The organism is Streptomyces sp. CB01881 (genome assembly GCF_002953255.1).
Taxonomy (GTDB): Bacteria; Actinomycetota; Actinomycetes; order Streptomycetales; family Streptomycetaceae; genus Kitasatospora.
The window spans coordinates 6,141,756-6,197,607 of record NZ_CP026498.1; the positions used below are offsets into that span (position 1 = coordinate 6,141,756).

The following is a 55,852-nucleotide window of genomic DNA, read 5'->3' on the forward strand; positions in this document are numbered from 1 at the left end:
CGTCGGTCTTCTTGGCGACCTCCTTGACGAGCTCCGCGCCGATCTTCTCGTACGGGTCCTCGAGCTCGATCTCCTTGGCGATGGAGACACCGTCGTTGGTGATCGTGGGGGCGCCCCACTTCTTCTCCAGCACGACGTTGCGGCCCTTGGGGCCGAGCGTGACCTTCACTGCGTCGGCGAGCTGGTTCATGCCACGCTCAAGGCCGCGGCGAGCTTCCTCATCAAAGGCGATGATCTTGGCCATCAGAAGTGGTCCTCCGGGACACGGTCGACTGCTCGGACCAAGGGGTGCCCGCGACGGACGGCCCTGGTGTGCGGGGGTCCTTTCCCCTACCGCTCCCGGGGGCCTCACCGACCCGGTCCGCTGTCACTCTCACGCTGTGAGTGCTAACGCCAATGATTAGCACTCTGGGTGGTCGAGTGCAAGCCCAACGGGCAACCCGCGAGCCGTACCGGCCACCCGCCGGACACGGCGGCGGGCCCGTACGACATGTGTCGCACGGGCCCGCCGCGAAGCAAGAGGCGCACCAGCCGATGGGCCGAGCCGAACTCCTGGGTGCCGGAAAGGTCAGACCGCCGCGCGGACCATGTCCGCCTGCGGGCCCTTCTGCCCCTGAGAGATCTCGAACTCGACCCGCTGGCCCTCCTCAAGGGTGCGGTAGCCGTCCATCTGGATCGCGCTGTAGTGGACGAAGACGTCCGCACCACCGTCGACCGCGATGAAGCCGTAGCCCTTCTCCGCGTTGAACCACTTGACGGTGCCCTGAGCCATTCCGAACTCCCCTAGTGCTGTGCTGGCCCTTCACGCGCCCGCAGGTCGCGGGCGCGGGTCTGTTGAGGCCGGCCCGGGGAACCCCCCCTGGGCGCAGCCGTGCACGCCACAATCCCCACCGGGATCACCGGACGGCGTCCGATGAAGGGGCGATTGCGTCGACCGCGGCTGAATGTATCCGGATCGACGCCCTCTGCAACAGGGTCAGCAGCCGGGAATTCCCCCGACCTATCAAGGGACAGGACGGGCCAAAAGGTCAGAAACCCCCGCATTTCGCGCCGGACATAGCGGACGAATTACCCAAATGCCCTCAAGAATTCTGACATCGGCCTGACATGTTTCACGGCCGCGGGCCCTGCGCCGGTCTCAGCGGCCGGACAGACACCGGCGGTACGGGGCGCGACAGGGGCGACGACCGGTGCGAGGGGGAGGGGGAGCCCTCTTCCCGGTCCAGCGACACTCTACTCCGACCGGCCGGGAAACATTCCCGCCGAAATGCGCCGGGAAAAGCGACGGCCGTCCGCGCGTACGGATTCCCGTACACGCGGACGGCCGGTCCGGCAATGGCGCGGCTCAGCAGCCCCCGGCCACCGCGGGAATGATCGAAACGCTCGCGCCGTCCTTGATCTCGGTGGCCAGACCCTCCGCGAACCGCACGTCGTCGTCATTGACGTAGACGTTGACGAAACGGCGGAGCTTGCCGGTGTCGTCCAGGACCCGGGCGGCGATCCCGGCGTGGTTCTTCTCCAGGTCGGCGATGACCTCGCCCAGGGTGGCACCCTCGGCGGCCACCTCGGCGGCGCCGCCGGTGTAGGTGCGCAGGATGGTCGGGATGCGGACGTTGGCGCTCATGGGGGTCTCCTTGCGGCGGGGTGACGGCAGGGGTGGCGGAGGGGTCAGGCGGAGGCGAGGCCGGCGTCGCGGAACGAGGCCAGCGTCGGGCGGATGACGGCGGTCATCCCGGCGTCGGAGACGGCGTCCAGCGTCTTCAGGCCGTCGCCGGTGTTGATCGCGACGGTCTCCTTCGCCGGGTCCAGCTGACCGGTCTCGACCAGCTTCTTCAGCACGCCGACGGTCACCCCGCCCGCCGTCTCGGCGAAGACGCCCTCGGTCCGGGCCAGCAGCTTGATCGCGGCCACCACCTCGGCGTCCGTCACGTCCTCGACCGCGCCGCCGGTGCGGCGGGCGATGTCCAGCACGTACGGGCCGTCGGCCGGGTTGCCGATCGCCAGCGACTTGGCGATGGTGTCCGGCTTGACCGGCCGGATCACGTCGTGGCCGGCCTTGAACGCCGCCGACACCGGCGAGCACCCCGCCGCCTGGGCGCCGAAGATCCGGTACGGCCGGTCCTCGACCAGGCCGAGCCTGATCAGCTCCTGCAGCCCCTTGTCGATCTTGGTCAGCTGCGAGCCCGAGGCGATCGGGATCACGATCTGCTCCGGCAGGCGCCAGCCCAGCTGCTCGCAGATCTCGTACGCCAGCGTCTTGGAGCCCTCGCCGTAGTACGGGCGCAGGTTGACGTTGACGAAGCCCCAGCCCTCGCCGGCCGGGTCGCCGATCAGCTCCGAGCAGAAGCGGTTCACGTCGTCGTAGTTGCCCTCGATGCCGACCAGCTCGCCACCGTAGACACCGGCCATCACGACCTTGCCCTGCTCCAGGTCGTGCGGGATGAACACGCAGGACTTGAAACCGGCCCGGGCGGCCGCGGCGCCCACCGCGCCGGCCAGGTTGCCGGTCGAGGAGCAGGAGAGCGTGGTGAAGCCGAACGCCCGCGCCGCCTCGATCGCACAGGCGACGACGCGGTCCTTGAACGAGTGCGTCGGGTTGCCCGAGTCGTCCTTGATGTGCAGCTGGGCGGTGAACCCGAGCTCGCGGCCCAGGTTGTCCGCCTTCACCAGCGGGGTCCAGCCGGGGTTGAGGTTCGGCTTGTCGGCCACGTCCGCCGGGACGGGCAGCAGCGGCGCGTAACGCCAGATCGACGCCGGACCGGCCTCGATCCGCTTGCGCAGCTCCTCCGCGCCCTCGCTGCCGAAGTCGTAGGCGATCTCCAGCGGCCCGAAGCACTCCAGGCACGCGAAGCTCGGACCGAGCGGGAAGCGGGTACCGCACTCGCGACAGGACAGGGCGGCGGCGGGGCCGAGGTCAACGGTTGCGGGTGCGACAGTGTCGATAGCCATGATGGCGGAGGCCTCTCTCCTCATCTTCCCCGTGACGCGGACGCGCCACAGGCCGGAATTGGCACCTGTCCCGCCGGGGCCTGTCGACGACAGCCGCGCGAGAAGGTTGCCGGGACGTCAACGGGCCGTTCCCTCAGTCCCTCTGGATGAGCTCTGTGAAGTTGTTGGTCCTGCTCAGCGGCGACCCCGGCGTGCGAAGGTCCGACCGCTGTACGAAGACTGTATCCGAAGGCGTCAACACTGAACGGGACCGTCCGCCACGCGAGATGACCCGTCCCAGCCCGTCCCGTCCGCCCCTGCCGAGGAGAGACCCGTGCCCGCCGACCCGACCACCGAGCTCCTCCCACAGGCGGCGTCCTGGCTGCGCCGCCGGTCGTGGAGCGCGGCCGACCGTCCGGTGCGCACCCTGCTGGACGCCAAGCAGGCGGCCGGGCGGACGGGCACCATCAGCGTCGTCCTTCCCGCCCTGGACGAGGAGGCCACCGTCGGCGACATCGTCCGCACCATCCGCCGCGAGCTGATGGAACGCCTGCCGCTGGTCGACGAACTGGTCGTGGTCGACTCCGGCTCCGCCGACCGCACCGCCGCCGTGGCCGCCGAGGCCGGCGCCCGGGTGGTCCAGCGCGACGAGATCCTCCCGCGGCTGCCCGCCGCCCCCGGCAAGGGCGAGGTGCTCTGGCGCTCACTGCTGGCCACCAGTGGCGAGATCGTCTGCTTCGTCGACGCCGACCTGCGCGAGTTCGACCCGGCCTTCGTCTCCGGCATCGTCGGCCCGCTGCTCACCGAGCCGGACATCCAGCTGGTCAAGGCCATGTACGACCGCCCGCTCGAAGTGTCGGTCGGCGGCTCCGCCGCGGGGGAGGGCGCCGTCGTCCCGTCCGGCGGCGGCCGGGTCACCGAGCTGGTCGCCCGCCCGCTGCTCAACCTGCACTGGCCGGAACTGGCCGGTTTCGTCCAGCCCCTGGGCGGTGAGTACGCGGCCCGCCGGTCCCTGCTCGAACGGCTCCCGTTCCCCACCGGCTACGGCGTCGAACTCGGCCTGCTGGTCGACGCCCTGGAGACCGCCGGCCTGGACGCCCTCGCCCAGGTCGACGTCGGCGTCCGCCACCACCGCCACCAGGACGGCCAGGCGCTCGGACGGATGGCCGCCACCATCTACCGGACGGCGCTCGAACGGCTCGACCGCACACACCGGCTCAAGGCCTCCGCCGACCTGGTGCACCCGCTGATCACGCAGTTCACCCGCGACCCGCAGACCCGCGCGTTCACCGCCCACACCCACCCGGTCACCGCCCTCGAACGGCCGCCGATGCACACCGTCCCCGAGTACGCGAAGCGCCACTGAGGGGTTTGCGGTCCCGGCCCCCCGGCAACTTAGCAACCATGGGCGATCTCACGACCGAGCGTTCGAGTCAGACCGGCACCGCCCCCGTCCTGGTGGCCTCCAACCGGGGACCGGTGTCGTTCGGCACCGCGGACGACGGCACGCTGACCCTCCGGCGCGGCGGCGGCGGCCTGGTCTCCGGGCTCTCCGCCATCGACGATCCCGACGCCGTCTGGGTCTGCGCGGCCCTCGGCGACGCCGACCGCCGGGCGGCCCGGGAGGCACCGGACGGCCGCCTCGACCGGGCCGGCCACGACGTCGGCGGACAGGCCGTCCGGATGCTGGACATGGACCCCGAGACCTTCGCCCGCGCCTACAACGGCGTGGCCAACTCGACCCTCTGGTTCGTCCACCACCTGCTCTACGCCACCCCGACCGCACCCTCCTTCGACGCCGGGTTCCGCACCGAATGGCAGGCCTACACGGCCTACAACACCGCCTTCGCCGACGCCCTGGCCGCCGAGGCCGCCCCCGGGGCGGCCGTCCTGGTCCAGGACTACCACCTCTCGCTGACCCCGGCCCTGCTCCGCGCCGCCCGTCCCGACCTGCGGATCGGCCACTTCTCGCACACTCCCTGGGCCCCGCCCGAGTACTTCCGGCTGCTGCCCGACGACGTCGCCGAGGCCGTCCTCACCGGCATCCTCGGCGCCGACCGGGCCGGTTTCCTCACCCGCCGCTGGGCACTGGCCTTCGCCGACTGCTGCGAGCAGCTCCTCGGCGCCACCGTCGACCGCACCGCGCTCACCGTCACCCTCCGGGGGCGCACCACCGGGCTCGGCGTCCACGCCCTCGGCGCGGACGCCGACTTCCTGCGCGAGCGCGCCCACCGCCCCGACGTCGACGAACGCCTCGCCACCCTGCGCGAGGCCGTCGGCGACCGCCGCACCGTCGTCCGGGTCGACCGCACCGAGCTGAGCAAGAACATCGTCCGCGGCTTCCAGGCCTACCGGCACCTCCTGCAGACCCGCCCCGAGTGGCTGGACCGCGTCGTCCACATCGCCTTCGCGTACCCGTCCCGGACCGACCTCGCCGAGTACCGCGACTACACGGCCCGGGTCCGGCAGCTCGCCGCCGAGATCAACGCCGAGTTCGCCACGCCCTCCTGGCAGCCGCTGATCCTGCACGTCGACGACGACTTCCCGCGCTCGCTCGCCGCCTACCGGCTGGCCGACGTCGCCCTGGTCAACCCGATCCGCGACGGCATGAACCTGGTCGCCAAGGAGGTGCCGGTGGTCTCCGACCGCGGCTGCGCCCTCGTCCTGTCCCGCGAGGCCGGCGCGTACGCCGAGCTGGCCGACGACGCCCTGACGGTCAACCCGTACGACGTCATCGCCACCGCGGAGGCCCTGCACGGCGCGCTCACCATGCCCACCGGGGAACGCGCCGACCGCACGAAGCGCCTCGCCGCCGCCTCGACGGCGCTGCCGCCCCAGCAGTGGTTCCTCGACCAGTTGCACGCCCTGAACGCCCTCGGCGCCCCCGCCGGCCCCGGCCGGGTCAACGAGCCCGGCTGAGCTCCGCCCCCAGCCGCTCCAGCAGCTCCACCACGCCGGCCGGGCCCCCGACCACCAGGTCGGCCCGGTCGGCGAGCTCCCTCACCGGCGCGTCCCCCACCGCGCCGCTGCACACCAGCAGCCCGGCGACGCCCTCCCCGCGCAGCTTCTCCACCGCCGCGAAGGCCGCCACGTCCCCCAGGTCGTCCCCCGCGTAGAGCACCGACCGCGCGCCCCGCTCCCGCAGGAACCCGCTCAGCGCGGCGCCCTTGTCGACCCCGGGCGGCCGCAGTTCCAGCACCAGCCGGCCGGGCTCCACCACCAGCCCGTGCTCCGTGGCCAGCGCCTCCACCGGCGGGCGCAGCAGCTCCATCGTCTCCTCCGGCGCCGCCGTCCGCCGCATGTGCACCGCGAGCGAGCGCCCCTTGTCCTCGACCCACGTCCCGGCCGGGGCGCCGGCCCCCGCCAGCGCCTCGTCCAGCACGGCCCGCACCGCGGCGACCCCGGGGTGCACCGGGGGCGCCGTCACCACGCCGCCCTCCCAGCGCTCGGCCCCGTAGTGCCCCAGCACCACCACGCCGTCGATGCCGTCGAACCCCCCGTACTCGACGGCCAGCCCGGCGGGCCTGCCGGTGACCACCACCGTCGCCCCCACCCGCGGCACCAGCGCGCGCAGCGCCCCCGCCACCCCGGGGTGCGACCGCGCCCGGCTGGGGTCGGCCACGATCGGCGCCAGCGTCCCGTCGAAGTCCAGCGCCACCACGGCGTCCCGCGGCGAGGCGAGGACCGCCTCCAGCCCCTGGCGTCCGGCGTCCGTCCTCAGCTGCAAACTCTCCTCAAGCCCCATGCCGGGACCCATACCCACCCGCGCCCGCGGAAGCACCCGCCCGGCTACCGGGCCCCCCGGCGGGCCTCCCGGACCCGCCTCAGCTGGTTCACCAGCACCGGCGCGTGGGCCAGCGCCTCCGGCCGGTCCAGCAAGGCGTTCAGCAGCTGGTAGTACCGCGTGCTGGAGAGTCCCAGCTCCTCCCGGACGGCCCGTTCCTTGGCCCCCGCCGTCCGCCACTGGCGCCCTTCGAGCTCCAGCACCGCCACGTCCCGCTCGCTCAGCTCGCCCACGCTCCACCTCCGCCCACCACTACGGAGTGTCATTCTGCCCCGCACACCCGACACACTCTGCGCCCCGCACGACGCCCGCTCCCCGATTAGCGTCGGTCCATGACCGAAAGCTTCGCGCTGCACATCCCCACCGCCGACCTCGACCCCGACCCGCTGGACCCGGCCCAGATCGTCTCCGGCTCCCCCGAGGTGTCCGGCCGGGTGCTCTCCGAGTCCCCCGACGGCCGCCAGCTCCGCGGCATCTGGCAGATCACCCCGGGCGTCGTCACCGACGTCGAGGCGGACGAGCTGTTCGTGGTGCTGAGCGGCCGGGCCACCATCGAGATCGACGGCGGCCCGACCCTGCACGTCGGCCCGGGCGACTGCGCCGTCCTGCGCGCCGGGGACCGCACCACCTGGACGGTCCACGAGACCCTGCGCAAGGCCTACGCGATCAGCCTCTGACGCAACGCCCGCGGCGGCCCCGGGTTCACTTGCGGACCCGGGCCGCCTCCTTCACCGCGGCGTCCTGCAGCCCCTCCAGCACCTGCTTGGCGTCCCCGGTCACGGCACCGCCGATCCCGGCCTTGATCCGGTTGCTGACCTCCACCCAGGCCGGGTCCCCGAACGGGTAGAAGCTGGCGTTGGTCAGCCCGGCCGCGAACTGCTTCAGGTCCTCGTGCCTGCCGTCCCTGGCCATCTCCGTGAAGGCGTCCTGGGTGACCGGCAGCAGGTTGTACGTCTCGTCGAACTTGAGCTGGTTGTCCTTCGCGTACACGACGCTCAGGAACTTGCGGATCTCGTTGCGGTGGCCGTTGGCCTTGAACGCCATCATCCAGTCGGCCACGCCGAGGCTGCCGGTCTTCGCCAGGCCGTCCTTCCTGGGGATCGGCGCCGTCCCGAAGTCGACCTTCGCGTTGGCGGCCATCCGCAGCAGCGTCGGGTGCCCGTTCAGCATCGCGACCTTGCCCGCCGTGAAGTCGGTGAACACCGGCGTCCGGTTCATCTTGCCCGGCTCCGGGTACGTCAGCCGGGTGTCCACCAGGTTGGTCTTCAGCCAGCCGAAGGTGGCCTGGTTCTGGGTGCTGTCGATGGTGTAGTTGCCGACGTCGTCGGAGAGGCCGCCGCCGCCGCTCAGCGTCCAGAGCATCGACTCGGCCGGCGCCTCCTCGGGCCCGAGCGGCAGCCCGTACGGCACCACGCCCGGCACCTTGGCCTTGATCTTCTCGGCGGCCTGCCGCAACTCGTTCCAGGTGGCCGGCGGCTGGGTGATCCCGGCCTGCCGGAAGACGGCCTTGTTGTAGAAGAGCACCCGCGAGGAGGAGACGAACGGGATGCCGTACTGGGTGCCGAGCACCTGCCCGGCGTGGCTGAACGACTCCATCATGTTGGCCTGGGTGTCCAGCGAGAGCACGTCCGCGGCCGGGTAGAGCCGGTCCGCGGCGACCTGGTCGGCGAAGCCGCCGGTCTGCACCAGATCGGGCGACTTGCCGCTGCCCACCAGGTCGCCGACCCGCTTGCCGATGTCGGTCCAGCTGACGACCTCGACGTCGACCTTGATGCCCGGGTTGCCGGACTCGAAGCGGCGCGCGACGTCGTCCCAGTACTGCCGGGAGCTGGTCGCGCTGTCCTCGCCGTAGTCGGCCGCCACCAGCTTGAGGGTGACCGTCTTGTCGTCCTGGCCGCTGCAGCCGGTGAGCAGCAGCGCTCCGGCCAGCGCGGTGCCGAGCAGCCGGGTGGGGGCCTGGGCGCGCCTGTTCAACGCGGGTACCGCCTTCGGGGGTGAAAGGGGAGGAAAGCAGCCGGACGGGTGGAATCCGGCAGGAGGGAGCGCCACACTGCCAAAAGCCCTGCAGAGTGGTCCAGACCTCCGGGCCGTACCCGGCGGGTAGTTATCGAAGTGCGGAGGTCGTTGCACGATGCGCAACGGAGCGACGCCGATCCGCCCCCGCTCCGGCCCGGAGCGGGCCCGGGGGCCGGGGGTCGGGGAACCCGCGGCGGCGAGTGCAAAGTGCCGCACACCACAAGGTTCTGCGACAAAGCTCACCCACTTTGGACCAGACCAATCCGACAACTGGACTAGACCTCTCCGACCCAGCCAAGGGAAACTGTCCTCCGTGAAGCACGTCATCGCACTCGATGTAGGCGGCACCGGCATGAAGGCCGCGCTGCTCGCCCAGGACGGCTCCGTGCTGTTCGAAGCACGCCGACCGACCGGGCGGGAGCACGGCACGGACGCCGTCGTCGCCGCCATCCTCGATTTCGCCGCCGACCTGGCGGACGAGGGCCGCAGCCGTTTCGGCGTCGCCCCGCTGGCGGCGGGCGTCGCCGTCCCGGGGACGATCGACGAGAAGAACGGCATCGCGGTCTTCTCCGCCAACCTCGGCTGGCGGGACCTGCCGCTGCGCAAGCTGCTGGGCGAGCGCCTGGCCGGCCCGGGCGGTGTCGCGATGCCGGTCGCCCTCGGCCACGACGTGCGCTCGGGCGGCCTCGCCGAGGGCCGCCTCGGCGCCGGCCGGGGGGTCGGACGCTTCCTGTTCATCGCGCTGGGCACCGGCATCGCCGGCGCCATCGGCATCGACGGCCGGATCGAGGCCGGGGCCCACGGCTACGGCGGCGAGATCGGCCACGTCGTGGTCCGGCCGGGCGGCCCGCAGTGCGGCTGCGGCGCCCGGGGCTGCCTGGAGACCCTCGCCTCCGCCTCGGCCGTCTCCCGCACCTGGGCCGAGACCAGCGGGGACCCCGACGCCGACGCGGCATCCTGCGCCGTCGCGGTGGACGCCGGGGACCCGCGCGCGATCGCGGTCTGGCAGCACGCGGTGGACGCCCTCGCCGACGGCATCGTGCTCGCCCAGAGCCTGCTCGACCCGTCCACGGTGATCGTCGGCGGCGGCCTGGCCGAGGCCGGCGACACCCTCTTCACACCCCTGCGCGCGGCCGTCGCCGAGCGGCTGACCTTCCAGATGCCCCCCGAGGTCGTACCGGCCATGCTCAAAGACACCGCCGCTTCCCTGGGCGCGGGCCTGCTCGCCTGGGATCTGCTCTCCTTGGAGGTGACCGCGTGACCGCGCGGATTCAATCAGCGGCCTCGCCGCGGGGTACCGCCCTGTCCGGCGCCCGGCTGGTCCTGCCCGGCGGTGCCGTCGACGGCGGCCGCCTCTCGGTCGAGGGCACCCGGATCGCCGGCCTCGGCGGCGCCACCGAACCCGGCGACCTCGACCTGACCGGGTACACCGTCGTCCCCGGCTTCGTCGACCTGCACGTCCACGGCGGCGGCGGCGCCTCCTACGCCTCCGGCATCGCCGAGGAGGCCCTCAGGGCCGCCCGCACCCACCTCGAACACGGCACCACCACCACCATCGCCTCCACCGTCACCGGCGAGATCGACGACCTGGCCCGCCAGGCCCACGTCCTGTCCGAGCTCGTCGAGGACGGCGTGCTGGCCGGCATCCACTTCGAGGGCCCGTTCATCTCCCACCACCGCTGCGGCGCCCACCGCCCCGACCTGCTCCGCGACCCCGACCCCGCCCTCGTGCGCAAACTGGTCGACGCCGCCCGCGGCCACGCCAGGATGGTCACCCTCGCCCCCGAACTCCCCGGCGGCCTCGACTCCGTGCGGATGCTCGCCGACCTCGGCGTCATCGCCGCCGTCGGCCACACCGACTCCGACTACGCCAAGACCCTCGAAGCCATCGACGCCGGCGCCACCGTCGCCACCCACCTCTTCAACGCCATGCCCGGCATCGCCCACCGCGCCCCCGGCCCGATCGTGGCCCTGCTGGAGGACGAACGCGTCACCGTCGAGCTGATCAACGACGGCGTGCACCTGCACCCCTCCGTCCTCGACCTCGCCTACACCACCGCCGGCGCCTCCCGGGTCGCCCTGATCACCGACGCCATGGGCGCCGCCGGCATGGGCGACGGCCTCTACCCGCTCGGCCCCCTCCAGGTCGAGGTCAAGGACGGCGTGGCCCGCCTGGTCGAGGGCGGCGCGATCGCCGGCTCCACCCTCACCCTGGACGTGGCGTTCAAGCGCGCCGTCACCGTCAACGGCCTCACCCTCGGCCAGGCCGTGGAGTCCCTCTGCGCCGTCCCCGCCCGGCTGCTCGGCCTGGCCGACACCGTCGGCTCCCTGGAACCCGGCAAGAACGCCGACCTCGTCGTCGTCGACTCCGCCGGCCACGACCTCGTCGCCGTCATGCGCCGCGGCGAGTGGATCCTCGGCGGCGAGAGGTTCGCCCCGGTCAAGCCCGCCTGACGCGTCCCCGCCGGTCCCCCGGTACGACGACGGCCGCCCGCCCCCTCGGGGGACGGGCGGCCGTCTCACGTCCGCGGCGGATCAGGAGCCCTCCAGGACCACCTGGTCGATCAGGACGGTCCCGCCCGCGGGGGCCGAGATCGTGATCGAGTTCGACCCTGCCTGGAGCTGCGGGTTGATGTAGGTGGTGAACCAGGAGGACGCGGGGTCCTTGCCCGGCGAGTAGTTCTTGAAGGACAGCCCGCTCGGCCAGTCCTTGCCGTTCACCGCCGCGGCGGCCTTCACGTCTCCCGCCGCGTTGTTGAAGTGCACGGTGAACTTGTAGGTGCCCGCGGCGGCGACGTCGCCGGTCCAGGTGACCGACCCGCCCGGCTGCAGCGTCAGGTAGCTCCCGTCCGCGGACTTGGCGCCCTTGACGGTGTTGCCGGACGGCGCGTTCTGCCCCTGCAACTGCCCGGCGTCCACGGTGGACGGCCCGGAGGTGGCGGTGGCGGAGGCCGACGGCGAGCCGGTGGCCGACGGGCCGGCCGTTGCGGTGCCGGGGCCCGCGGTCGCCGGCGCCGTGGTCTGGCCGCCGCCCTTCGCGTTCTTGTCGCCGTCCGGGTCCCCGGTGGAGAGCGCTATGCCGGCGCCGATCGCGATGGCCGCGACCACCGCCACCGCACCGATCACCGCGCCCTTGCTCCGCCCGCCGCTCGGCCGCTCCTCCCCCGGCTGCGGCCGGGAGTGCTCGGCGTACCGGGTCTGCTGGGTCGGCGCGGCGCCGTACTCGGGCTGCTGCCCGTACGGCTGACCGGGCTGCGGGTAGCCCTGCTGCTGCGGGAACGGCTGCTGGCGCTGCTGCGGCGGGTACGGCTGCTGCCCGTACTGGGCACGGCCGACCTCCATCGGACGGTTGTAGGACGTCCGGGGTACGCCCTGCTGCGGCTCGGCCGGCTGCGCGGCACTGCCGTCGGCCGGACGGTAGAGGTAACCGAAGGGGTCGTCGTCCTGCGGGGCACCGCCCTCCGGGCTCTCGGGCACTCCGTTGCTGCCGGCGGTCGTCACGGTGGTCAACTCCCCCATCGCGTTCGCGTCGCCGGGCTTCCGTCCCGCCGGCGCCAGTGGTCGCTCGTACCCGGGAACCCTACCTGCCGACGACGACGCCGCGGAAAGACCCCTTGACAACCCGCCGGTAGCTTCGGTCGGGTGAACGGGCGCTAACCGGCCCGGCGGTGCGAACGCTCGCCCCGGGCGCCGCGCACCGAGCCGCCCCGCGCCCGCTTCTCGTCGTACATCCGCTCGTCCGCGGTGTGCAGGACCTCCTCGATGCTCATCCCGCAGCCCGCCCAGCCGATGCCGAGGCTGACGCCCACCCGCATCGCCCGGCCGTCGATCCGCATCGGCGGGATGATCGCGTTGCGCAGCCGGTGGGCGAGGTCCTTGGCCTCCTCGCGGCCGATGCCGTCGGCCAGCACCACGAACTCGTCGCCGCCGAGCCGGGCCACCGTGTCGCCGTCCCGCACCGCCTGGCTGAGCCGGCGGGCCACCTCGACCAGGACGGCGTCACCCGCGTTGTGCCCGAACCGGTCGTTGATCGACTTGAACCCGTCGAGGTCGCAGAAGATCACCGCGAGCCCCTTGTCCACCACGGCCGCCGCACCACCCGAACGGAACGGGCCCGACCAGGCGTCGCCGCCGGCGCCGTGGTCGGCCGGGACCACCGCGTGCACGTGCTCGCCGTAGCCGCCCGGCGCGGCGGGCGGCAGCGCGTAGCCCTCGGCCGTGCCGTAGTGGTGCACCGGGGCGGCGAGCGGGTCCACCCCCTCCAGGCCGTCGAACGCGGCGTGCGCGCTGTAGGAGTCGGCGGAGTAGCCGTACGACTGCGCCCCGTACGCCTGTGCCCCGTACGGCTGTGGCTGGACCCCCTCGCCGAGTCCGGCCGGGGCGACGGCGCCGACGGTCTGCGGTTCGTTGCAGAGCCGCCGCCCCAGCCGGGCCTTCAGCTCGGCGCTGTTCGGCAGCCCGGTGAGCGCGTCATGGCTGGCCCGGTGCGCGAGCTGGAGCTCGTGGCGCTTGCGGTCCTCGATGTCCTCCACGTGCGTGAGCAGGAAGCTCGGACCCTCGGCCGCGTCGGCGACGATCGAGTTGCGCAGACAGACCCACTGGTAGCCGCCGTCGCGCCGGGACAGCCGCAGCTCCGCCCGGCCGCTCTCGGCGCTGGTGCGCTCCAGCAGCGCGCGGTCCTCCGGGTGGACGAGATCGGCGAAGCTCTGCTGGCGCAGCACCGCGCGGGGGCGGCCGAGCAGGCGGCAGAGCGCGTCGTTGACCCTGGTCAGCTGGCCGCGCCCGGCCCCGTGCAGTTCGGTGATGGCCATCCCGCTGGGCGCGTACTCGAAGGCCTGGCGGAAGCTCTCCTCGCTGGCCCGCAGCGCCTGCTGTTCCTTCTCCAGGCGGGCGAGCGCGCGTTGCATCTCGGCCCGCAGCCGGGCGTTGCCGATCGCGATGGAGGCCTGGAGGGAGAACATCTCCAGCGCCTCCCTGGTCCAGGCGCCGGGCCGCTTGCCGCTGCGCGGGCGGTCCACGGAGAGGACGCCGAGGAGGTCGCCGCCGGCGCTGTACATCGGGGCGAGCAGGCCGTCGGCGGGGTGCCAGTCGTTGGCGTAGACCGGCATCGGACCGTCGCCGATCCAGCGCGGAATGTCGCTGGCCACGGCCCAGCCGCGGTCGTAGGGCAGGAAGCGGAGCGTGCCCCAGTGGTCGCTGACGCCGAGCAGGCGGTCCCAGGACTCCCGGGAGCCGACCTGGCCGAGCAGGACGGAGGGGCCGCCCATGGCGCTCTCCTCCAGCTCCCAGACGGCCGCCACCACGAGGTCCCCGTCCGGACGGACCAGACTCACCGCGGCGGCGTCGAAGCCCAGCCCGTGTACCGCGCCCTCGACCACGGCCTGCAGCGTGCCCGCCAGGCTGCGGGCAGCGTTGAGGTCCGCCACGACCCGGTGCAAGGTGCGGAGGGTCGCGAGACGGACGTAGGGCTCCGACTCGGCTTCCATGCGGGGGCTCCCCGGCTGCTTCGGATAGTTCTTGAATGGTTATCGTCCGATTGCCAGAAGAACTGAATCACAGGGAGCACAGCGTTCGGCACGCTCGGTCAGCAATAGGCCATCACTTGTGACTTAAATCACACGACACTTATGCGCTCTTAATCAGCTCATCCGCCCAATATCGGGACATAAGGCTTTATCGGCATGATTCTGGTGGTCGGCCGCAATGGCCGCGCACTGAAGCCACCAGGCGGCCGGGAGGCCCCCTGCCTTCACTCCTGGGGGTGAGACCGGCCGCGAACCGTAACCTCTGCGGCTCTGGTCCTACGACCACGGCCCGATGCCGTTTCGCGCCGCCGCCGACTACCGTGCGGTACGTGTACCCGGCTCCGCAGCCCGAAGCTGCCCTCCAAGCAACGCCCGACGAGTTCCGGGCGGCACTCTCCCAGCTCGCCTCCGGTGTGAGCCTGGTGACCGTCCACGACCCGGACGACGGCGAGGACGTCGGCATGACCGCCACGTCCTTCCTCTCCGTCTCGCTGGAGCCCCCGCTGGTCCTGATCTCCGTCCGCGAGGACTCCCGGATGGACGAGGTGCTCTCCCGCGCGCAGACCTGGGCGGTCTCCCTGCTCTCCGAGCAGCAGAAGGCGCTCGGCTCGCGGTTCGCCATGAAGGGCCGGCTCAGCGACCGGCTGCTGTTCGCCGACGCGCCGCACCACCGCGGCCCGCACAGCGGCGCACCGCTGATCGACGACGCGCTCGCCACCGTCGAGTGCCGCACCGAACAGCGGATACCCGCCGGCGACCACACCCTGCTGCTCGGCCGCGTCCTGGAGGCGGTCGTGCCCGACCCGGGCGGCCGCCCGCTGCTCTACTTCCGCGGCGGCTACCGGCAGCTCGGCTGAGTCACTCGCCCTTCGGGGCGCGCCGGCCCTGCTTCACCTCGGAGCGGTGCCGCTTGCTGAACAGCCGCCGCTCGACCATGCCGCGGCTCGGCTTCGTCGCCCGGCGGGTCTTCGGCGGCGGCGCGGTGGCCTCGGCCAGCAGCGACGCCAGCCGGGCGGCGGCGACCTCGCGGTTGCGCCACTGCGAACGGTGCTCCGAGGCGCGCACCACCAGCACCCGCCCGTCCACCAGGCGGCCGGCCAGCCGCTCCAGGGCGCGCTGGCGCCACACCTCGGGCAGGGCGGAGGAGGCGGCCAGGTCGTAGCGCAGCTCGACCTGGGTGTCGGAGGTGTTGACGTGCTGGCCACCGGGGCCGGAGGAACGCGAGAAGCGCCAGACGAGCTCGGCGTCGGGGACGACCACCGACCCCCGTACGCGGATGGGCTCGGGCATGCGCCCATCATCCCGCGCCGGGGCAGCACCGGTCACCCGGTTTTACCGGGACAATGGCCTACGTGATCGAGCTCGGCTACTCCCTCTCCAACCGCTTCCCCGACCCCCCGCAGACCGACTACCGGACGGCCTCCGTGCACGCGCTGCGGTACGACCTGTTCTGCGGCGACGTCTTCCTGGACGGCGACGGCGTCGAACTGTCCACAGCCTGGGGATGGGTGCCGGTGCTCGACTTCGCCTGGGCGCTCTGCGACATCGCCGAGGAGCTGGACCGCGACCCCGCCGGCGGCCGCGCCGCCCGGGTGCAGACCGCGGACCTCGACTTCACCCAGAACACCGAGCTGCTGCGGTTCGCCCGCCGCTTCAACTGGGTCGAGATCAGCGCCACCTGGCTGCCCGACGAGGAGCCCGCCGTGGTCCGCCACGGCGACCTGCGGCGCGAAGCCCGCGACTTCCTCCACGACACCCTGGCCGACCTCTTCGACATGCACCCCGATCTGGCCGACAATCCGGCCATCTGGTCGCTCCAGGGCCGCTTCCGGAGAATCTGACCGGACTTTGATCGGGCCATTGCCCGAACGTGATTCACCCAAAAGAATTTGCCGTGGAGCCTGGAACCAAGCCCTCGGTCTCTCGCGTTATCCCGGGCAAAAGCAACGAAGGGACAGCAAACACCATGCCAGTGAGCCTCTCCAAGGGTGGCAACGTCTCGCTGACCAAGGAGGCCCCCGGCCTGTCCGCGGTCACCGTCGGTCTCGGCTGGGACGTCCGCACCACGACCGGCGCCGAGTTCGACCTGGACGCCAGCGCGATCGTGCTGAACGCGGACGGCAAGGTGCTGTCCAACAGCCACTTCGTCTTCTTCAACAACACCAGCACCCCGGACAGCACCGTCGTCCACACCGGTGACAACCGCACCGGCGAGGGCGCCGGCGACGACGAGGCGATCAACGTCAACCTGGCCGGCCTGCCGGCCGAGGCCGTCAAGATCACCTTCCCGGTCTCGATCTACGACGCCGTGGCCCGGTCGCAGAACTTCGGCCAGGTCCGAAACGCCTACATCCGCGTGGTCAACGCGGCCGGCGGCGCCGAGATCGCCCGCTACGACCTCTCCGAGGACGCCGCCACCGAGACCGCCATGATCTTCGGCGAGCTCTACCGCAACGGCGCCGAGTGGAAGTTCCGCGCCGTCGGCCAGGGCTACGCCTCCGGCCTCGCGGGCATCGCCCAGGACTTCGGCGTCCAGCTCTGACGCCACCCCCGAAGCGCCCGGCCCCCTCCGTCAGGGGCCGGGCGCTTCGGCGTTCCCGGCCCGCACCCGTGCGGCCGGCCCGGGGAACACCACGGCGCAGGAAGCCGGGCGGGCCGGCCTCCTGCGCCGGGGCGGCAGGCGGGAGGGGGAGGTCAGCGCGAGGCGCGCAGCTCCGGGAGCTGGAGCAGCTCGGTCTCGTCGTCCGGGGTCAGGTCGACCACCTTCGGCTGCACCTGGGTCTCCTCGGCCGGCTCCGCGTCCTTGCCGGCCGCCACCCGGACCTCGGCAGCGGCCCGGGCCCCGGCCTGCGCCCGGCTCTCCGCCTGCGCGGCCACGGCCTCGTCCCCGACCACGTCGGCCAGGTCCGCGCGCTCGCCGAGCTCCGCGACGCTGCCGACCGCCGGCGCCGGGGCCGCCGGCCGGACCGCCGCACCCTGGTTGCGGCCGAAGAAGCTGAAGCCCTGCCCGCGCGCCGCACCGGACTGCGCCGACCGCGGCCGCTGCCGCTCCGCCGGAACGGCGGGCGCGGCCCGGTCGCCGCCGAGCTGCCCGACCGTCGCCGTCAGCGCCGGCCGCACCGGAGCCGCAGGGGCGGCCACCGCAGGCCTGGACGCCTCCGGGGCGGGCACCGCGGGGGCCACCGGGGCCGGCACCGCGGGCACCACCGGCGCGGGCGCGGGAACGGGCGCGGGGACGGTCGCCAGCGTGGAGACGGTCACGGGCGCCGTACGGGCGCGCAGCGCGACCTCCGCACCGGCCACACGCTCCCGCTGCTCCTGCTGCACCGCCGCACGCCGCTCCAGCTGCCGCAGCACCGCCGCGGCCCGGACGAACGCGGCCGGGCTGGCCGGGTACTTCGGACGGCTCGCGGCGAGTGCGCGCTGCGCCGCCTCGGCCTCCTTGAGCGCCTGCTCGGCGACCATCACGGCACGCTCGCGCAGCAGCCGGGCGATCTCGGTCTCGGCCTTGGCCAGCCGCGACTTCTCCGCCGTCAGCCGCCGCCCGAACCGGGTGGCCCGCTCCTCGGCGACCTCCGCCGCGTACTCGGCCTCGGCGAGCTGCTCCTCGAAGCGCTCCTCGGCCCGCAGCCGCTGGGCGACGGAGACCTCGGCCGCGGCCCTGGCGGCCCGGTCGCGCTGGCGCAGCAGCACCGCGATCCCGAGCGCCGCGAGCACCGCGGCCACGCCCACCGAGCGGACCAGGATGGTGTCCTGACTGAAGAGCAGCGCGGCCACCGCGGCGACGATGAGCACGCCGGCGGCGGTGGGGGGAAGGACCCGGCCGAGGACGGAGGAATGACGGTGGCGTCCGCGAGACATGCCAAGAAACTAGCGTGCGAATTGGGGCCGTGTCAGCCCAGGGTCCGCTTTGGCCCTTGACACTGCGCAAGCTTTACCGCATGTGCCCGGATCCTCACCCAAGATCACCGACGGCCCCGCCCCCGGCCCCGGAAAGCGGCCCGTTCAGCGGTGGGTGGCCGCCCGGCCGCCGGGCCCGCCCGGGGCGCCCGGGTCGTCGTGGTTCTCGGGCAGCTTGCAGACGTGCTGGAGCCAGAGCGCCGCCGCGATCACCGCGGCACCGGCCAGCACCGAGAGGCCGGCCGTCACGGCCTGGTCCTTGCGGGCCGACACGTCCAGCTCGCCCAGCAGGTAGATCCCGGCGCCCGCGTAGATGCCGGTGACCACCGCCGCCACCAGGGCGCTCGCCTGGCCCAGCACGACCGCGCGGGCCGCGCCCAGCGGGTCGACCGCCTTCGCCCCGGGCTGGCGCTCGCGCGCCGCCTTCAGCCGGGAGCGCAGCGAGATCGCCGTGGCGAGCAGGATCACCGCCACCGCGGCCAGCACGACCGGTGCCGCGCCGGGCACGGCGGGCAGGGTGTCCAGGGAGGCCCAGAGCTTTGCACCGGCCCAGGACAGCGCCGTCGTGGCGGCGGTGATGCCGACCAGCAGGCGGAGGCGAAGCAGCTTCACTCGGACGTGGTTCCTTCCCGGGGTACCGAAGTCGGGCGGCCGCCCCGGGGCTCGGGTACGACGGCGCCAGGCCACCGTACCGGCCCGGCCAGGCGGGCACCTGTGCACGGGGCGGACACCTACTCGTACGGCCGGGGCCCCCGTCCGAGTTCCCCGGCCGCCCGGGCGGGCCCCTCCCCGCCCGCCCGGCCGGCCCGCGGTCCTACTCCGGAAGCGTCAGCCGGATGTCCTCGCGCCGCCGGACGCCCTGGGCGTCCGGGCCGCCGAGCGCCTCCAGCAGCGCGGCGACCTGCCCGTGGCCGGGCACCTCGGCCTCCGGCTGGGCGTCCAGCCACGGGGCGAGCACGAACGCCCGCTCGTGGGAGCGCGGGTGCGGCAGCAGCAGCTGCGGGTCGTCGCTGGTGACGCCCTCGTAGGCGAGGATGTCGACGTCCAGGGTGCGCGGGCCCCAGTGGACGGTGCGGACCCGGCCGAAGGCGTCCTCGATCGCGTTGCCGCGCTCCAATAGGTCTCGCGGGGGCAGCGAGGTGCGCAGCACGACCACGGCGTTGTAGTAGTTGGGCTGCTCGTCGGGGCCGCCGACGGCCTCCGTCTCGTACACGGCGGAGACGGCCTTGATCCGGAGCCCGGGAGTGTCGGCGAGGGCGTCGACGGCCCCCTGCAGGGTGTCCAGGCGGTTGCCCAGGTTGGAGCCGAGGGCGATCACGGCGCAGCGCTGGGCGTGCAGCGTGGCGTCGGCCGAGTCCACCCGGCTCTCCAGATCGAACGTGGTCGGCGAGGCGGTCGGGTCAGTGGTGCTCATGCGCCCGCCCCGCTTCGGCCGGCGAGGGCGTTCGCCCGCGCGTGCCTCTCCATGGTTCGCTCGCTTCGCTCGCTCATCGGAATCCCTCTGGCTGGAACGGGGTACGCGGTCCAACTCATGCGCGGCCCCGGTGAATGGTCACGGTCACGTCGTCGAACGGCACGGTGATCGGGGCGTCCGGCTTGTGCACGGTGACCTCGACCTCCTCCACCGCGTCGTGCTTCAGGCATTGGTCGGCGATGCGCTGGGCGAGGGTCTCGATCAGGTCGACGGGCTCGCCGGCGATGATCGCGGTGACCTCCTCGGCCACGATGCCGTAGTGCGCCGTGCGGGTGAGGTCGTCGCCGGACGCGGCGGGGCGGGTGTCCAGGTAGAGCACCAGGTCCACGACGAAGGTCTGACCCTCGACGCGCTCGCGCTCGAAGACGCCGTGGTGGCCCCGGGCACGCAGGCCCCGCAGGGTGACGCGGTCCAGCAAACGAATCACTGCTCCCAGTCGGACGGGCCCTGCCCCGGACACAACGTGGGCAGGCAGGGCGAAGGCGGGCATCGCGCCCGCCACTCCGTTTCGAATCTACCTGCGAGCGCGGACAACGCCTGACCGTCCTACCCGGCACGAACCGTCGCCACGCACGCCGGAATGGCGATTGACGTGAACGTTCGGTGACCGACCGGAAATTCCCGGGCGACCGTCGGGGGCCGATTTCCCGACGGTCCCCGGATCAGTCCTCGTCCTCGTCGTCACCGCTGGTCAGCACGGGTGACCCGTGGTGCGACCAGAGCTTCCAGCCGGCCGGGGTGCGGCGGAAGAGATTGGTCGACACGACCTTTCCGCCGACCAGCGGCCCGAGTTCGCCCTCCTCCTCGGCCTCCCCGCCGGAAAGGATGTTCTCGGTGCACGTGACAAGGGCCACATCGCCGTGAACCTCGGCCTCGACGTCGGTCAGGATGAACTGGATGTACTCCGTGTTCGCCATGATCAGCATGTACGAGCGGGTCACCTGGGCCCGCCCGCGCAGCACCGGCCAGCCGGGGTGCACGCACACCACGCCGCCCTTGTCGTCGGCCTCGGCGGCCCCCAGCCAGGCGTCCTCGACCGCCTCCAGATCGCCGTTCTCCAGCGCCTCGTACAGCGCCCGGTTGGCCTCCAGCACGGCCTCCCGGTCCGCCTCCCGGCCCCGCTGACCCGCGGTCTCGCCGCTCACCCTGCCGTCACCTGCCACAGACCCTCCCGTTTCACCCGCCCTCGTTGCCCGTCGTCGGGCAGGAGGGGCCCACCCCTGCCGCCCGCTGCCAGGCCGCGACCACCCGGACGGCGTCCGCCGTGCCGGACACGTCGTGCACCCGCACCGCCCAGGCACCGGCCCGGGCCGACAGTACCGACACCGCGGCGGTCGCGTCGTCGCGCTCCCGGGCCGGGCGCAGCTCCCCGGTTTCCGGGTCGGCGAGCAGCGTACCCAGGAACCGCTTGCGCGATGCGGCCACGAGGACGGGACGGCCGAGCGCGGTGAGCGCGTCGAGCCGGCCGAGCAGCGCCCAGTTGTGCTCGGCGGTCTTGGCGAAGCCCAGGCCCGGGTCCAGGACCAGCTGCTCCTCCTTGACCCCGGCCGCCAGCAGCGCGTCCACCCGGGCGGTCAGCTCGCCGACCACGTCGGTGACCACGTCGCCGTAGACCGCCAGCCGGTCCATGTCGGCGGACTGCCCGCGCCAGTGCATCACCACGAACGGGATGCCCGTCTCGGCCACCACCCGGGCCATCGCGGGGTCGGCCAGGCCGCCGGAGACGTCGTTGACGATCCGGGCGCCGGCCGCCACGGCCTGTTCGGCGACGCAGGCGCGCATGGTGTCGACGGAGACCACCACCCCGGCGTCGGCCAGTTCGCGGACCACCGGCAGCACCCGGCCGAGCTCCTCCTCCTCGGGCACCCGCGCCGAGCCGGGGCGGGTGGATTCGCCGCCGACGTCGACCAGGTCGGCGCCGCGGGCGCGCAGCGCGAGGCCGTGCGCGATGGCGCGGGCGGGGTCGTGCCACATCCCGCCGTCCGAGAAGGAGTCGGGGGTCACGTTGACCACGCCCATCACGGCACAGCGGTCGAGCCGCGGCAGTCCGGCCGGCAGGGAGAAAGGCAGCGCATTGCTCATACTCCCCATTATCGAACCGGCCATTGACGAACCGGGCCCCCACCGGGTGTTTCCCGGCGGGGGCCCGGTCGGGTCCGGGGCGCGGCTCAGGCGGCCTCGGTGACCTCCGGGCGCGGCGCCGGCATCAGGCCCTGCCGCTGCGGCTTACGGCCGAAGCGCGGCATCCCGAGCGTGATGAAGGCCTCGGCCTGCATCGCGGCGAAGCCGATCCGGGGCAGGTCGCGGGTGTTGGGGAAGACCAGGAAGCGCGGCTCCCACTCGGGCTGGAACTTGGCGTTGAACTTGTACAGCGACTCGATCTGGAACCAGCGCGAGAGGAAGACCAGCAGCCCGCGCCAGGCCCGCAGGACCGGACCGGCGCCGATCCGCTCACCGCGCGCCAGCGCCGAGCGGAACATCGCGAAGTTGAGCGAGACCCGCCGGATGCCCATCGCCGGCACGGCCTGGAGCGCGGCCACGATCAGCAGCTCGTTCAGGCCCGGGTCGGCGGCGCGGTCGCGGCGCATCAGCTCCAGCGAGATGCCGTCCGGCCCCCACGGCACGAAGTGCAGCACGGCCTTCAGGTCGTCGCCGGCCTCGCCCTCCTCCGGCGCCTTGTGGGCGGTGACCACCACGCAGGCGTCGTCGCCCGGGTCGCCGAAGCGGCCCAGCGCCATCGAGAAGCCGCGCTCGGTGTCGGTGCCGCGCCAGCGCGCGGCGGCCTCGGCGATCCGGTACTTCTCCTCCTGGCTGAGGTCGGCGACCTTGCGCACCTGGCAGGAGTAGCCGTTGCGCTCGATCCGCTTGACCATCTGCCGGACGTTGCGCATGGCGCGGCCGGAGAGCGAGAAGGTGCCGGTGTCGACGATCGCCTCGTCGCCCAGCTCCAGCGCGTCCAGCCCCGCCTCACGGGTCCAGACCTCGCCGCCGACCTCGCTGCAGCCCATCACGGCCGGCACCCAGGCGTGCTCGCGGGCCTCGGCCATGAAGACCTTGATCGCGCCCGGCCAGGCCTCGACGTCGCCGACCGGGTCGCCGGAGGCGAGCATCACACCGGAGACGACCCGGTACGAGATCGCCGCCTTGCCGGTGGGCGAGAACAGCACGCTCTTGTCGCGGCGCAGCGCGAAGTAGCCCAGCGAGTCCCGCTCGCCGTGCCGGTCGAGCAGCGCGCGGACCTTCTCCTCGTCCTCGGCGGTCAGCTCCGGCTTGGGCTTCTCCGGGCGCAGCGCCAGGTACGCGGTGGTGAAGGCGGTGATCAGGCCCATCCCGCCGAGCAGGTAGGCGACCAGGTCGGAGACCTTGTCCGAGGTGTAGCCGACCGGCCCCTCGAAGCCGAACAGCCCGTACCCGACGTGCTCCAGGCGGTGGAACAGGCTCGGGTGGCCGATCTCGTACTTGGCGCGGGCGGAGACGATCAGCAGGCCGAGCAGCACGCTGATGGTGCCCATCACGACCAGGTTGGCCACGGCCCGCCAGCGGGTGCGCGGGTCGGCCTTGGCGTAGAACTCGCGCCGGTGCACCAGCATCACCGCCAGCAGCACCAGCGAGACGACCGCCGGGCCGATCTGGTGCCAGCGCAGGATGTGCAGCGCCGCGCCGACCGGCAGCAGCACGCAGACGGCGCGCCAGGCCCGCCGCTTGCGGCGGCGCAGGGCGTGGGCGAGCAGCACCAGCAGCAGGCCGACCATCAGCGTGCCGGCCGCGGCCAGCGTGGTGGTGCCGCCCGGCAACTGCCCGGCGAAGGTGTGCACCTTGGTGTGCCGGAGCTTGGGGAACACCGCGCTCGCGATGTCCACCAGTCCGATCAGCAGACAGGCGTAGCCGACCGCACCCGGGAGCCAGGCCCTCGGAACGGCGGCCGCTTGGGTACGAAGCGTCTGCAGGCCGCGACGGCGGGGCGGCTGCTCAGGGCTCGGCTCAACGGACACGGGAACGCTCATGGAAGCTCAGCGTAGAGGCTGCGGAGCGCAGTCCTGTCACTCCGGGGGAGGAGTTGTGATGGACCTTCATGCCTTTTCCTTCATCAGGCAATGCGCATACCAAACATTCGGAAACGGAAGGTAAACCGGTGTTCGGCAGGGCGCTGCGATTGAGCCGAGGGGTGGGTGCCGGAGCCCTGCGCCGCGTGGCGCGACGGGACCCCGCATGCGCGGTACGTACGGTGGACGCCGCATTCTAGGGCGCCGGTTGCGCGGGATCACCCCCGGCCTCCCGGCCCGCCCCGACGTCCGGACAGCCTAGCCGCGATGGCCTGATCTGACGGACCGCCAGACGATGAAGCGTGCCCCCGACAGTGTCCCAGCGGAAGGCCGACGGCATGGAACTGACCAGCGACGCGCTGGTGAACTCGCTGCTCGCGCTCGGCGCGGCGGCCCTGCTCGCCACACTCTGGCTCTGGCCCCGGCTGGCCCGCCAGCGCCCCCTGCCGGTGATCGGCCGGATCGGGCTGATGACGGTCACTCAGGTCTCGGTGCTGGCCGTGATGGCACTGTCGGTCAACAACTCCTTCGGCTTCTACACCTCCTGGGACGACCTGCTCAACCCCGGCGGCGCCAAGCTGGCACTCACCAGCAACGAGAACCACCACGGCGGCGCCCCGGCCTCCGACGGACTGATCCAGCCCAGCAACGAGGGCGGCATGGAGGGCGTCACCGACCTGCCCAAGGGCCCGCCGGAGGAGGTCGGCAAGATCGAGTCGGTCCAGGTCTCCGGCAAGGAGACCGGCCTGTCGGACCAGATGTTCGTCTACCTCCCCCCGGAGTACTTCGACCCGAAGCTCGCCATGGTGCGCTTCCCGGTGCTGCTGGCCATCTCCGGCTTCCCCGGCACCAGCCTGAACCTGATGAAGGACCTCCCCGTCCCGCAGACCTCCTGGGAGCTGCGCAAGGCCGGCAAGATGGCGCCCGCGATCATCGTGATGGCCCGCCCGACCGTCGCCCCGCCGCGCAACACCGAGTGCGTGGACGTCCCCGGCGGGGCGCGCACCGAGTCCTGGTTCGCCAAGGACGTGCCCGACGCCCTGCGCGCCACCTACCGGGTCAGCCGCTCCGCCTCGTCCTGGGGTGTGCTCGGCTTCTCCACCGGCGGCAGCTGCGCGATGCGGCTGGCGATGCGCTACCCGGAGGTCTTCGCCAGCGGGGTGGGCATGCACGGCGACTTCAAGGTCGCCGAGGACCAGTTCACCGGCGGCAGCCTCTTCGGCGGCGACAAGGGGCTGGCCGACCAGAGCGACCTCAACTGGCGGCTGCAGCACCTCCCGGCGCCGAACCTCTCGCTGATGGTGATGAACAGCCGCACGGAGGGCGGCTTCCCGGAGACGCTGAAGTTCGTCGAGCTGGCCCGGCGGGTGTCGGAGACCAACCCCCAGTTCAAGGTCGAGTCGCTCTACCTGGACGACGGGGGCCACAACTTCGAGAGCTGGACCCGTGAGCTGCCCGCCGCGCTGGAGTGGATGAGCGCCCGGCTCGCCTGGAACTGACGGCCCGGCGCCACGCCGCCGGACGGGTGATTACCCGCCGGTCCGGCGGGCCGGCCGGCACCCCGCGGGAACGTATCGCGACCGCCCGGCCGACCGGCCCGGGGCGGCCCGGATCCGAGCAGGAGGCCCCATGCTCAGCCCCCGATCGCTGTTCGACGAGATCTACCGCAACGACGAGGCCTACCAGCTGTTCTGCAGCATCGCGGCCGGTGGCGAGGACCAGGGCGGCTGGGAGAACGAGCGGATCACCTCACTCACCCGGGACCCGGTCCTCGCCCCCAAGATCGCCCGGCACGGTGCCGACGAGCGCAAGCACGGCCGGATCTTCACCCAGCTGCTGAACAAGCGCGGCCTGCCCAAGGTGGACGTCCCCGCCGAGGCCGACTACTGCATGCTGCTGGAGCGCCAGGGCGTCGGCCTCTCGCACGAGCGGCTCACCAGCGACGTGCCGCTGGCCGAGCGCGAGATCATCACCTACCTGGCGCACAGCCGGGTGACCGAGCAGCGCGCGGCCGAGCAGATGCGCCAGCTGGTCAAGGTGTACGGCGACAACCCCGACCTCGGCCGGGCGATGCGGATGATCTCCGCCGACGAGGACAACCACCTCGCCTACTGCCACGAGGAGCTGCTCCGGCTCACCGCCGAGGGCCACGGCCCGTACATCCGGCACACCCTGGAGACCTGTGCGCGCGGCGAGATCCGCACCCACCGGGACGTCGGCCTGGCGGTGACCGCCCGGATGGCGCGGATCCTCCGGTGGCCGCACTGGCAGCGGGCCGTGGTCACGGCCGGCGTCCACGCGCTCTACCTCTACGACCGGGCGTTCGGCTGGCGGCGGATGGTCAGGCTCCGGATGCCCGAGCGCCGCAACGCCCTGGGCACCCCGGCCCCGCCGCACGCCGAGCACGAGACGCTCTGACCGCCCGCACTACCGCCCGCACTACCGCCCGATGATGAGGCTCATCGCCTCGGCGCGGGTGGCCGGGTCACGGAGCTGGCCGCGCACGCAGGAGGTGATGGTCTTGGCCCCGGGCTTGCGGATGCCGCGCATCGACATGCACATGTGCTCGCACTCGACCACGACGATCGCCCCGCGCGGTTCGAGGATCTGCATCAGCGCGTCGGCGACCTGGCTGGTGAGCCGCTCCTGCACCTGCGGGCGGCGGGCGTAGACGTCGACCAGCCGGGCGAGCTTGGAGAGACCGGTGATCTTGCCGCTGGCCGACGGGATGTACCCGACGTGCGCCACGCCCCGGAACGGCACCAGGTGATGCTCGCAGACGGACGTCAGCTCGATGTCCTTGACCAGCACCATCTCGTCGTGGCCGAGGTCGAAGGTGGTGGTCAGGACGTCCTCCGGCTCCTGCCAGAGGCCCGCGAATATCTCCTTGTAGGCCCGGGCCACCCGGGCCGGCGTCTCCAGCAGCCCCTCGCGGTCCGGGTCCTCCCCCACGGCGAGCAGCAGCTCGCGGACGGCGTTCTCGGCCCGCTTCTGGTCGAAGGTCCCGACGGCGGGCGGACCGTCGAGCGTCACCGGGTCGATCATGCGGGCCTCGCTAACTAGTGGAGATGACTTGACTGAACAGCACGGATGCCGCGCCTCCAGGGTACAAACCCCGGTGACGCGGCATCCATTCCGTTCTTCCAGGCGCCGGATCAGCCCTCCGTCGGCGGCTCCGCCGGCAGCGGCGGGAGCTTCACCACGTCGACCGGGGCGGTCTCGGAGGCGGCGGCGCCGTTGGTGAGCGCCAGCTCCTTCGGCGACTGCACCGGCGGCCGGGTGGACGGCGTCCGACGGGACGAGCCCGTCCAGGCCGGCCGGGCCGGGCGCTTGACGATCGGCGCGAAGATCTCGGCGATCTGCTCCTTGTTGAGGGTCTCCTTCTCCAGGAGCTCCAGGACCAGGTTGTCGAGCACGTCGCGGTTCTCGACCAGGATCTCCCAGGCCTCGTTGTGCGCGTTCTCGATGAGCTTCTTGACCTCTTCGTCGACCAGCCCGGCGACCTCTTCCGAGTAGTCGCGCTGGTGACCCATCTCACGGCCCAGGAACGGCTCCGAGTTGTCGCTGCCGAACTTGATCGCACCGAGGCGCTCGGTCATGCCGTACTGGGTGACCATGGCCCGCGCGGTGGCGGTGGCCTTCTCGATGTCGTTCGAGGCGCCGGTGGTCGGGTCGTGGAAGACCAGCTCCTCCGCCGCACGCCCGCCCAGCATGTAGGCCAGCTGGTCGAGCATCTCGTTGCGGGTGGTGGAGTACTTGTCCTCGTCCGGCAGCACCATGGTGTAGCCGAGGGCCCGGCCGCGGGACAGGATGGTGATCTTGTGCACCGGGTCGCTGTTGGGGCACGCCGCCGCCACCAGGGCGTGGCCGCCCTCGTGGTACGCGGTGATCTTCTTCTCCTTCTCGGACATGATCCGGGTCCGCTTCTGCGGGCCGGCCACGACGCGGTCGATCGCCTCGTCCAGCGTGACGTTGTCGACCAGCTTCTTGTCCGAGCGGGCGGTCAGCAGGGCGGCCTCGTTGAGGACGTTCGCCAGGTCCGCACCGGTGAAGCCGGGGGTGCGCTTGGCGACGGCCGAGAGGTCGACGTCGGGCGCGACCGGCTTGCCCTTCTGGTGCACCTTGAGGATGTCCAGCCGGCCCTGGAGGTCGGGGCGCTCGACCGCGATCTGGCGGTCGAAGCGGCCCGGGCGCAGCAGCGCCGGGTCCAGGATGTCGGGGCGGTTGGTCGCGGCGATCAGGATCACGCCGCCCTTGACGTCGAAGCCGTCCATCTCGACCAGCAACTGGTTGAGGGTCTGCTCGCGCTCGTCGTGGCCGCCGCCGAGGCCCGCACCGCGGTGCCGGCCGACGGCGTCGATCTCGTCGACGAAGACGATCGCCGGGGCGTTCGCCTTGGCCTGCTCGAAGAGGTCGCGGACGCGGCTGGCGCCGACACCCACGAACATCTCGACGAAGTCCGAGCCGGAGATCGAGTAGAACGGCACCCCGGCCTCGCCGGCGACGGCACGCGCCAGCAGGGTCTTGCCGGTCCCGGGCGGGCCGTACAGCAGCACGCCCTTGGGGATCTTGGCGCCGACGGCCTGGAACTTGGCCGGCTCCTGCAGGAACTCCTTGATCTCGTGGAGCTCCTCGACCGCCTCGTCCGCACCCGCGACGTCCGCGAAGGTGGTCTTCGGGGTGTCCTTGGTGAGCAGCTTGGCCTTGGACTTGCCGAACTGCATGACGCGCGAGCCGCCGCCCTGCATCTGGTTCATCAGGAACAGGAAGACCAGAACGATGATCACGATGGGCAGCATCGACAGCAGCAGGCTGACGAAGGTGCTCTGCTTCTCCGGGCTGATGGTGTAGCCCTCGGAGAGCGTGCTCTGGTCGTTGTCGTTGATCTGGGCCTGGAGCTTGTCGGCGATCCCGACACCCTGGTCGCCGATGTACGAGGCCTGGAACTTGCTGCCGGACGGGGTCTTGCCCGTACCGGCGTCGGACAGCTTGGCGCCGTCCTTCAGCTGGATCTTGATCGTGTTCGAGTCACCGGTGGTGATCTGCGCCGACTTGACCTGCTTGGCATCGATCGCTGCGACGACCTGCCCGGTGTCCACCGTCTTGTAGCCGTTCGAGTCAGAAACGACCTGCATCAGCACGATGACGGCGAGGACGGCCAGCACGATCCACATGATCGGCGCACGGAAGTATCGCTTGACGTCCATCCATGCGGGGCGTTGCCGCCCCGTCCCTCCTGCCACTCGACGGCGCCGCGTGGCCGTGGGCCGCCGGCGCATCCGGTCTCTGCTCATGTGAAGAGCGGTTTTATTGGACCGTACCGCAGTCCGACCCACCCGTGGCGGGAGCACAGCGACACGACGTACTTCTCTTTCCCCCCGATCCAACGGGCGGGAACGGCGTACTGTTCCCGCCCGTAGCCCGAACGGGGCCCGGAACCGTTTCTCAGCCGCCGTAGACGTGCGGGGCGAGGGTGCCGATGAAGGGGAGGTTGCGCAGCTTCTCCGCGTAGTCCAGGCCGTAGCCGACCACGAACTCGTTGGGGATGTCGAAACCGACGTACTTGACGTCGATCTCGACCTTGGCCGCGTCCGGCTTGCGCAGCAGGGTGCAGACCTCCAGCGAGGCCGGGCCGCGCGAGCCCAGGTTGCCGAGCAGCCAGGACAGGGTCAGGCCGGAGTCGATGATGTCCTCGACGATCAGGACGTCCCGGCCGGCGATGTCGGTGTCGAGGTCCTTGAGGATCCGCACCACGCCGGAGGACTTGGTGCCCATCCCGTACGAGGAGACCGCCATCCAGTCCATGGTGACCTGCGAGTGCAGGGCGCGGGCGAGGTCCGCCATGACCATCACGGCCCCCTTGAGGACGCCGACGATCAGCAGGTCCTTGCCTGCGTAGTCCCGGTCGATGCGCTCGGCCAGCTCCAGGAGCTTGGCGTCGATCTCGTCCTTGCTGATGAGCACCTTCGCAAGGTCAGCGCCCATGTCGTTCTGGTCCACCGGGGATACGTCCTCAAACGTTCGGGGTCTGTATGGCCGGCGGCCCGGCGCCCCGGGGGCATGCCTGCCCGTCAGTCGCCCTGCCGCCGAAAGACCAGCGTGCCACACCTGCGGGTGGCTTCGACGCCCCCGGGTAGGTGCAGCGGCCCCTGGCCCCGCCATCCGGTGACCAGCAGGTCGATCGTTTCGAGGTGGCGCGCGAAGAGGTCCCCGGCCGGGCAGCCCGCCCGCAGCGCGGCCCGGCGCAGCACCCGGCGGCGCACCGCGGGCGGCAGTTCGGCCAGCTTGGCGGCGTCCAGGGTGCCTTCGCCCGTCCGGAGGTCGCGCTCGGCCAGTGCCGCCCACTGGTCCAGCGCGTCGGCGTCGTCCCGGAACAGCCGGGCGGTGCGGGCCAGCGCCTCGACCACTCCGCCGCCGAGGTGCTTCTCCAGTACCGGCAGCACCTCGTGCCGCACCCGGGAGCGGGTGTACGCGGGGTCGCAGTTGTGCGGGTCGTCCCAGACCGGGATCGCCTGGGCGGAGCAGGCCTGCCGGGTGGCCGCCCGGTCCAGCTCCAGCAGCGGGCGGCGGTAGCGGCCCTTCTGGGCCGGCATCCCGGCCAGCGAGCGGGATCCGGAGCCGCGGGCCAGGCCCAGCAGCACCGTCTCCGCCTGGTCGTCGCGGGTGTGGCCGAGCAGGACGGCGACCGCACCGAGGCGCTCGGCGGCCTCGTCCAGGGCCGCGTAGCGGGCGTCCCGGGCGGCGGCCTCGGGACCGCCGGCGCGGCCGACCTGGACCGGGACCGCCTCGACCGGGTCGAGCCCGAGCGTGCGCAGCCGCTCGGCGACCTGGGCGGCGCGGTCGGCGGAGCCGGCCTGGAGGCCGTGGTCGACGGTGACGGCGCCGACCCGCAGGCCGATCTTGGGGGCCTCGAAGGCGGCCGCGATGGCCAGCGCCATGGAGTCCGCGCCCCCGCTGACGGCGACCAGGACCAGCGGTGAGCCGGGCGCGGCCGGGGTCCGCGGCAGCCCGGAGGGGTGCCGGTGGGCGTTGCCGATCAGGGTCGTCCCGACGCTCGCGCCGACCAGCGGCGCCCCGCTCGGGCGCTCGCGGGGCTCGCGCACGGGCGCGGTGAAGGTGGTGCCGGCCTCGGCGGCGAGGTCGGTGAGCGTGCGGCGTACGGCCAGGCGTATCGCGGCGACAGCGGGGTGTGGGCCCACGGCGGACGGCTCCTTGGCGGAGGGGACAGGACGGCGGTGGGCGCGGCGGGGGCCGCGCATCTGTGAGCACCGTGTTACCGGGCGCTCACAGATGGTGGCAGAAAGGAGGCACCCGCTACGCCACCCGCGCCACCGGTACGACCACCGTCCCACGTTCGGGTGAATGGAGAAACGTATCTTCACCCGCCATCTGCACGACTGGACCACTCGTACGAACGGGTTTGACCGCCGCCGACCGCCTTCGGGCCGAGGACCCCTCCGAGTCCCCGGCCGGTGCGGCTCCCGAGCCGGGCGCGCTACCGCGCGACGCGGGCCACCCAGGCCCCCGGGTCGTGGATCTCCTCCTTGGTCGGCAGGGTGTTCGGCGACGTCCAGACCCGGTTGAAGCCCTCCATGCCGACCTGGTCCACCACGCCGCGCACGAAGACCGCGCCGTCCTGGTACTGGCGGAGCTTGGCGTCCATGCCGAGCAGCCGGCGCAGCACCAGGTCCAGCCGGTTGGCGCCGCGGTCCCGGCGCTGCTGGAACTTCTCCCGGATCTCCGCGACGCTCGGCACCACCGCCGGGCCGACGCCGTCCATCACCACGTCCGCGTGGCCCTCCAGCAGCGACATCACGGCCGTCAGCCGGCCCAGGATCTCGCGCTGGGCGGGCGACTGGACGATCTCCAGCAGGCCTGCGGAGGCCTGCCCGGCCTCGCCGCGGCCGCCGAGGCCGGGCAGGCCTCCGAGCGAGCCGGCCGCGTCCCGCAGCCGGTCCAGCAGCGCGCCCGGGTCGACGTCCGTCTCGGACAGGAAGGACTGCACCTCGGACTGGATGTGGTCGCGCAGCCACGGCACCGCGGTGAACTGGGTGCGGTGGGTCTCCTCGTGCAGGCAGACCCAGAGCCGGAAGTCGGCCGGGTCGACGTCCAGTTCCCGCTCGACGTGCACGATGTTCGGCGCCACCAGCAGCAGCCGGCCCGGGCCGGGGCCGTCGGGGCCCAGCCGGGGCTTGTCGAACAGCGCGGCCGGGCTGTCCGGCGCCTCCAGCGAGGGCTCGGCCGGGGCGAAGGTCTCGTACTGGCCGAGCACCTTGGTGGACAGGAAGGCCAGCAGTGCGCCGACCTCGATCCCGGTGGCCTTCTCCCCCACCGAGCCGAGGACGCCGGCCGCGGCACTGCTCGCCCGGCGCGCCTGGAGCTTCTCCACCAGCGGCTGGACGATGGTGCGGAAGCCCGCCACGTTGGCCCGCACCCAGCCGGGGCGGTCCACGATCAGCACCGGGGTCGCCGCAGCCTCGGCGAGGCTGCTGGAGCGCATGCCGGTGAACGCCCGGACGTGCTCCTCCGCCTCCAGGGCGTGCCGGCGCAACTCGGCCACCACGGCCGCCGCCTCCGCGCGGCTCACCTCCGGTCCGGGCCGCACCAGCCTGGTCGCGGTTGCGACCGCGAGATTCCAGTCGACCATGTCAGCACCGCCGCTCGCGCTCGTCATGCCCTCACCGTACGTGCTCCCGCCCACCGGGGGGAGCCACAGGTCCCGACGCTCTGCCGGACGGCCCGGACGAGGACCGCGCGGACGGCGCCCGTCCGCGCGGGATCGCACCCGTGGGCCTCCTGTCGGTCCGTCAGTGGCAGCCGCAGGCGGCGAGGCGGGCGACGATGCGGTCCATGGCGGCGCGCGCGGTGTCGACGGGTGCGCCGGTCCTGGTCATCACGGCGAAGGCCAGCAGCCGGCCCTCGGCGTCCACCACCGTGCCGGCCAGGGTGTTCACGCCGCTGAGGCTGCCGGTCTTGGCGCGGACCAGGCCGGCCGCCTCGGCCGCGCCGGAGCCGGAGCCGAAGCGCTTGCCGAGGGTGCCGGTGAAGCCGGCGATCGGCAGGCCGGTGAGCACCGGGCGCAGGGCCGGGTGCTGGTCCGACGCGGCCAGCCCGAGCAGTTGGACCAGGACGGCCGGCGGGATCGCGTTGCCCTGGTGCAACCCGCTGCCGTCACCCAGGACCACGCCCGCCGTCGGCACACCGAGCCGGCCGAGCTCCTGGGTGACCGCGGTGGCGGCGCCCTCGAAACTGGCCGGCTGGTGGGCGGCGAGCGCGGCCTGACGGGCGATCGCCTCGGCGAGGGTGTTGTCGGAGGTGGTGAGCATCCGCTCGACCAGCCGGTCGATGGTCGGCGAGTCCACCCGGCCGAGGACGGGCGCGCCGGCGGCGGCCGGGGCGGCGGCCGCCTTGGCCTTCCCCTCGACGGTGATGCCCTGGGCCTTCAGCACATTGGCGAAGGCCTCGGCGGCCGACCCCGCGGGGTCGGCGACGCGGGCGGGCGCGTCCTCCCTGCTCTTCGGGTCGACCTTGCCCTCGTCCACCATCAGCGGGGTGACCAGGGCGATGTTGGCCGCGTCGTGGTACTTGTGCTGCGGGGTGCCGGAGTACATCGACAGGTCGTAGTCGAGCTTGACCGCGGTGGTCCCGGCGGCCTTCAGCGCGGCGGCGGTCTGCCGGGCCAGCGCGTCCAGCGAGGCGGGGGCGGTGTCGGCGTCCGCGGGCAGGCCGGCGATCTGCACCTGGTCGGCGGGCAGCGCGGTGAGGGTCGGGTCGCCACCACCCACGAGGGTGATCCCGCCGGGGTCTGCGCTCTTGACGACCCGGGTGGTGAGCCGGGTGTCGCCCGGGATCAGCGAGAGCGCCGCGACCGAGGTCGCCAGCTTGGTGGTGGAGGCGGGCGTGGCGGGGGTGTTCTCCCCCGAGCCGTAGAGGAGCCGGCCGTCGGCGGCGTCCGCGACGGCGAGGCTGACGGTGCCGAGGTTCTTGTCGCCGAGCGCGGCGGCGAGCGCCTGCTGGAGGCCCTGGGTGGTGGGCAGCCCTGCGGCCGGGCCGGTCTCTGCGGAGGCCAGCACGGCGCCGGCGGCGGGGGCCGGACGGCCGGCGGACGGCGAGGCGGCGGCCGTCCCGGAACCGGCCGGGCGGGGGGTCTCGGTGGCGCCGGTGCGCCCCTTGCCCTTGCCGTTGTTGCTGTTGCTCTTGTCGCCGTTGCCCTTGTCGCCGTTGTTGCCCTTGTCGCCGTTGCCCCTGTCGCCCTTGTCGCCGTGCTTGCCGTCCCGGTCCTCGCCCTCCCCCTGGCCGGTGGTCTGCCCGCCCGGCGACGGGGGCGGCGACGCGTACGCGCCACCACCCGAGGACAGGACCGTCCCGGCGACCAGGAGCACCGCCCCGAACAGCCCCGCCGCCGTCCCTCTTCGGCGGTACCCCGCCCCGACCCCTGCGCCCACCGACCGGCCCCTTTCCTGAGCACTCACTCCCGTAGGAGACACTTGGATTCTGTCAGTCCCTACCTTGGAGGAACCGTTGGAATTCGACGTCCTTATCGAAATCCCTAAGGGCTCTCGCAACAAGTACGAGGTCGACCACGAGACCGGTCGCCTTCGCCTTGACCGCATGCTGTTCACCTCGACCCGCTACCCGGCCGACTACGGCTACGTCGAGGGCACCCTGGCGGACGACGGCGACCCGCTGGACGCCCTGGTCATCCTGGAGGAGCCGACCTTCCCGGGCTGCCTGATCAAGTGCCGCGTCATCGGCATGTTCAAGATGACGGACGAGGCCGGCGGCGACGACAAGCTGCTCTGCGTCCCGGCGACGGACCCGCGCTGGGAGCACCTGCAGGACATCCACCACGTGTCGGAGTTCGACCGCCTGGAGATCCAGCACTTCTTCGAGGTCTACAAGGACCTGGAGCCGGGCAAGTCGGTCGAGGGCGCCAACTGGGTCGGCCGCGCCGAGGCCGAGGCCGAGGTCACCGCGTCGATCAAGCGACTGGCGGAGCAGGGCGGTCACTGAGCCGTCGTGCCCATCTCGTTCGCCCGAGGCAGTTCGAGGTAGGTCGAGGCAGTCGGAGGCCGGGGTGCGCGGAATCGTCCGCGGGCCCCGGCCTTCGCCGTGTCCGCCGCCGGGCGGAGCGGCCGGGAGCGGCTGGGCGGAGCGGCCGGCCTCGCACGGCAACGGCCCGGCCCCGGGCGCGGTTGCTCCCGGGGGCCGGGCCGTCGGCAGCGGAGGCGGCCGCGGACTGTCGTCGAGGGTGCGGGCGCGCCCGCACCCGGTGCCCCGCCGGTGCTGCCGGGGCGGGGCCGGGGCTCAGCCCTCGTCGTCCAGCCGGAAGCCGATCTTCAGGCCGACCTGGTAGTGCTTGATCCGGCCGTCCTCGAGGTGGCCCCGGACCTGCGTCACCTCGAACCAGTCCAGGTTCCGCAGGGTCCGGGACGCCCGCTCGACACCGTTGCGGATGGCCGCGTCGACGGACTCGGTCGAAGACCCGACGATCTCGGTCACCCGGTAGACGTGTTCACTCATGACGGACTCCCTCAGCTGTGCGACGGCCCCCGGTCCACCGTGCACCGCCTCCGGTCGCTCCGCACCCCGGCGACGGAGCCGTAGGACGTGTCCGGGGCGCCCCCGGACGCCTCAGAACGCCGCCCGGACCTCACCCACCGGCACGCCGCCGCCGAACAGCGGGGCGGTGCCGATCCGCTCGACGGTGTCGTCCTGCGTCACGACCCCGAGCCGGCGCAGCCCGGCCGCCAGGACCGGCCCGCGGGCCCGCTCGGCGCCGTCGTCGATCTTGAAGGCGAGCGCCCGGCCGTCCGGCAGCGCCACCACCTGCACCGCCTCGGCGCCCATCTTGGACAGCGCCCCCGGCACCGCCCGCATCAGCCAGGTGTCGGCCCGGCGGGTGCCGGCCACGTACTCGGGGTGGGCGCGCATCGCGTCGGCCACCCGGCGCTGCGGGGTGCCCTCCGCGGCGAGCAGCAGCGCGCGGTAGCCGCGGGCCAGGCCGGTCAGGCTGACGGCCAGCAGCGGCGCGCCGCAGCCGTCCACCCCGGCGTGGGCCACCGGCTCGCCGGTGGCCTCCGTGAGGGCCTCCCGGGCGAGCTGCTGGACCGGGTGCGCCGGGTCGAGGTAGCTCCCAGTCGGCCAGCCGTTGGCGACGCAGGCGGCCAGCCAGCCGGCGTGCTTGCCGGAGCAGTCCATCAGGATCGGCGCGCGCTCGCCGCCGGACTTCAGGTGCAGTTCGGCCTCGGCCTCGTCCAGCGGGAGGTCCGCCGGGGTCTGCAGGGCGGACTCGTCCAGCCCGGCAGCGGCCAGGATCCGCCTCACGCCGTCACGGTGAAACGATTCTGCAGAGTGGCTGGACGCCGCCAGCGCCAGCAGCTCGCCCTCCAGCTCCAGGCCCGCCCGCAGCGTGGCCACCGCCTGGAACGGCTTGGCGCACGACCGCGGGAAGACCGGGGCGTCGGGGGCGCCCAGGGCGAACTCGACCGAGCCGTCGGCGGCGAGCAGCACCAGCGAGCCGTGGTGCCGGCCCTCGGTGAAGCCTGAACGTATGACCTCGGCGAGGACGGGCAGAGCGGCGGGATGGGACATGACGGAAGCCTTCCGGGGCGAGGGTGGGCCGGGGGCGAGCCGGGCCCTGCCCGCCCCCGGACGCGCTCACCCGGTCAGAGTGGGCCGCCTGCGAGCAGGTCCTCGACCCGTGCTTCCCCATCACGGTACCTGCGGGTGATCTCGGCGCTGCAGCCGTCCGCCGTCCGCAGCAGCAGCTGCCGCCGTCCGGACACCTCGCGCTCGTGCGCCCGCAAGCGGTCCAGCGCGGCCAGCAGCTCCGACTCCGGATGGGCGGCCAGGTCGGCCAGCTGGACGTCGCCCATCAGCTCGTCGGCCTCCAGCTGGGACTGGTGACCGCGCGGCGGCCCCAGCGTGACGTGCCGGGCCGAGCGCCGCACCGTCGACGGCGCGTCGGTGAGGATGGCCGGCAGCCGGTCCAGCAGGGCGCCGCCCGCCGTGGCCTCGCCCCCCGCCGCCACCCGGACGGCGGAGCCCGGCCGGCGGTCCAGCTCGGCCCGGAGGATGTCCATCCGCCCGTGCAGCAGCCGCCGGAGGTAGGAGAGGTCGGCCTCCTGCTCCAGGGTCTCCCTGCGCAGGGTCCGCAGCTGCTCCAGGCCCAGCCCTTCCAGGTCGGGCTCCTCCGTCCCGCGCTCCGTCCCGCCGTCCGGCCCGCCCTCGGTCCCGCCGTCCGTCGGGCAGGCCCGGGCCCCCGCCGGTTCCGCGCCCCCGGGTGCCCGCCCCGACCGGTCCTGCGCCGCGCTGCTCGCGTCCATCAACCAACCACCTGCCGTCGTCCGATCCCGCCCGCTCGCGGCACCCCGTCGCCTGCCGCTGGTCCGGCCCGTCCCCCGGCGGGCCGTCGCGCGCACCCGCCGCGCACACCCGTCCGTTGGCACGCCGGGGCGCCCCCGAAGGTTCCCGCCCCCGGGTGGCACCACCCGCCGGGGCGACACCACCAGAACGCCTGACCCATCGACTCGACCGCCCGGCCGAACCCGAACCGAGCCCGGCGCGGCGGACCTCTGGCGCCCCGGACCCCTCGTACGGTCCCCCAGCGTGCCACCCCGCCCATCGCCGGTGCACCGCCCGTGCACCCGAACGGCCCCCTGGCGAACGGGGGTGGCTGATACGACCGGGGCTTTCCGCAGGAACAACGGCGCCCGGCCAGGCGCAGTCGCGCACCACCCGGCGCGCGCCGCAGTCGTACGCGCCCCCAGTCAGGAGCCTCCCCGGCGCCTCCCCGCGGACCTCCCGGGGGACCTCCCGGGGGGCCCGCGGGAGGCCCGGTCCGCTCCGGCACAATGGCCGCATGCGAGCAGTGGTGCAGCGAGTGACCGAGGCCCGGGTGACCGTGGCCGGAGAGACCGTCGGCGCGATCGAGGGGCCCGGACTCTGCGTCCTGGTCGGCGTCACGCACGACGACACCCCCGCCAAGGCCGCCCAGCTGGCCCGCAAACTCTGGACCCTGCGGCTGCTGGAGGCGGACGAGAACGGCGTCGAGCAGTCCTGCTCCGACCTGGCCGCCCCGCTGCTGGTGATCAGCCAGTTCACCCTCTACGGCGACGCCCGCAAGGGCCGCCGCCCCACCTGGAACGCCGCCGCCCCCGGCCCGGTCGCCGAGCCGCTGGTGGACGAGGTGGTCGCCCGGCTGCGCGAGCTCGGCGCCAAGGTGGAGACCGGCCGGTTCGGGGCGGACATGCAGGTGGCGCTGGTGAACGACGGCCCGTTCACCGTCCTGGTCGAGGTCTGACCAGCGTCGGGGTCTGACCTACTGCGGGGTCTGACCAGTGTCGGGGCCTGGCCTACTGGGGGGCCTGCCCTACGTCGGGGTCCGGCCTACTGCGGGACGATCACATCCTGCGTCCCCGGGACCGTCCCGGCCAGCAGCACCGCGTCCACCGGGACGTTCCGCTTGACCACGGCCAGCGCGATCGGTCCCAGCTCGTGGTGGCGCGCCGAGGACGTGACGACACCCAGCGCCCGGCCGTCCGGGTCCGAGGCCAGCCGCACCTCCGTCCCGTGCGGGGGCAGCACCTCCTCGGTGCCGTCCAGGTGCAGGAAGACCAGGCGGCGCGGCGGCCGGCCCAGGTTGTGCACCCGGGCGACCGTCTCCTGCCCGCGGTAGCAGCCCTTCTGCAGGTGGACGGCGGTCGACAGCCAGTCCACCTCGTGCGGGATGGTCCGGTGGTCGGTCTCGAAGCCGAGCCGGGGCCGGTGGGCCTCGATCCGCAGCGCCTCGTACGCCCAGACCCCGGCCGCCGGGCCGTAGCCCCCGGTCAGCGTCGCCAGCTCGGCCCGCGGCAGGAAGAGGTCCCGCCCGTAGGACAGCTCGCGCACCGCCGCCGCGCCCTCCGCCGAGGCGGTGGAACCGGCGGGCAGGTGCACCACCGCGTAGTCGGCGGTCGCGTCGGCGACCTCCACCCGGTAGAAGAACTTCATGCTCTCCAGGTAGCCGATCAGCGCCTGCGCGGTACCCGGCTCGACGTGCGCCCAGGTGGTGGTGCCGTCGTCGACCAGGTAGAGCGCGTGCTCGACGTGCCCGTTCGGGGAGAGCACCAGCGCCTCGGTGGCCTGCTGCGGCGGCAGCGCGCTGACGTGCTGGGTGAGCAGCAGGTGCAGCCAGGCCAGCCGGTCGTCGCCGGTGACGGTGAGCACGCCGCGGTGCGAGAGGTCGACGAAGCCGGTGCCCTGCGCGAGGTTGCGTTGCTCGCGGAAGATGTCACCGTAGTGGGCGGCCACGCCCTCGTCGGTTCCCTCGGCGGGGACGGCACCGGGCAGCGCAAGCAGCGGGCTCTTCATACCGGCCAGCTTACGACTGGCCCCCGGCGCGCTTGGCGGTGCAGTCGGCACAGCGGCCGAAGATGGCGAAGTGCTTGAGGTCGGTGTCGAAGCCGTGCTGTTCACGCAGGCTCTCGATCAGCGGCCGGGCGATCTCCGTCCCGGTCTCGGTGACCTGGTCGCAGTCCCGGCAGACCAGGTGCAGGTGGTGGTGACGGCCGGCCAGGTGGTACGTCGGGGCGCCGTGGCCGAGGTGCGCGTGGGAGACCAGGCCCAGCTCCTCCAGCAGCTCCAGGGTCCGGTAGACGGTGGAGATGTTGATGCCGCTGGCGGTCTGCCGGACGTGGCAGAGGATGTCGTCCGGGGTCGCGTGGTCGAGGGCGTCGACCGCCTCCAGCACGAGCTGGCGCTGGGGCGTCAGCCGATAGCCGCGCTCGCGCAGGTCGGCCTTCCAGTCGCCGGAGAGCTGCCAGTCGGTGGTGCCGGTGTCCGCCACGGTGCTGTCCCTGCCAAGGTCGGGGTCCTGAGGCAAGTGTAGGGACCGGCCGGTGGCCGGTCCCTACCTCATGCGCGTGAGCTGTGCCCGGCGGGCTGCGCCCGGCCGGGGGCCGTGCTCAGCGGGCCGTGATCAACGGGCCGTGATCAGCGGAAGAACGCGATGCCGTCATCCGGCAGGTCGTTGATGTCCTTGATCAGCTGCGCCGGGCTCAGCACCTTCTTCAGCTGCGCCGACATGTACGGGCGCAGCGGCACCTCGGGCGCGGCCTTCTCGCCGACCCAGAGCAGCTCGTCGTTGACGAAGCCGTACAGGCGCTTGCCGCCGGAGTACGGCGCCGAGCCCTCGATCCGGGCCACCGCGTCGGTGGACACGTCGATCTGCGGCTTGCCGTCGGCCAGCTCGCCGTACCAGATCTCGACGGTGCCGTCGTCACGGACGGAGGAGATCTCGATGCCCCGGACACCGCTGGTGCCGTCGTGGTTGCTGGTGATGCGCCAGAACGAGTGCTCGTTCTCCAGCGGGCGGACCTTCTCGCCCTCGTTGTCCAGCACCCAGGTGCGGGAGCGGAACTCCAGGAAGGGCCGGCCGTCGTGCCGGAAGACGACCTCCTGGCCGAAGTTGCACTTCTCCGTGCCGGGGAAGTCGTAGACGCCCGCGCCTTCCCAGGTACCGAGGAGGAAGGCGAGCGGAACGACGTCCTTGTGGAGGTCAGAGGGGATCTCGATCATGTTCCTGGTCACTGTCGTCGGTGTGGGTCTGCTTCAACCGTACGGCAGCGGATCAGCGCTGGCCCTGGTACAGCTTCATCACCGAGAAGATGGCGAACCAGGTGATCAGCACGGCCATGAGGGCCAGCAGACCGTCGAAGAAGATTTCCAGACCGGACACGGGGGGCTCCCAGGGCGGCGACAGTGTGGGTGGATTTTGCTGCGCTCACTCTATCCGCCGGGTGTCGACGGGTCTCGGTGAGCCCCACCACGTCGGCGATCTAGGGTGTCGGCATGTCGTCGAACGCATCGCAGAGCGCGAAGAAGCTCGTCATCAAGGTCACCGCCGGGGCGGACGCGCCGGAGCGCTGTTCGCAGGCCTTCACGGTGGCGGCGGTCGCCGTCGCCAGCGGGATCGAGGTCTCGCTCTGGCTGACCGGGGAGTCGTCCTGGTTCGCGCTGCCCGGGCGCGCCGCGGAGTTCGAGCTGCCGCACGCGGCGCCGCTGCCGGACCTCCTGGAGTCGGTCCTGGCGGCTGGGACCGTCACCCTCTGCACCCAGTGCGCGGCGCGGCGCGGGATCGAGCAGAAGGACACCGTCGAGGGTGTCCGCATCGCGGGCGCCCAGGTCTTCGTCAGCGAGATCACGGCCGACGGCGTCCAGGCACTCGTCTACTGACGCCCCCACGGGCCGGGGCCGTTCCGGTCGGGGCGGTCCTGATCGGGTCGGTCCCGGTCGGGGCGGTCCCGGTCATGGCCGGGGTCGTCCCACTTCGGGTCGTCCCAGCGCGGGTCGTTCCACCAGTCGTCCTCCGGGTCCCGCTTGTTGGCGAAGACCGCGGCGGCCGGGGGGATGACCATCGCGACCAGGCACATGCCGATCGCGGCGGGCACGGACCAGAACCGGACCGCGCCCCAGGCCAGCACGAACAGCCCGAGGCAGACGGCCATCATGGCGAAGTAGTAGCGGTGGCGCCGGCGTGCCTGCACGGTTCCACGGTATGCCCGAGGGCCCCTGCTCGGCAGGGGCCCTCGGTGACCCGCCCGTCGTACTCGCGGGGGTGGGATCAGACCGCGATCGCGACCTCGGTCAGGTTTCCCTGGGAGGCGACCACCTGGCGGTCCACGGTCTGGCCCGGGACCAGCGCACGCAGCGTCCACTTGCCCGGGCGGGCGAAGAACCGGAACTGGCCGGTCGCCGAGGTGGGCACCTCGGCCGTGAACTCGCCGCCCTCGTCGAGCAGCCGGACGTAGCCGTTGACCGGCTCGCCGTCTCGGGTCACGGAACCCTGGATGATCGTCTCGTTCGCCACGTCAACTCCTGCCAGGTCCGGGCCGCCGGCCTTCGCACCGCACATGTCTTGTCTTCCCTTCCGACTTACGGTTTCGAGCCGTGGCTCAGTTGCCGAGCTCGATCGGCACGCCCACGAGGCTGCCGTACTCGGTCCACGAACCGTCGTAGTTCTTCACGTTCTCCTGGCCGAGCAGCTCGTGCAGCACGAACCAGGTGAGCGCGGAGCGCTCGCCGATGCGGCAGTAGGCGATGGTGTCCTTCGCCAGGTCGATGCCCTCGGCCTCGTACAGCGCCTTGAGCTCGTCGTCGCTCTTGAAGGTGCCGTCGTCGTTGGCGTTCTTGGCCCACGGGATGTTGCGGGCGCTCGGCACGTGGCCGGGGCGCTGCGACTGCTCCTGCGGGAGGTGGGCCGGGGCGAGCAGCTTGCCGGAGAACTCGTCGGGCGAGCGCACGTCGACCAGGTTCAGGTTGCCGATGGCGGCGACCACGTCGTCGCGGAAGGCGCGGATCGAGGAGTCGGCGGCCTGCGCCTTGTACTCGGTCGCGGCGCGGGCCGGCACCTCGGAGACCAGGTCGCGGGAGTCCAGCTCCCACTTCTTGCGGCCGCCGTCCAGCAGGCGGACGTCACCGTGGCCGTACAGCTTGAAGTACCAGTAGGCGTACGAGGCGAACCAGTTGTTGTTGCCGCCGTAGAGGACGACGGTGTCGTCGTTGGCGATGCCCTTGGCGCTGAGCAGCGCCTCGAACCCGGCCTGGTCGATGAAGTCGCGGCGGACCGGGTCCTGGAGGTCGCTCTTCCAGTCGATCCGGATGGCGTTGCGGATGTGGTTCTTCTCGTACGCGGAGGTGTCCTCGTCGACCTCGACGATGGCAACCTTCGGGTCGTCCAGGTGGGCCTGGACCCAGTCGGCGTCGACCAGGACGTCGCTGCGGCTCATGGTGGTGTTCTCCATCCGGGGGCGGTTTGCGGAAGGTGCTGCTGGAGGGGTCCCCCGGCCGGAGGCTGGGGAGTGTGCTGCGGGTCGCCCGACAGCGGCCGGTCCGAACTCTCGTCCGAATGCTGGGACGGGAGGGGGTCTGCGGTGCGGCCGGGCGGTGGTCTGCGACGGGCAGCGGCGACGGCGGCCCCGAAATCCGGGCCAGTCACCTGGGGAATCGGCGGCGGGCTTCAACGGCCCTGCCAAGACGCCGAGTTAGCGCATTCGACACAGACAGGCGGCCACGCGGCACAGGTCTACCGCCCGCCGCTTCGTGAGGTCCGTCTGTCGCTTCATGCCGACGATGCTAGGGACACCGGGCGCCCGCTGTCATCAGCGTATCGAATTTTGAGACCAGATGAATCGAATGCTGAGATTTGAGGATTCCATGGGCGGCGGAAACCGGCCAACGGCCGTTCGGAGGTCCGCACAGGAGCAGGAACGACACCGCTCCGCGGCCGGCGCTGGACAGCGCGTCTCGCGGAGCGGAATGGTCGGTGGGTAGGGCCGTGGACGGCCGCGGTCAGCCGATGACCTTGACGTCCTTGCCGTCGAAGGTCAGCTGGAGGCCCTCCTCCTGCGGGGACACCGAGGCCAGCTTGAGCCCGGCGGGCAGGGCGGTGAGGGTGAAGCTCACCGGCTCGACCTGCTGGTTGGCCAGTCCGGCCAGCATTCCGGCCATGCTGCTGAGCTTGAAACCGTCCGCGGTGACGGTGTTGCCCTCGCTGTGCACCGAGCCCTCGCCGATCGGGAGCGGCCCCAACGCGGCCTTGAGCTTGCCCGGACCGCCGTAGGAGAGGCTCAGCCGCGAGCCGGAGCCCAGCCCGAGCTTGCCCGCGCTCGGCACCAGCTGGGACGCCGGGGGCAGCAGCTGGGCGAGGTCGGCGTACGAGATCAGGCCGGTGCCGGTGCCGCTGTCCACGACGGCGCTGGTCATGCTGTCGCTCACCGCGACCCCGGCCAGCCTGGCCTTGAAGGAGTGCAGCGCCACCTGGTGGGTGCCGTCGCCCACGGTCAGCCCGTCCGCCGAGATCTTGACGTCGTCCAGCTTCATCGACAGCACCTGGGTGAGGAACGGGAAACCCTCGATCGACACGTCGGGGCGCTGGCTCATCCGGCCGCTCTTCGCCATCTGGTCGGCGGCCTCGTCCTCGGCCACCCCGACGGCGATCCGGTCGGCCCCCGCCAGCAGGCCGCAGAGCACCGCCAGTCCGATCGTCGCCTTCAGCCAACCGCGCATCGCTCTCCCCCGTCGTCGCCCGTCGCCGTCGTCCTGCTGATCGTCGTTCCGGCCCCGCACATCCGGCACGGGGCCGCTCCCGGCACGACCGTACGACGTCCCGTCCCGGAGCATGGTTCCGGGGCGGGACGTCGCGGAGGGGGCACTGCGGGTCAGCCGGCCAGCAGGCGGGTGGCGATCCAGACCAGCGGCGAGGCCACCGCCAGCGGCAGCGCCACGCCCGCCGTCATGTGCACGAAGCGGGACGGGAAGTCGTACCCGGCCACCCGGCGGCCGACCAGCGCGCCGAGGCCGGCCAGAGCCCCCAACGCCAGGGGCGCGCCCACGACCAGGCCGAACACCACGGCCGCGAGCAGGCCGAGCACCGGACCCACCGGCACCGGACCCAGCTGCTTGGGGCCGGGCAGCGGCGCGGCCGCCAGCACGGTGGCCAGCGCGACGGCGCCGACCGCCGCCGGCACCCAGTCGGCCAGCAGCAGCATGGTGCAGAGCACCGTCACCACGGTGGCCGAACCGAGCACGGTCAGCGCGTAGAACCGCTCCTTCGGGTCCGCGGGCCGGAACGTCTGCAGCACCAGGACCAGCAGGAAGAACCCGCCGAGGGTGCCGACCACGGCCGCCGCACCGCCGTGCGAGTCGGCCAGCAGCACGGCCACGTCGGCCGTGAGACCGGCCAGCGCGGCCAGCGCGATGCCCTGACGGGCCGGCCACATGCCGTTGAGGCGGAACCAGCCGGCCGCCGTCAGCGCCTGGAGCGCCGCGACGACCAGGGCCAGCCCGAACTGCCCGAGCGCCGCGCCGCCGGCCAGCAGGGCGGCGACGGCGGCGGTGATCAGGGCCGGCTGGAAGCCCGGGTCGATGATCGGCGAGCCGGTCCGGGGCGTCCGTGCGGGTGCGGTGGGCGCGGCAGGGCCGGTGGGCACGGCAGCCGGGGAGGGCTGCGCGGGGACGCCGGCGTACGGCGCGCCGTGGTGCGGCGTGCCGTGGTGCGGCGTGCCGTGGGCGGCGGGGACGACCGGGCGCTTGAGCGTCATGGTCGGCTGGTCGAGGGCCGGTGCAGGGGCCTGGACCTGGGCCGGGGCCTGAGCGTGAGCCTCGGCCGGGGCGGATGCCGGGGCGGGTGCCTTGGCCGGCGCCGCACCCCCCACCACCACCGGTGGGAGCAGCGTCGTGGCCGCGGCGTCGTCCATCGGCGGGACGGGCGGGAGCAGGGTCGTCGCGGCGGCATCCATCGGCGGGACGGGCGGCAGCAGCGCGGTCGCGGCGGCGTCCACGGGCGGCTGCCCGTACGGCGGCCGGCCGTACTGCTGGTCCTGTCCGTACTGCGGCTGCTGTCCGTACTGCGGCTGCCCGTACTGCTGGTCCTGCCCGTACTGCGGCTGCTGCCCGTACGTCTCCTGCCCCGGCGCGTGGCCCTGGCCGGGGGCGTACGGCTGAGCCGCGTGCCCCTGCTGCGCATACAGCTCCGGCGCGTACCCCTGCTGCGGGGCGTACGCCTGCTGCTGCCCGTACGGAGGCTGCGAGTGCTGGGGCTGCTGGGGCTGTGCCTGCGGCGGCTGCTGCTGCCAGCCGTCCGGGCCGCCGTTCACCTGGTTCGGATCCGTCACGCCGCTCACCCTCCCGCGAACGGCGGGAGCACCTCGACCGTGCCGCCCTCGGTGAGGGCCACGGTCGTGTGGTCGCGCCCGCCGACCGGCGAGCCGTCCACCAGGTAGGAGCAGTGCCCGAGCAGCCGGACGAGCTTCGGCCGGTCGGCGTGCCGCTGCCTGGCCCCGGCCAGCGCCTCCGCCAGGGTCGCCGCCTCGTACGGCTCCTCGGCCAGCCCGGCCTCCGACTTCGCCGCCGCCCAGTAGCGGATCGTCCCGCTCACCGGGGCGGTGCCCGCCGGCTCCGTGGTCGCACCCATGGCAACCCCTTCTCGTCGTCCTCGCCCCGGCCCGGATACCCCGGTCGGGTCGCCATCGCAGCGGCCGGACTCCACCCGAAAGGTGTACGCGCACGGTGCCGCCGATGTGCGTCCCATGATGGCGTGTCCGCCGCCGCGACCGGCAACCGCCCTGGCCCGGCGGGTCCCGGCGGGCCGCCGAAGCTGTGGCCAGGCTCACCCCTGGCGGGCCCGTGATCGGCGAACCGCCGCTTTCGGGCCCTCCCGGGGCGGGGGCCGGTCGGCTATCCTCGACCCCTGAGGGATCCGGGCAGAGTCGCCCCCGGGTCCTTTTGTGCTTTCAGGACGCCAGTACGGACGTTCTTGCGATTCGTCGGTCCACCCCCGGCGCGTCGCGGGAACCGCCCCGCCATTCGCGGCACAACGACGTGCCGGGGAACGGCCGGGGTGTACGGAAACCCGGCGCCGGGCCGCCGCCCGGCACGGGACAGACCCGGAAGGTTCGCGGGATGAGCAGGGCAGAAACGGTGCCTCAGGGGTTGCGGGACCCCTGGCGCGCGAGCCGTTCGGTCGTGCACGCCGGCGAGTCCTCCGGTGGCAACCCGGTGCCCTCGCTCTCCCCCACCCTCCCGTCGCCCGCCGCCGCCCCTCCCGGGACGCGCTGCTCGCGACACCACCCAGATCGAGCGCCAACCGGCTGTGGCGGCAGCCGTCACGCGACCGCGACGACCCGGAAAGGGGACTAACCGGGTATGAGTTCTCTACTCCTCCTCACCAACGCGCTGCAGCCCTCAGCGGAGGTGCTGCCCGCCCTCGGCCTGCTGTTGCACAACGTCCGGGTGGCGCCGGCCGAGGGCTCGGCCCTGGTCGACACCCCCAGCGCCGACGTCATCCTGGTCGACGGCCGGCGCGACCTGCCGCAGATCCGCAGCCTCTGCCAGCTGCTGCGCTCCACCGGCATCGGCTGTCCGCTGATCCTGGTGGTCACCGAAGGCGGCCTGGCCGCCGTCACCGCCGAGTGGGGCATCGACGACGTCCTGCTGGACACCGCCGGCCCCGCCGAGGTCGAGGCCCGGCTGCGGCTCGCCCTCGGACGGCTCCAGGTGGTCACCGACGACAGCCCGATGGAGATCCGCAGCGGCGACCTCTCGGTCGACGAGGCCACCTACTCCGCCAAGCTCAAGGGCCGGGTGCTCGACCTCACCTTCAAGGAGTTCGAGCTGATCAAGTACCTCGCGCAGCACCCCGGCCGGGTCTTCACCCGGGCGCAGCTGCTCCAGGAGGTCTGGGGCTACGACTACTTCGGCGGCACCCGGACGGTCGACGTCCACGTCCGCCGGCTGCGGGCCAAGCTCGGTGTCGAGCACGAGCAGCTGATCGGCACCGTGCGCAACGTCGGCTACCGCTTCGTCGTCCCCGAGAAGCCGGACAAGGGCGAGCGGCCGGACCTCGCCCAGCGCACCTCGGCCCCGCTGGAGGCCTGACCGGAGGCCTGACCGGAGGCCGGGCGGCACCCCCGCCCGGCCCGTCCGGATTCGCCCCGGACTGTCCTGCGGACATCGTCCGGTAGTCGGGCTCACACTGCCCGAGCGGACGCCACACGCGTAGAATCCCCCCGTGGCCAAAGTGACGCGCGACGATGTAGCCCGACTGGCTGGGACCTCGACCGCGGTCGTCAGCTACGTCATCAACAACGGGCCGCGCCCGGTCGCGCCCGCCACCAAGGAGAAGGTGCTCGCGGCGATCGAGCAGCTCGGCTACCGGCCGAACAGCGTCGCCCAGGCGATGGCCTCCCGCCGCACCAACCTGATCGGCATGGTCGTCCCCGACGCCCGCCAGCCGTTCTTCGCCGAGATGGCGCACGCCGTGGAACGCGCCGCGTCCGAGCGCGGCAAGCTCGTACTGATCGGCAACTCCGACTACGTGGACGACCGCGAGGTCCACTACGTCCGCGCCTTCCTCGGCATGCGGGTCTCCGGCCTGATCCTGGTCAGCCAGGGCCCCTCGCAGCGGGCCGCCGAGGAGTTCGCCGCGATGGAGGGCGCCAAGGTGGTGCTGCTGCACCGCCGGCCCGAGGCGATCGACGACGTCGCCGTGGTCACCGACGACGTGGGCGGCGCCGAGGCCGTCGTCCGCCACCTGCTGGAGGAGCACGGGCACTCGTACGTGGCCTGCTTCGGCGGCCCGGTCGAGTCCCCCGCCCCCGGCGACCCGGTCATCGACCACGTCGAGGGCTGGCAGCGGGCCATGGACGCCCACGGCCTGCCCACCGAGCCGTACCTGATCGACGCGCCCTTCCACCGCTACGGCGCCTACGAGGTCGCGCTCGGCGTGCTGCGCTCGGAGCAGCGCCCGTCGGCCGTCTTCTGCTCCACCGACGACCAGGCGATCGGCGTGCTGCGGGCCGCCCGCGAGGTCGGCCTGCGGGTGCCGGAGGACCTCGCGGTGGCCGGCTTCGACGACGTGCCCGAGGCCGCGCTCGCCGACCCGCCGCTCACCACCGTCGCCTCCGACCGCGACGCGATGGCCCGGGCCGCCGTGGACCTGGTGCTGGACGACTCGCTGATGGTGCCCGGCTCGGACACCGAACGGGTCCGCAAGTTCCCGTCGCGCCTGGTCATCCGCCGTTCCTGCGGCTGCAACCCGACCGGGGCCCCGACCCCGGCCTGACCAGGCTTTATGAGAAGTCAACGGGCTTCTCGGAGCGTTCTGAGCCCGCTCTCATCACATTCTCATCCACCGGGCGGACGTTGGTCGGCATGAGCGATCGACAGCACGGCAGCGAGCAGAACCAGCCCCACGAGCGGTACGGCGAGCGGTACGACGAGCAGTCCGGTGGCGGTCAGCCGTACGGACACGCGTACGGCGACGAGCAGCCGCAGGCGTACCCGGACCCCGCCCGGATGCAGGTCATCCCGGGCACCGTCCTCGACAGCGCGACCACCGGGTACCCGCCGGCCACCGGCTACCAGGCGCCCGGATACCCCACCGCCGGGACCCCCTCGGTCGGGACCCCGCCCCCTCCCCCGCCCGCCGGGCCGCCCACACCCCCGCCGCCGCCCCGGCCCGAGGGGCCGGCCTCCCACGGCGGCCGGGCCCGGCGCGGCTTGCTCCGCGGCCGGGTCGCCCTGGTCACCGCCATCGCCGCGGTCGCCGCCGTCCTCGGCGGGGTGACCGGCGGCGTGGTCGCCGCCGAGGAGCACGGCTCCGCCGGCCGGACCGCGACCGTCGCCAGCCCGGTCTCCGCCCGCTCGGACGGCAGCGCCGACGTCGCCGCCATCGCGTCCGCCGTCTCGCCGAGCGTCGTCCAGATCACCGTGAAGACCGGGAACGGTACCTCCACCGGCACCGGCGTCGTCCTCACCAAGGGCGGCCAGATCCTCACCAACTACCACGTGGTCTCCGGCGCGGCCGACGGCGGCCAGGTCACCGTCAGCTTCAAGGACGGCTCCACCGCCAAGGCCACCGTCACCGGCACCGACAAGGCCCTGGACGTCGCCGTGATCACCGCGAGCGGCGCCGGAAACCTCACCCCCGCCACCCTCGGCGACTCCTCCACCGTCGGGGTCGGCGACCCGGTCGTCGCCATCGGCAACCCCGAGGGCCTCACCGGCACCGTCACCTCGGGCATCATCAGCGCCGAGAACCGCGAGGTCACCGTCCAGGTCGACGAGGGCACCACCAACGGCAACGGCGGCTTCGGCTTCCCCAACCTGCCCGGCCTGCGCGGCAGCACGCCGCAGAGCAACGGCGAGACCGCCACCTACAAGGCCTTCCAGACCGACGCCGCGCTCAACCCCGGCAACTCCGGCGGCCCCCTGATCAACGCGAGCGGCCAGGTCATCGGCATCAACTCGGCGATGTACTCCGCGAGCGGCTCCAGCTCCACCGCCGGCAACAGCAGCGCCGGAAGCGTCGGCCTCGGCTTCGCCATCCCGGTCAACGACATCAAGCAGGTGCTGCCGAAGCTGCAGGCCGGCCAGAACATCTAGACGGACAATTACTCCGAGCAGGTCCCCTCGCTGAGCAGGTCCCCAGCAGGCTCTCCGACGATGAGAAAGGGCAACCGCCCATGAGCCCGTCCGCCGACGACCGCACCCCCGCCGAGCCCGGACAGGTCTCCGCCCGGCTCCTCGTGGTCGACGACGAACCCGCCCTCCGGGACGCCCTGGAGAGCAGCCTCGCCTTCGAGGGCTACGAGGTCGCCACCGCCACCGACGGCTACGAGGCCCTGGAGTCCGTCGAACGCGACAAGCCCGACCTCGTCCTGCTGGACATCATGATGCCCCGGATGGACGGCCTCACCGCCGTCCGCCGGATGCGCTCGCGCGGCGACACCGTCCCGGTCCTGATGCTCACCGCCCGCGACGCTGTCGGCGACCGCGTCACCGGCCTCGACGTGGGCGCCGACGACTACCTCGCCAAGCCCTTCGAACTCGACGAACTGCTCGCCCGCGTCCGCGCCCTGCTCCGGCGCAACGCCCTCGCCACCGAGGCCGCCGCCCGCGCCGCCGCCGTCGAGGACGACACCGAGGTCCTCGCCTTCGCCGACCTGCGGATGAACACCGCGACCCGCGAGGTCACCCGCGCCGGCAGGCCCGTCGAGCTCACCCGCACCGAGTTCATGCTGCTGGAGATGTTCCTCTCCCACCCCCGCCAGGTGCTCACCCGCGAGCAGATCCTCAAGGCGGTCTGGGGCTTCGACTTCGAGCCCTCCTCCAACTCCCTGGACGTGTACGTGATGTACCTGCGCCGCAAGACCGAGCAGGGCGGCATGCCCCGGCTCATCCAGACCGTGCGCGGCGTCGGCTACGCCCTCCGCCCGGCCGCCGGCACCCCGGCGTGAACGGCACCGCCCCGCCCCCGCCCCTGACGCCGCCCCTGACGCCACCCCGCGCCCCGCGCCGGCGGCGGGTGATCAGCTGGTACCGCGCCCAGTCCCTGCGCAGCCGGCTGACCATCCTGACGGCGGCGGCGGTGGCGGTGGCGATCGCCCTGTCCGCCCTGGCGTGCTGGTTCATCGTGGAGAAGCAGCTGTACGGCCAGGTCCAGCACGACCTGGAGAACGTTCCGCCGCCCCGCGCGGCGCCCCTCCAACTCCCGTGCGCCACGACGCCGGAGGCGGCCCTGAAGAAGGTCCAGGAGAACCAGGAGGCCGGCGTGCTCCCGGAGCCGCCGGCCGGTGGTCCGGCGTCCCGGGACACCCAGTTCGTCTGGGCCGACCCGGCCTGCGTCACCCTTCCGGCGACCGCCACCAGGGCCATCGTCATCCAGCCGAACGACGCCCGGGCATTCGCGCTCAAGCCGAACCAGGCGATCATCCGCGACGGCCGCTTCACCAATGGCGAGCCCGCCATGGTCAAGATCACCCTGGCCCGTACCTCCACCCACTCCTCCGTGCTGATCATGGTCGCCACCCCCACCAAGGCGGTGGAGGAATCCCTCAACCAACTTGCCCTCATCCTCGGCGGGGTGGCCCTCGGCGGAGTCATCCTCGCCGGCCTCGCCGGGCGCCTGGTCGCCCGTTCCGCGCTCAAGCCCGTCGACCAACTCACCGACGTGGTCGAGCACATCGCCCGCACCGAGGAGGTCGGCAGCACCATCCCGGTGCACGGCAGCGACGAGATCGCCCGGCTCTCCACCTCCTTCAACTCCATGTCCACCGCCCTCGCCAACTCCCGGGACCGCCAGACCCGGCTGATCGCCGACGCAGGGCACGAGCTCCGTACGCCGCTCACCTCGCTGCGCACCAACGTCGACCTGCTGATCCGCAGCAACGAGACCGGCCGCCCGCTGCCCCCTGCCACCAAGACCAAGCTGCTCGGCAACATGAAGGCGCAGATGCAGGAACTCACCGTCCTGATCGGCGACCTGCTCCAGCTCTCCCGGCCGGACTCGCCCAAGCCGGTCCGCAACCTGGCCGTCGTCGCCCTGCACGAGATCGCCGAACGCGCCGTCGCCCGGGCCAAGTTGCGCGGTCCGGGGCTGGCCTTCGAGACCGATGTCGCGCCCTGGTTCGTGCACGGCGACGCCGCCGCCCTCGAACGGGCGGTGATCAACCTGCTGGACAACGCGGTCAAGTACAGCCCGCCGGGCGGCACCATCGAAGTCCGCCTCGACCAGGGCGTGTTGACCGTTCGCGACCACGGACCGGGCATCCCGCCGGACGAGTTGCAGTACGTCTTCGACCGGTTCTGGCGTTCACCGTCCTCGCGCCAGCTCCCCGGCTCCGGGCTCGGGTTGTCGATCGTCGCGCAGAGCGTGCGGGAGTCCGGCGGCGAGGTGTCGCTCGGCCCGGCCCAGGACGGCGGCCCGGGCGCGCTGGCCACCGTCCGTCTGCCGGGCGGCCCGGCCCCCACCTGACGGCGCCGGGAACGCAGAACGGGCGGGGCGCCCCGACAGCGCCCCGCCCGTCCTTGCCGGCTCACGGTCAGTCGATGTCGCTGCCCGGGCCGATGACCTTGATCCGGTCCTGCGCCGGCGCCTTCAGCGGCGAGGCCGCCGAGCTGTGCGCGCCGAGGTAGGCGGCAAAGACGTCCAGGTCCGAGGCGCCGACCAGCTTGTCGGTGCCGGCCGCGAAGGCCGGGAAGCCGTCGCCGCCGCCGGCCAGGAACTCGTTGGCCGCGACCCGGTACTTGCCGGCCGGGTCGATCGGGGCGCCGTTGAGGCGGATCGAGTCCGCCACCACGCGGGCCGCGCCGGTCTTGCGCATGTCCAGCGTGTAGGCCAGGTTCTTCGAACCCTGCAGGATCTTCGGCGCGGCGTCGTTCGGGCCGCTCACCTGCTGCTGGAGCAGCTGGACCAGCTGGGCGCCGGTCAGCGTCTTGACCTGCATCATGTTGGTGAACGGCTGGACGGTGAACGCCTCGCCGTAGGTCACCACGCCGTCGCCCTCGGCGCCGCTCGCCTTGTACACCAGGTCGGAGCGGATGCCGCCGGGGTTCATGAACGCGACCTGCGCGCCGCCCTTGTCGGCGGGGGCCAGGCCCTCCAGCTGCGCGTCGGCGATCACGTCACCGAGCGGCTTCTCGAGGTCGCTGCTGCCGCGGCCGTTGATGTCCGAACCGACGTAGCCGACCGGGCGGTTGGCGATCGGCGCGGCCAGCTTGGAGTAGTGCGCGATCAGCTCCGTCATGTCCGGGGCCTTCTCGACGGTCCGGCGCACGACGTGGTTCTCGGCCTTGACCGACGGGCGGACGATGCTGCCCGTGGTCTTGTCGAGCTTCAGGTCGATCTCGGTGTAGAGCCGGCCGAAGGAGGCGGCACTGGTCACCGAGCGGGGCACGCCCTGCGGGTCCGGGATGGTGCAGGCGTACGCGTTGTGGGTGTGACCGGTGACGATGGCGCCGATCGCCGGGTCCAGGTTCTTGGCGATGTCGACGATCGGGCCGGAGATGCCCTGGCCGGCGGTGCCGCAGTCGTAGTTGTACGTGCTGCTGGCCGGGTAGCCGCCCTCGTGGATCAGCGCGACGATCGAGTTGACGCCCTGCTTCTTGAGCTCGGCGGCGTACTTGTTGATCGTGGCGACCTCGTTGCCGAACTTCAGGCCCTTGACGCCCTCGGCGGTCACGATGTTCGGCGTGCCCTCCAGGGTGGCGCCGATGAAGCCGACCTTCACGCCCTGCGACTTGGTCACCCAGTACGGGGCCAGGATGGGCTTGCCGGTCTTCTCGTTGGTGACGTTGGCGGCCAGGTAGTTGAAGTTGGCGCCCTTGAACTTGCGCCCCTCCTCGTAGCAGCCGTCCACCGGGTGGCAGCCGCCCTCCTGGAGGCGGACGAGCTCCTTGGCGCCCTCGTCGAACTCGTGGTTGCCGACCGCCGTGACGTCCAGGCCGAGCTTGTCCATCGCCTCGATGGTCGGCTCGTCGTGGAAGAGCGCCGAGGTCAGCGGGGAGGCGCCGACGATGTCACCGGCGGCGACGGTGATCGAGTCGTCGGCCGGGATGCGGGCCTGGCGCAGCGCGGTGGCCAGGTACTCGATGCCGCCCGCCGGAGTGGAGACGACCTGGCCGGTGGCCGGGTCGATCTCCTTGATGGTGCCGGAGGAGCCGGCCGGGGGCTCCAGGTTGCCGTGGAAGTCGTTGATCGCCAGCAGCTGGAGGTTGACGGTCTTTTGCCGCTTCGCGTCGGCGGCCTGGGCGGCGGTCGGCATGGCCACCGTGCCGACGAGGCCGGCCGCGGCGATCGCGGCCAGGGCTGCACGTCGGGATCTGGCAGTGAGCATTCTGAGGGGTCCCCTGCACCTTGAGAGAGCGCCCAGCTGTGGACAGGTCCGGGCGGGCGACGATGTCGTTGCGCGAGTGCAGCCTAGAGTCAACGCGCGTAGCTGTCAGGACCCTGAACGTAACGACAGGGTTACCTACTGACGAATCGTCGCCGCACACCGGACTCCGCCGGCCCTCCCGGACCGGCCGGCTCCTCGGCCGCAGGCCCCCTCCGGGTTCACTCCGGGGCCACGGCCGAGCCCCGGTCAGACTCCCGGCTCGGCCGCCAACTGCCGCTCCGCACGGTCCCGTTCGGCCACCGCGTCCTCGGTCATCGCACGGTCCGTGTACACCAGCGGCCGCTCGGCCTCGGTGATGATGTGCTTCACCACCTGGACGTTGCCGTTCACGTCCCAGACCGCGATGCCCGGCGAAAGTGTGGGAATGATCTCCACCGCCCAGCGCGGCAGACCCAGCACCCGGCCGGTGGCTCTCGCCTCCTCGGCCTTCTGCATGTAGATGGTCCGGGTGGAGGCCATCTTCAGGATCGCCGAGGCCTCCTTGGCCGCCGCACCGTCCACCACGTCCGACAGGTGGTGGACCACGGCGACGAAGGAGAGACCGAGGCGGCGCCCGAACTTCAGCAGCCGCTGGAAGAGCTGCGCGACGAAGGGGCTGTTGATGATGTGCCAGGCCTCCTCGACCAGGAAGATCCGCTTCTTCCGGTCCGGCCTGATCCAGGTGTGCTCCAGCCAGACGCCGACGATCGCCATCAGGATCGGCATCGCGATCGAGTTGCGGTCGATGTGCGAGAGGTCGAAGACGATCAGCGGTGCGTCCAGGTCGATGCCGTCGGTGGTCGAACCGTCGAACATGCCACGCAGGTCACCGTCGACCAGCCGATCCAGCACCAGCGCCACGTCCAGGCCCCAGGACTGCACCTCGTCCACCCCCACGCCCAGGGACTCCACCGAGGACAGCTCGGGGCTGCGCAGAGTGTTGATGATGTCGTCCAGCACGGGCTGGCGGTCGGTCACCGTCGCCACCACGTGGGCGTGCGCGGCCTTCAGCGCGAAACCGGCCCGCTCCTCCAGCCCGCGCCCCATCGCCACCTCGATGATGGTGCGCAGCAGCGACAGCTGCCCGGTCTGGGTGATGGCCGGGTCCAGCGGGTTGAGCTTCACCCCGCCGTCCCGGGCGGCCATCGGATCGAGCCGGATCGACTTTATGCCCAGGGCGTTGGCGATCAGATTCCACTCGCCGACCCCGTCCTCGCCCTGCGCGTCCAGCACCACCACCTGCCGGTCCCGGAAACGCAGCTGGCGCAGCACGTACGTCTTCTCCAGCGCCGACTTGCCGTTGCCGGACTCGCCCAGCACCAGCCAGTGCGGGGCCGGCAGCTGCTGCCCGTACAGCTGGAACGGGTCGTAGACGTACCCCTTGCCGCTGTACACCTCGCGGCCGATGATCACGCCCGAATCCCCCAGCCCCGGGGCGGCCGTGGGCAGGTAGACCGCCTGCGCCTGGCCGGTGGAGGTGCGCACCGGCAGGCGGGTGGTCTCCACCTTGCCGAACATCAGGCTGGTGAACGCGTCGGTGAGGTTGCCGATCGCCATACGGGGCCTCCAGGTGGATCAGCGGCGGATGCCGGTGGCGAACGGCAGGGTGTTGACGAACGCCCGGTGGTGCTCGCGGTCGCACCACTCCAGCTTGAGGTAGCTCTTGCCGGCCGAGGCCCGGATGGTCCGCTTGTCGCGGGCCAGCGCCTCGGGGCTGCGCGAGGAGACCGTGATGTAGCCGACCAGGTTGACCCCGGCCGCGCCGGACGCCAGGTCGTCACCGCGCTGGTCGACCCGGCCGGTGTGGGCCAGGTCGCGCGGGTCGACCGTGCGGTTCATCTTGGCGGCGCGGCTGGCCTCCGCCTCGTCGTTGGTCTTCTCGGTGAGCATCCGCTCGATCGCGACGTCGGTGGGCTCCAGGTCCATCGTCACCGCGACCGTCCGGATCACGTCCGGGGTGTGCACCAGCAGCGGCGCCAGGAAGT

General features: G+C 72.7%; 56 protein-coding genes and 1 riboswitch (1 of these 57 running past the window's edge). Of the genes, 18 read left to right on the forward strand and 38 right to left on the reverse strand.

The annotated features are described in order from the left end of the window. From C2142_RS16600 to thrC, 4 genes are all read right to left on the reverse strand, one after another. Positions 1–244: TCP-1/cpn60 chaperonin family protein (locus tag C2142_RS16600; RefSeq protein ID WP_277347258.1), on the reverse strand; the 244-nt coding region annotated here is incomplete at its 3' end. A gap of 324 nt (positions 245–568) precedes the next feature. Then, complete coding sequence (locus C2142_RS16605) at positions 569–772, reverse strand: cold-shock protein (RefSeq protein WP_030289665.1); 204 nt, start codon at positions 770–772, stop codon at positions 569–571. Positions 773–1,345: 573 nt separating this feature from the next. Next, on the reverse strand, positions 1,346–1,624 hold the full coding sequence (locus C2142_RS16610; RefSeq protein ID WP_148643367.1) for a ubiquitin-like small modifier protein 1: 279 nt from the start codon (positions 1,622–1,624) through the stop codon (positions 1,346–1,348). Positions 1,625–1,668: 44 nt separating this feature from the next. Further along, complete coding sequence (thrC, locus tag C2142_RS16615) at positions 1,669–2,949, reverse strand: threonine synthase (RefSeq protein ID WP_174315650.1); 1,281 nt, start codon at positions 2,947–2,949, stop codon at positions 1,669–1,671. A 17-nt stretch (positions 2,950–2,966) separates the two neighbouring features. Further along, a riboswitch (SAM riboswitch) is annotated at positions 2,967–3,102 on the reverse strand. A gap of 160 nt (positions 3,103–3,262) precedes the next feature. Here thrC and C2142_RS16620 point away from each other — a divergent pair. Next, entirely contained in the window at positions 3,263–4,294 is a 1,032-nt protein-coding gene (locus C2142_RS16620; RefSeq protein ID WP_148643369.1) for a glucosyl-3-phosphoglycerate synthase, read from the forward strand. Between the two features lie 38 nt (positions 4,295–4,332). Then, complete coding sequence (locus tag C2142_RS16625; protein WP_148643370.1) at positions 4,333–5,847, forward strand: trehalose-6-phosphate synthase; 1,515 nt, start codon at positions 4,333–4,335, stop codon at positions 5,845–5,847. Here C2142_RS16625 and otsB read toward each other — a convergent pair. Next, complete coding sequence (gene otsB / locus C2142_RS16630; RefSeq protein ID WP_148643371.1) at positions 5,831–6,673, reverse strand: trehalose-phosphatase; 843 nt, start codon at positions 6,671–6,673, stop codon at positions 5,831–5,833. The genes C2142_RS16625 and otsB overlap by 17 nt on opposite strands. A 44-nt stretch (positions 6,674–6,717) precedes the next feature. Further along, on the reverse strand, positions 6,718–6,978 hold the full coding sequence (locus tag C2142_RS16635; protein ID WP_148643372.1) for a DUF3263 domain-containing protein: 261 nt from the start codon (positions 6,976–6,978) through the stop codon (positions 6,718–6,720). Between the two features lie 66 nt (positions 6,979–7,044). Between C2142_RS16635 and C2142_RS16640 the strand changes: the two genes are divergently transcribed. Further along, positions 7,045–7,389 carry a cupin domain-containing protein gene (locus tag C2142_RS16640; RefSeq protein WP_148643373.1) on the forward strand — a complete coding sequence of 115 codons (345 nt, stop codon included), beginning with the start codon at positions 7,045–7,047 and terminating at the stop codon, positions 7,387–7,389. Positions 7,390–7,414: 25 nt separating this feature from the next. Here the strand turns inward: C2142_RS16640 and C2142_RS16645 are convergent, their stop codons facing one another. After that, entirely contained in the window at positions 7,415–8,686 is a 1,272-nt protein-coding gene (locus C2142_RS16645; RefSeq protein WP_241002618.1) for an extracellular solute-binding protein, read from the reverse strand. A 355-nt stretch (positions 8,687–9,041) separates the two neighbouring features. Here C2142_RS16645 and C2142_RS16650 point away from each other — a divergent pair, with 355 nt between their 5' ends. Then, positions 9,042–9,989 (forward strand): ROK family protein, encoded by a 948-nt coding sequence (locus C2142_RS16650; protein ID WP_148643374.1) that lies wholly within the window; start codon positions 9,042–9,044, stop codon positions 9,987–9,989. Further along, on the forward strand, positions 9,986–11,182 hold the full coding sequence (gene nagA / locus C2142_RS16655) for an N-acetylglucosamine-6-phosphate deacetylase (RefSeq protein WP_241002619.1): 1,197 nt from the start codon (positions 9,986–9,988) through the stop codon (positions 11,180–11,182). Before C2142_RS16650 ends, nagA begins: the two co-directional genes overlap by 4 nt. A gap of 81 nt (positions 11,183–11,263) precedes the next feature. Here nagA and C2142_RS16660 read toward each other — a convergent pair whose 3' ends face one another. Beyond that, a complete protein-coding gene (locus C2142_RS16660) occupies positions 11,264–12,238 on the reverse strand; it encodes a carbohydrate-binding protein (RefSeq protein ID WP_148643375.1) in 975 nt (324 codons plus the stop codon). A gap of 143 nt (positions 12,239–12,381) precedes the next feature. Continuing rightward, positions 12,382–14,214 (reverse strand): diguanylate cyclase, encoded by a 1,833-nt coding sequence (locus tag C2142_RS16665; RefSeq protein ID WP_148643376.1) that lies wholly within the window; start codon positions 14,212–14,214, stop codon positions 12,382–12,384. A 368-nt stretch (positions 14,215–14,582) separates the two neighbouring features. Here C2142_RS16665 and C2142_RS16670 point away from each other — a divergent pair, with 368 nt between their 5' ends. Continuing rightward, the gene (locus C2142_RS16670) at positions 14,583–15,110 is read left to right on the forward strand and encodes a flavin reductase family protein (RefSeq protein ID WP_241002620.1); all 528 of its coding nucleotides are present in this window, start codon (positions 14,583–14,585) and stop codon (positions 15,108–15,110) included. Between the two features lies 1 nt (position 15,111). On the opposite strand, the gene arfB is transcribed toward C2142_RS16670, so the two are convergent. Next, a complete protein-coding gene (arfB, locus tag C2142_RS16675) occupies positions 15,112–15,543 on the reverse strand; it encodes an alternative ribosome rescue aminoacyl-tRNA hydrolase ArfB (protein WP_148643378.1) in 432 nt (143 codons plus the stop codon). A gap of 62 nt (positions 15,544–15,605) precedes the next feature. Between arfB and C2142_RS16680 the strand changes: the two genes are divergently transcribed. Next, a complete protein-coding gene (locus tag C2142_RS16680; RefSeq protein WP_148644833.1) occupies positions 15,606–16,094 on the forward strand; it encodes a hypothetical protein in 489 nt (162 codons plus the stop codon). A 125-nt stretch (positions 16,095–16,219) separates the two neighbouring features. Next, positions 16,220–16,795, forward strand: coding sequence for a TerD family protein (locus C2142_RS16685; RefSeq protein WP_148643379.1), 576 nt, complete (start codon positions 16,220–16,222; stop codon positions 16,793–16,795). A gap of 152 nt (positions 16,796–16,947) precedes the next feature. Here C2142_RS16685 and C2142_RS16690 read toward each other — a convergent pair whose 3' ends face one another. The 7 genes from C2142_RS16690 to C2142_RS16720 form a co-directional block, all read right to left on the reverse strand. Beyond that, the gene (locus tag C2142_RS16690; protein WP_148643380.1) at positions 16,948–18,114 is read right to left on the reverse strand and encodes a hypothetical protein; all 1,167 of its coding nucleotides are present in this window, start codon (positions 18,112–18,114) and stop codon (positions 16,948–16,950) included. A 144-nt stretch (positions 18,115–18,258) separates the two neighbouring features. Further along, complete coding sequence (locus tag C2142_RS16695; protein WP_148643381.1) at positions 18,259–18,765, reverse strand: DUF3180 domain-containing protein; 507 nt, start codon at positions 18,763–18,765, stop codon at positions 18,259–18,261. A 202-nt stretch (positions 18,766–18,967) separates the two neighbouring features. Continuing rightward, on the reverse strand, positions 18,968–19,567 hold the full coding sequence (gene folK, locus C2142_RS16700; RefSeq protein WP_148643382.1) for a 2-amino-4-hydroxy-6-hydroxymethyldihydropteridine diphosphokinase: 600 nt from the start codon (positions 19,565–19,567) through the stop codon (positions 18,968–18,970). Between the two features lie 115 nt (positions 19,568–19,682). After that, on the reverse strand, positions 19,683–20,042 hold the full coding sequence (gene folB / locus C2142_RS16705) for a dihydroneopterin aldolase (RefSeq protein WP_030288941.1): 360 nt from the start codon (positions 20,040–20,042) through the stop codon (positions 19,683–19,685). Between the two features lie 247 nt (positions 20,043–20,289). Further along, positions 20,290–20,772 (reverse strand): nuclear transport factor 2 family protein, encoded by a 483-nt coding sequence (locus C2142_RS16710; RefSeq protein WP_174315652.1) that lies wholly within the window; start codon positions 20,770–20,772, stop codon positions 20,290–20,292. Positions 20,773–20,803: 31 nt separating this feature from the next. Next, on the reverse strand, positions 20,804–21,709 hold the full coding sequence (gene folP / locus C2142_RS16715) for a dihydropteroate synthase (protein WP_148643383.1): 906 nt from the start codon (positions 21,707–21,709) through the stop codon (positions 20,804–20,806). 86 nt (positions 21,710–21,795) lie between these two features. After that, on the reverse strand, positions 21,796–23,631 hold the full coding sequence (locus C2142_RS16720; RefSeq protein ID WP_148643384.1) for a phosphatidylglycerol lysyltransferase domain-containing protein: 1,836 nt from the start codon (positions 23,629–23,631) through the stop codon (positions 21,796–21,798). Positions 23,632–24,008: 377 nt separating this feature from the next. Between C2142_RS16720 and C2142_RS16725 the strand changes: the two genes are divergently transcribed. Together C2142_RS16725 and C2142_RS16730 are read left to right on the forward strand one after the other, a co-directional pair. Beyond that, a complete protein-coding gene (locus tag C2142_RS16725; RefSeq protein WP_148643385.1) occupies positions 24,009–25,169 on the forward strand; it encodes an alpha/beta hydrolase-fold protein in 1,161 nt (386 codons plus the stop codon). A 130-nt stretch (positions 25,170–25,299) separates the two neighbouring features. Next, positions 25,300–26,088 carry a ferritin-like domain-containing protein gene (locus C2142_RS16730; RefSeq protein WP_148643386.1) on the forward strand — a complete coding sequence of 263 codons (789 nt, stop codon included), beginning with the start codon at positions 25,300–25,302 and terminating at the stop codon, positions 26,086–26,088. Positions 26,089–26,109: 21 nt separating this feature from the next. Here C2142_RS16730 and folE read toward each other — a convergent pair whose 3' ends face one another. From folE to dacB, 6 genes are all read right to left on the reverse strand, one after another. Next, positions 26,110–26,715 carry a GTP cyclohydrolase I FolE gene (gene folE / locus C2142_RS16735; protein WP_148643387.1) on the reverse strand — a complete coding sequence of 202 codons (606 nt, stop codon included), beginning with the start codon at positions 26,713–26,715 and terminating at the stop codon, positions 26,110–26,112. Between the two features lie 110 nt (positions 26,716–26,825). Then, the gene (gene ftsH, locus C2142_RS16740) at positions 26,826–28,877 is read right to left on the reverse strand and encodes an ATP-dependent zinc metalloprotease FtsH (RefSeq protein WP_148643388.1); all 2,052 of its coding nucleotides are present in this window, start codon (positions 28,875–28,877) and stop codon (positions 26,826–26,828) included. Positions 28,878–29,115: 238 nt separating this feature from the next. Beyond that, a complete protein-coding gene (gene hpt, locus C2142_RS16745; protein ID WP_030059589.1) occupies positions 29,116–29,670 on the reverse strand; it encodes a hypoxanthine phosphoribosyltransferase in 555 nt (184 codons plus the stop codon). A 71-nt stretch (positions 29,671–29,741) separates the two neighbouring features. Beyond that, a complete protein-coding gene (gene tilS, locus C2142_RS16750; RefSeq protein WP_148643389.1) occupies positions 29,742–30,869 on the reverse strand; it encodes a tRNA lysidine(34) synthetase TilS in 1,128 nt (375 codons plus the stop codon). A gap of 296 nt (positions 30,870–31,165) precedes the next feature. Continuing rightward, positions 31,166–32,344 carry a zinc-dependent metalloprotease gene (locus C2142_RS16755; protein WP_148643390.1) on the reverse strand — a complete coding sequence of 393 codons (1,179 nt, stop codon included), beginning with the start codon at positions 32,342–32,344 and terminating at the stop codon, positions 31,166–31,168. A gap of 133 nt (positions 32,345–32,477) precedes the next feature. Beyond that, positions 32,478–34,115 carry a D-alanyl-D-alanine carboxypeptidase/D-alanyl-D-alanine-endopeptidase gene (gene dacB / locus C2142_RS16760; RefSeq protein ID WP_148643391.1) on the reverse strand — a complete coding sequence of 546 codons (1,638 nt, stop codon included), beginning with the start codon at positions 34,113–34,115 and terminating at the stop codon, positions 32,478–32,480. A gap of 76 nt (positions 34,116–34,191) precedes the next feature. On the opposite strand from dacB, the gene C2142_RS16765 reads away from it, so the two are divergent. Then, complete coding sequence (locus C2142_RS16765; protein WP_148643392.1) at positions 34,192–34,683, forward strand: inorganic diphosphatase; 492 nt, start codon at positions 34,192–34,194, stop codon at positions 34,681–34,683. Positions 34,684–34,977: 294 nt separating this feature from the next. On the opposite strand, the gene C2142_RS16770 is transcribed toward C2142_RS16765, so the two are convergent. From C2142_RS16770 to C2142_RS16780, 3 genes are all read right to left on the reverse strand, one after another. Further along, the gene (locus C2142_RS16770) at positions 34,978–35,193 is read right to left on the reverse strand and encodes a dodecin (RefSeq protein ID WP_148643393.1); all 216 of its coding nucleotides are present in this window, start codon (positions 35,191–35,193) and stop codon (positions 34,978–34,980) included. A 111-nt stretch (positions 35,194–35,304) separates the two neighbouring features. Next, complete coding sequence (locus C2142_RS16775; protein ID WP_148643394.1) at positions 35,305–36,264, reverse strand: asparaginase; 960 nt, start codon at positions 36,262–36,264, stop codon at positions 35,305–35,307. A 74-nt stretch (positions 36,265–36,338) separates the two neighbouring features. Continuing rightward, a complete protein-coding gene (locus tag C2142_RS16780) occupies positions 36,339–36,998 on the reverse strand; it encodes an ABC transporter substrate-binding protein (protein WP_148643395.1) in 660 nt (219 codons plus the stop codon). Positions 36,999–37,534: 536 nt separating this feature from the next. Here C2142_RS16780 and dtd point away from each other — a divergent pair. Further along, positions 37,535–37,975 carry a D-aminoacyl-tRNA deacylase gene (gene dtd / locus C2142_RS16785; RefSeq protein ID WP_148643396.1) on the forward strand — a complete coding sequence of 147 codons (441 nt, stop codon included), beginning with the start codon at positions 37,535–37,537 and terminating at the stop codon, positions 37,973–37,975. A gap of 86 nt (positions 37,976–38,061) precedes the next feature. On the opposite strand, the gene C2142_RS16790 is transcribed toward dtd, so the two are convergent. From C2142_RS16790 to C2142_RS16800, 3 genes are all read right to left on the reverse strand, one after another. Next, the gene (locus C2142_RS16790; RefSeq protein ID WP_148643397.1) at positions 38,062–39,024 is read right to left on the reverse strand and encodes a glycine cleavage T C-terminal barrel domain-containing protein; all 963 of its coding nucleotides are present in this window, start codon (positions 39,022–39,024) and stop codon (positions 38,062–38,064) included. 10 nt (positions 39,025–39,034) lie between these two features. Beyond that, positions 39,035–39,499, reverse strand: a complete 465-nt coding sequence (locus C2142_RS16795) for a Fur family transcriptional regulator (RefSeq protein WP_148643398.1) — start codon at positions 39,497–39,499, stop codon at positions 39,035–39,037. A gap of 146 nt (positions 39,500–39,645) precedes the next feature. Beyond that, positions 39,646–40,230 (reverse strand): FABP family protein, encoded by a 585-nt coding sequence (locus C2142_RS16800; RefSeq protein WP_148644835.1) that lies wholly within the window; start codon positions 40,228–40,230, stop codon positions 39,646–39,648. Positions 40,231–40,503: 273 nt separating this feature from the next. Between C2142_RS16800 and C2142_RS16805 the strand changes: the two genes are divergently transcribed. Then, positions 40,504–40,887: a DsrE family protein gene (locus C2142_RS16805; RefSeq protein WP_148643399.1), complete on the forward strand. Its 384-nt coding sequence runs from the start codon at positions 40,504–40,506 to the stop codon at positions 40,885–40,887. Here C2142_RS16805 and C2142_RS16810 read toward each other — a convergent pair. From C2142_RS16810 to C2142_RS16835, 6 genes are all read right to left on the reverse strand, one after another. Continuing rightward, the gene (locus C2142_RS16810; RefSeq protein ID WP_148643400.1) at positions 40,881–41,198 is read right to left on the reverse strand and encodes a DUF3099 domain-containing protein; all 318 of its coding nucleotides are present in this window, start codon (positions 41,196–41,198) and stop codon (positions 40,881–40,883) included. The genes C2142_RS16805 and C2142_RS16810 overlap by 7 nt on opposite strands. 77 nt (positions 41,199–41,275) lie before the next feature. Further along, positions 41,276–41,566 carry a DUF1416 domain-containing protein gene (locus C2142_RS16815; RefSeq protein WP_093861460.1) on the reverse strand — a complete coding sequence of 97 codons (291 nt, stop codon included), beginning with the start codon at positions 41,564–41,566 and terminating at the stop codon, positions 41,276–41,278. Between the two features lie 40 nt (positions 41,567–41,606). Beyond that, positions 41,607–42,440: a sulfurtransferase gene (locus C2142_RS16820; RefSeq protein WP_148643401.1), complete on the reverse strand. Its 834-nt coding sequence runs from the start codon at positions 42,438–42,440 to the stop codon at positions 41,607–41,609. Between the two features lie 562 nt (positions 42,441–43,002). Further along, positions 43,003–43,719: a DUF2993 domain-containing protein gene (locus C2142_RS16825; protein ID WP_162002490.1), complete on the reverse strand. Its 717-nt coding sequence runs from the start codon at positions 43,717–43,719 to the stop codon at positions 43,003–43,005. A gap of 152 nt (positions 43,720–43,871) precedes the next feature. Further along, entirely contained in the window at positions 43,872–45,326 is a 1,455-nt protein-coding gene (locus C2142_RS41590; RefSeq protein ID WP_148643403.1) for a hypothetical protein, read from the reverse strand. Positions 45,327–45,331: 5 nt separating this feature from the next. After that, positions 45,332–45,625 (reverse strand): MoaD/ThiS family protein, encoded by a 294-nt coding sequence (locus C2142_RS16835; RefSeq protein ID WP_148643404.1) that lies wholly within the window; start codon positions 45,623–45,625, stop codon positions 45,332–45,334. A gap of 731 nt (positions 45,626–46,356) precedes the next feature. Here C2142_RS16835 and C2142_RS16840 point away from each other — a divergent pair. The 5 genes from C2142_RS16840 (at position 46,357) to C2142_RS16860 (ending at position 51,967) form a co-directional block, all read left to right on the forward strand. Beyond that, positions 46,357–47,088 carry a response regulator transcription factor gene (locus C2142_RS16840; protein ID WP_148643405.1) on the forward strand — a complete coding sequence of 244 codons (732 nt, stop codon included), beginning with the start codon at positions 46,357–46,359 and terminating at the stop codon, positions 47,086–47,088. A gap of 133 nt (positions 47,089–47,221) precedes the next feature. Next, positions 47,222–48,274, forward strand: coding sequence for a LacI family DNA-binding transcriptional regulator (locus C2142_RS16845; protein WP_148643406.1), 1,053 nt, complete (start codon positions 47,222–47,224; stop codon positions 48,272–48,274). 89 nt (positions 48,275–48,363) lie between these two features. Then, positions 48,364–49,596 carry a trypsin-like peptidase domain-containing protein gene (locus tag C2142_RS16850; RefSeq protein ID WP_277347259.1) on the forward strand — a complete coding sequence of 411 codons (1,233 nt, stop codon included), beginning with the start codon at positions 48,364–48,366 and terminating at the stop codon, positions 49,594–49,596. Positions 49,597–49,676: 80 nt separating this feature from the next. Next, the gene (locus C2142_RS16855; protein WP_148643407.1) at positions 49,677–50,450 is read left to right on the forward strand and encodes a response regulator transcription factor; all 774 of its coding nucleotides are present in this window, start codon (positions 49,677–49,679) and stop codon (positions 50,448–50,450) included. Beyond that, a complete protein-coding gene (locus C2142_RS16860) occupies positions 50,447–51,967 on the forward strand; it encodes a HAMP domain-containing sensor histidine kinase (protein ID WP_346766381.1) in 1,521 nt (506 codons plus the stop codon). Before C2142_RS16855 ends, C2142_RS16860 begins: the two co-directional genes overlap by 4 nt. 67 nt (positions 51,968–52,034) lie before the next feature. On the opposite strand, the gene C2142_RS16865 is transcribed toward C2142_RS16860, so the two are convergent. The 3 genes from C2142_RS16865 to C2142_RS16875 form a co-directional block, all read right to left on the reverse strand. Next, positions 52,035–53,828, reverse strand: coding sequence for a bifunctional metallophosphatase/5'-nucleotidase (locus tag C2142_RS16865; RefSeq protein ID WP_148643408.1), 1,794 nt, complete (start codon positions 53,826–53,828; stop codon positions 52,035–52,037). A 246-nt stretch (positions 53,829–54,074) separates the two neighbouring features. Next, on the reverse strand, positions 54,075–55,424 hold the full coding sequence (locus C2142_RS16870; RefSeq protein ID WP_148643409.1) for an ATP-binding protein: 1,350 nt from the start codon (positions 55,422–55,424) through the stop codon (positions 54,075–54,077). Between the two features lie 18 nt (positions 55,425–55,442). Then, positions 55,443–55,852 carry the end of an SCO6880 family protein gene (locus C2142_RS16875; RefSeq protein ID WP_174315653.1) on the reverse strand. 1,165 nt of this gene lie beyond the right edge of the window, so the window shows 410 of its 1,575 coding nt (coding positions 1,166–1,575); the start codon falls outside the window, past its right edge — the gene reads right to left on this strand; the stop codon is at positions 55,443–55,445.

Coding starts and splice junctions, on each gene's coding strand:
- C2142_RS16625 (WP_148643370.1), top strand. CDS start 4,333: ATGGGCGATCTCACGACCGAGCGTTCGAGTCAGACCGGCACCGCCCCC.
- C2142_RS16610 (WP_148643367.1), bottom strand. CDS start 1,624: ATGAGCGCCAACGTCCGCATCCCGACCATCCTGCGCACCTACACCGGC.
- C2142_RS16855 (WP_148643407.1), top strand. CDS start 49,677: ATGAGCCCGTCCGCCGACGACCGCACCCCCGCCGAGCCCGGACAGGTC.
- C2142_RS16850 (WP_277347259.1), top strand. CDS start 48,364: ATGAGCGATCGACAGCACGGCAGCGAGCAGAACCAGCCCCACGAGCGG.
- folE (WP_148643387.1), bottom strand. CDS start 26,715: ATGATCGACCCGGTGACGCTCGACGGTCCGCCCGCCGTCGGGACCTTC.
- arfB (WP_148643378.1), bottom strand. CDS start 15,543: ATGCCCGAGCCCATCCGCGTACGGGGGTCGGTGGTCGTCCCCGACGCC.
- thrC (WP_174315650.1), bottom strand. CDS start 2,949: ATGGCTATCGACACTGTCGCACCCGCAACCGTTGACCTCGGCCCCGCC.
- C2142_RS16605 (WP_030289665.1), bottom strand. CDS start 772: ATGGCTCAGGGCACCGTCAAGTGGTTCAACGCGGAGAAGGGCTACGGC.
- C2142_RS16690 (WP_148643380.1), bottom strand. CDS start 18,114: ATGTCTCGCGGACGCCACCGTCATTCCTCCGTCCTCGGCCGGGTCCTT.
- ftsH (WP_148643388.1), bottom strand. CDS start 28,877: ATGGACGTCAAGCGATACTTCCGTGCGCCGATCATGTGGATCGTGCTG.
- C2142_RS16725 (WP_148643385.1), top strand. CDS start 24,009: ATGGAACTGACCAGCGACGCGCTGGTGAACTCGCTGCTCGCGCTCGGC.
- C2142_RS16835 (WP_148643404.1), bottom strand. CDS start 45,625: ATGGGTGCGACCACGGAGCCGGCGGGCACCGCCCCGGTGAGCGGGACG.
- C2142_RS16780 (WP_148643395.1), bottom strand. CDS start 36,998: ATGGACGCGAGCAGCGCGGCGCAGGACCGGTCGGGGCGGGCACCCGGG.
- C2142_RS16820 (WP_148643401.1), bottom strand. CDS start 42,440: ATGAGCCGCAGCGACGTCCTGGTCGACGCCGACTGGGTCCAGGCCCAC.
- C2142_RS16790 (WP_148643397.1), bottom strand. CDS start 39,024: ATGAAGAGCCCGCTGCTTGCGCTGCCCGGTGCCGTCCCCGCCGAGGGA.
- C2142_RS16870 (WP_148643409.1), bottom strand. CDS start 55,424: ATGGCGATCGGCAACCTCACCGACGCGTTCACCAGCCTGATGTTCGGC.
- C2142_RS16635 (WP_148643372.1), bottom strand. CDS start 6,978: ATGACACTCCGTAGTGGTGGGCGGAGGTGGAGCGTGGGCGAGCTGAGC.
- C2142_RS16730 (WP_148643386.1), top strand. CDS start 25,300: ATGCTCAGCCCCCGATCGCTGTTCGACGAGATCTACCGCAACGACGAG.
- C2142_RS16755 (WP_148643390.1), bottom strand. CDS start 32,344: ATGACGAGCGCGAGCGGCGGTGCTGACATGGTCGACTGGAATCTCGCG.
- C2142_RS16665 (WP_148643376.1), bottom strand. CDS start 14,214: ATGGAAGCCGAGTCGGAGCCCTACGTCCGTCTCGCGACCCTCCGCACC.
- folP (WP_148643383.1), bottom strand. CDS start 21,709: ATGAGCAATGCGCTGCCTTTCTCCCTGCCGGCCGGACTGCCGCGGCTC.
- C2142_RS16800 (WP_148644835.1), bottom strand. CDS start 40,230: ATGATCGAGATCCCCTCTGACCTCCACAAGGACGTCGTTCCGCTCGCC.
- C2142_RS16685 (WP_148643379.1), top strand. CDS start 16,220: ATGCCAGTGAGCCTCTCCAAGGGTGGCAACGTCTCGCTGACCAAGGAG.
- folK (WP_148643382.1), bottom strand. CDS start 19,567: ATGAGCACCACTGACCCGACCGCCTCGCCGACCACGTTCGATCTGGAG.
- otsB (WP_148643371.1), bottom strand. CDS start 6,673: ATGGGGCTTGAGGAGAGTTTGCAGCTGAGGACGGACGCCGGACGCCAG.
- C2142_RS16805 (WP_148643399.1), top strand. CDS start 40,504: ATGTCGTCGAACGCATCGCAGAGCGCGAAGAAGCTCGTCATCAAGGTC.
- C2142_RS16640 (WP_148643373.1), top strand. CDS start 7,045: ATGACCGAAAGCTTCGCGCTGCACATCCCCACCGCCGACCTCGACCCC.
- C2142_RS16825 (WP_162002490.1), bottom strand. CDS start 43,719: ATGCGCGGTTGGCTGAAGGCGACGATCGGACTGGCGGTGCTCTGCGGC.
- dtd (WP_148643396.1), top strand. CDS start 37,535: ATGCGAGCAGTGGTGCAGCGAGTGACCGAGGCCCGGGTGACCGTGGCC.
- C2142_RS16840 (WP_148643405.1), top strand. CDS start 46,357: ATGAGTTCTCTACTCCTCCTCACCAACGCGCTGCAGCCCTCAGCGGAG.
- C2142_RS16815 (WP_093861460.1), bottom strand. CDS start 41,566: ATGTGCGGTGCGAAGGCCGGCGGCCCGGACCTGGCAGGAGTTGACGTG.
- C2142_RS16865 (WP_148643408.1), bottom strand. CDS start 53,828: ATGCTCACTGCCAGATCCCGACGTGCAGCCCTGGCCGCGATCGCCGCG.
- C2142_RS16720 (WP_148643384.1), bottom strand. CDS start 23,631: ATGAGCGTTCCCGTGTCCGTTGAGCCGAGCCCTGAGCAGCCGCCCCGC.
- C2142_RS16775 (WP_148643394.1), bottom strand. CDS start 36,264: ATGTCCCATCCCGCCGCTCTGCCCGTCCTCGCCGAGGTCATACGTTCA.
- C2142_RS16770 (WP_148643393.1), bottom strand. CDS start 35,193: ATGAGTGAACACGTCTACCGGGTGACCGAGATCGTCGGGTCTTCGACC.